Raw genomic sequence first — 57671 nt, 5'->3', positions numbered from 1 at the left:
CTTACAGGCCAACGGCGTGGCCGTCGAGGCACACTACTACCCGGATGAGCGCCATGGTTTTCGCAAAGCCTCGAACCAGGCGCATGCGCTGGAGCATGAGTGGTTGTTCTATCGCAGGGTGGTGGAGGGCGATCTGTAGGAAGCCAAACACACTGTGGGAGCGAGCTTGCTCGCGATGGCAGTAGTCCAGTCGATATTTCCGTGGACTGACACACCGCTATCGCGAGCAAGCTCGCTCCCACAGGGGGATTTCATGACCGATGAGTTCAGCGCTTGGCGATGATGTACACCGCATGCACGATGCCGGGGATGTAACCCAACAGCGTCAGCAGGATATTCAGCCAGAACGCCCCGCCGAAACCGACTTGCAGGAACACCCCCAGTGGCGGCAGCAGGATGGCGATAATAATGCGAATGAAATCCATGGATGACTCCCTGATCGACGATGGCCAAATTGCCACATAGCTCATTGACCCCAAGCCGCTCGTCAGGGTTCAGTGAAACGCAACCAGAAGCAGCCTCGGTGTAGGGCACGCTGCCAAGGAACAAAAAACGCAGGCAAAAGAAAACCCCGCCGAAGCGGGGCTTTGCAGACTGTTTCCCTGACATCCATTTCACTCCGCCGTCCTGGCAGAATCCTACGTGTCCGTGTTGTTACTTTTGCGCGTCCTGCGCGGCGTCCATGTGAAGTAGATTAGCCCTGGATCCAATCTGCCGATAGAGGGAAAACGCCAGTACATTGTGTAAGCCTTTGCTTACACAATGTCAGTTTTTAGAACTGCCCGGGCTCCAGCAGGAACAGCGACTCGCTGCCAGCTTTCACCGAAGCACTCAGGGAGTGAATGCGCGGCAGCAGGCGAGCGAAATAGAACCGCGCCGTGCCCAGTTTGCTCGCGTAGAAATCCTCCTGGCCTTCCTTGCCCATGGCCGCCCTGGCCATCAGTGCCCACATGTAGGCATAGGCGGTATAGCCGAACGCCTGAAGGTATTCCACCGACGCTGCGCCGATTTCGTTCGGGTTGTTCTTCGCCCGGTCCAGCACCCATTCAGTCAATTCATCCAGCGTACCGACCGCGTCGTTCAGGGGCTTGGTGAACTCCGCCAGATCGCTGCTCGCGGTGGCGGTGAAATGGCGGATTTCATCGGCGAACAACCGGTAGAACGCACCGCCACTGCCGACGATCTTGCGCCCTACCAGGTCCAGTGCCTGGATCCCGTTGGTACCTTCGTAGATCTGGGTGATGCGCACGTCACGCACCAGTTGCTCCTGGCCCCATTCACGAATGTAACCATGGCCGCCGAACACCTGCTGGCCATGGACCGTGGTTTCCAGACCCAGGTCGGTCAGGAAGGCCTTGGCCACTGGGGTCAGCAAGGCCACCAGGTCTTCGGCGCGCTTGCGGGTGACCGGGTCTTCGCTGAACTTGGCGGTGTCCAGTTGCATCGCCACGTAGGTGGAAAATGCCCGGCCCCCCTCGTTCGAGGCCTTCATGGTCAGCAGCATCCGACGCACGTCGGGGTGGACGATGATCGGGTCTGCGACCTTGTCCTTGTTCTGCGCACCAGTGGGCGAACGGCTTTGCAGGCGGTCACGGGCATATTCGACGGCGTTCTGGTAGGAACGCTCGCCGGAGGCCAAGCCTTGGATGCCAACCCCCAGACGCTCGTAGTTCATCATGGTGAACATCGCCGCCAGGCCTTTGTTCGGCTCACCCACCAGGTAGCCCACGGCTTCGTCGAAGTTCATCACGCAGGTGGCGGACGCCTGGATGCCCATCTTGTGTTCGATCGACCCGCAGTTGGCCGCATTGCGCGAGCCCAGGCTGCCGTCGGCATTGACCATGAACTTGGGCACCAGGAACAGCGAGATACCCTTGGGGCCCGCCGGTGCGTCTGGCAGTTTCGCCAGCACCAGGTGAATGATGTTCTCGGTGAGGTCGTGCTCGCCACCGGTGATGAAAATCTTCGTGCCACTGACCTTGTAGGAACCGTCGGCCTGAGGTTCGGCCTTGGTGCGGATGATCCCCAGGTCCGTACCGGCGTGAGGCTCGGTCAGGCACATGGAACCGGCCCAGACGCCGGCGTACATGTTCGGCAGGTACGCCGCCTTCAGTTCTTCGCTGGCATGGGCATTGATCGACAGGCAGGCGCCGGCGGTCAGCATCGGGTACAGGCCGAAGGACAGGCTGGCGGAGTTGACCATTTCCTCGACCTGGGCCGAAACAGCCTTGGGCATGCCCATGCCGCCGTACACCGGATCACCACCGACACCGACCCAACCGCCTTCAGCGTAAGTCTGGTAGGCCTGTGGGAAACCTGCCGGCGTGGTGACGGCGCCGTCAGCCCAGTGGCAACCTTCTTCGTCAGCGGCGCGGCTGAGGGGGGCGATGCTTTTGCTGGTGACTTTGCCGGCTTCTTCGAGGATCGCTTCGACCGTTTCAGCATCCACGGTGTCAGCCAACCCCGGCAATTGGGCCCAGAGTTTCGCGACCTCGAACACTTCATTGAGGACGAAGCGCATATCGCGCAGGGGCGCTTTGTAGTCAGCCATGGCAAACCTCGCAGGATCTAAACAGTTGGATTCGTAAAAGACGGTTTCGCAATGACCTGAGTGTACCTCAACAACTTTTGCGACACATAGGGTCAACCCATGACTGTTTTGTTATTTTTAGTCACCATCACAGCTGCACTATCTAACGTTGTGAACCGTGACGAGAAAGCCTGCTCCCCGCTTGAGTGCGCAGCACTCACAAAAAGAGGCTGCTACGCAGCCCAGCGGGAGCCATCTCCCTCGCCACTGGTCAGTCAAAGTGCAAACAACTCCGCCGGCAGTTGCATCAGACAATCGCTCCCCGCCTCGATGGCAGCCTGATGGGCGGTCGTACGTGGCAGCAGGCGCTTGAAGTAGAACTCGCAGGTCGCCAGTTTCGCCTGGCAGAAATCGCCGTCACCGTTGCCGCTGTCGAGTTGCGCCTGGGCCACCAAGGCCATGCGCAACCACAGGTAGGCCAGGATGATGTAACCGCTGTACATCAAATAATCCACGGAGGCGGCACCGACTTCATCGGGGTTTTTCATGGCCGCCATGCCAACCCGAGTGGTCAACTCGCCCCACTGTTGGTTAAGCCCATCGAGTTGCGCGACGTACTCCTTGAGCTGCGGATGTTGCGCATTGGCAGCGCAGAACTTATGGACAATCTTGGTGAAGCCGCGCAACAACTTGCCCTGGCTACCCAGCACCTTGCGCCCCAGCAGATCCAGGGCCTGGATGCCGTTGGTGCCCTCGTAGATCGGCGCGATGCGGCAGTCGCGCACCAACTGCTCCATGCCCCACTCGCGAATGAAGCCGTGGCCGCCAAACACTTGCATGCCGTGGTTGGTTACTTCCAGCCCGGTGTCGGTCATGAAGGCCTTGCAGATCGGGGTGAGAAACGCCAGCAGGTCCTCAGCTTCCTGCCGGGCAGTCGCGTCCGGACTCAGGTGCGCGGTGTCCAGCAGTTGCGCAGTGAAATAGGTCAGCGCCCGATTGCCTTCGTTGAAAGCCTTCATGGTCAGCAGCATCCTGCGCACATCGGGATGGACGATGATCGGGTCGGCGACTTTTTCCGGTGCCTTGGGGCCGGTCAGCGCGCGCATCTGCAGACGGTCGTTGGCGTATTTGATCGCGCCCTGGAAGCTCGCCTCCCCCAGGCACAGGCCCTGCATGCCAGTGCCAAGCCGGGCGTGGTTCATCATGGTGAACATGCAGTTGAGGCCCTTGTTCGGCTCGCCGATCAGGAACCCCTTGGCTCCATCGAAATTCAACACACAAGTGGCCGAGGCCTTGATGCCCATCTTGTGTTCGATCGAGCCACAGGAAACGCCATTGCGCGCCCCCGCCTCACCCGTGGCGTCGGGCAGGAACTTGGGCACTATGAACAACGAGATGCCTTTTGTCCCGGCGGGGGCGTCCGGCAGCTTGGCCAGCACCAGGTGGATGATGTTATCGCTCATGTCGTGTTCGCCGGCGGAAATGAAGATCTTGCTGCCGGAGATCGCGTAGCTGCCGTCGGCCTGGGGGACGGCGCGGGTCTTGATGATGCCCAGATCGGTGCCGCAGTGGGCTTCGGTCAGGCACATGGTGCCGGTCCACTGGCCGGCGGTGAGTTTGCTCAGGTAGGTCTGTTTCTGTGCTTCAGTGCCGTGGGCATGAATGGCCGACATGGCACCGTGAGTCAGGCCCGGGTACATGCCCCAGGACGTGTTGCTGGAACCGATCATCTCGCTGATGACCAGGCCCAGGGAGCTGGGCAAGCCTTGGCCACCATACGCCGGATCTGCCGCCAAGCCGTGCCAACCGCCTTCCACGTACTGTGCGAAAGCCTGCTTGAAGCCTGTAGGCGTGGTGACGACGCCGTTGTCGAAATGGCAACCTTCTTCGTCACCGGAGCGATTGAGCGGCGCCAGCACGTTTTCACAGAACCTGGCGCCTTCCTCGAGGATCGCACTGACCATGTCCGGGCTGGCATCGCTGGCGCCCAGCTCGGCATAGCGGCCATGGAAATCGAAGACGTGATCGATCAGAAAGCGCATGTCGCGCAGGGGGGCTTTGTACTCGGGCATGGTGGTTTTCTCCGGTAGCAGATCGTTCCAACCTACTGCCGGCCACCCTGGCCCACAATCACAGTCCAGACGCTGAATGCGCCGTCATCACTCAACCCGCGGCGGCTTCCATGCGCACCGCGCCGCGGCGGTTCTGGCCGAAGGCAACGACACAGTTACGCCCCGCGCCCTTGGCGTTGTACAGCGCCTGGTCGGCGGACTTGAGCACTTCTTCGGGCGTGCGCTGCTCAAGGCGCTCCGCGACACCGATGCTGACCGTCACCGATACGCTGGAAGCACCCGCGCCGGAGCGACGCTGGCGGCCTTGCTGATCGTCCTGGGGACGGCTATCGGGATTGCGCAGCTGGATGGCATACGTCTCGATGGACTGGCGGATGACTTCCAGATGGGGCATGCACTCGTCGATGGTCTTGCCTGCGAACACCAGGGCAAATTCCTCACCGCCGTAGCGATACGCCCTACCGCCACCGCCGATCTTCGACAACTTGCTGGCGACCAGGCGCAGCACCTGGTCGCCCACGTCGTGGCCGTGGGTGTCGTTGAATTTCTTGAAATGGTCCACGTCACTCATCGCCAACACATAGTTGCGCCCCAGGCGCTGCATGCGTTCGTTCAGTGCCCGCCGGCCCGGCAGGCCGGTCAGCTCGTCACGGAAAGCCATCTGATAGGCCTCGTGGGCAACCGCCGCGGCGATCATCAACATGACCTGGCTGCACATGATGTTCAGGGTGAACGGCAGGATGAACGTCTTGGGCAGCATCCAGAACAACCCCAGCAAACCCACCAGTTGTGCCGCGTGCAGTGGCCGGGGATTGCGCCAGTATTGCCAGGCCAACAGCAGGAACGCGGCGGCGAACATCGGGTAGGACAATTGGATCAGGCTCATCCAGGCACCGTGCAACGCGGGCCAGCGGATCTCCGAGAGCCACAACAACAAGGCCTGGGGGAAACTCTGCTCCAAAGCCAGCGCCACACTGCCAAAGACCAGCAACACCGCGAACCGCGCCACCATGTCCTGGAACAGGTGGGTGCGCTCCTGCCACGCCGCGAACAGCCCGAACAACAGCGGCAACAACAGGCAGACGAGATGGAACACCACCGCCGCGTCTTCACGCACCTTACCGTTATCGCGATAAAAGTCGGTCTGGGTGTCCAGGAGAAAATAGGCGATATACACCGTGACCATCAGAAACAGTTCACGTTGACGTCGGTAGACCGCGCAATACGCCCCGCCTAGCAACAGCACCAGCGTCGGGAGAACGTTGAACAGCGAGGTGAAGAAAACGTTGAGATCCTTGACGTAGGCAGCCGCAAGCCCCGCCACCAGCAACAGCAATGACGGTAGGAAATGGCTCAAACGTACAGCGGAAGAACGCGGCAAGGGTAAAGCTCCGACCCGGCTGATCAAAGATGGCATTGTGCCTGCAATTGGAACAGTAAGGCACGCGAGATGTGACAGATGTCACACTGCCATCGCTGTAACGGCAGGGCGGGAGGTTTTCTTAAGGCTTTGTCGGAGCAATTGTTGTTACAGAATTTTCATGCAAACAACTGCGCCTCCTCAGATGGAAAACCTGAGCTTGCGATCCACCGCAAAGTGGCCGCTACCGCGCACGGCAATATAGAGCGCAAGAAATCCCATCAATACGGGAAATTCAATGCCGCGATCGATCCAGGGCCAAGTGGGGCCAAGGGCATAGCTGATACCGACCATTTGCATCGCCATCATCAATGCCACCGGGCGCGCCCACAGACCGATAGCCAGCATGACCGCGCCGACCGTTTCAAGAAGCATGACCAGAACGGCCCATTGCGCGGCGAACGGCAAGCCCATGACGTTCTGGATCAGGTTGATGGAGCCCGCCATGGGATCCGCCATGGAACCGTGGGATATCCCCAGGGCTTTGGGAAGGCCGTGGGTAAACATGACAACGCCGAACGCAAACCGCAGCACTGCATACAAAACGGGCTCCGCACGGGTGTAAAGCCCATCCAGCGCAGGAAACAGCAGGCGCTCTTGGGAGGCGGTGGTTTCTAGGGAGGTAATCCCAGACTTACGTTGTGACGTGTCCATCTCGGTAGTCCTTTTTGTGAATGAGGTTTTCAGAGCCACCCGCTAACGCGACCGGCACTTGCTGGCGAGATGCTGGACTCCTCGCGTCAATGACCAGCGCCCTGGCGAACCCGCTTTTGCAGCGAATGCGCCAGCAGGGCCGCTGTCGCTCCCAGCGTCCCGGCCAGGGCCAGCATCCCGAAGGTTGTGAGCGATGGGGGTTGGTGCGAAGCGAAATACGCCACCAGCCCCAGGAAGAAACCGAGCAGGTTGTTGAACACCGGTGCCTTGGCCAAAGACAGCGCAATGACCGTGATGGCGAACACCACTGCACTGATGGTATAGCTGCCCAGAACAGGCGTCAGCGCAGCCATGGCCTGGGCCGCACCGATACCCAGAATGACGCCGATCAGCACGCAAGCCAGGTTGATCGCCCCTTGCTTGAGGTTGAGCCCGCGGGTAAAGAATGAAATCCACCCGACAAACATGGCCCACACCGGAACCTCCAGTGCCATCACGCTCAGGGTGGCGGCTGATGACGCAATGACCGACTCACCTACCACCACCTTCAGATGAGTGAAAAATGCATTATTGGCCATGACTCACCTCCCGGGTCGCAGGTACCCGCCGTGACGTCAAGAGGCCAGACAGGGCGATACGACGCAGGAAGCAGTCGCCAGCGGCGATCAGGCACCAGGCCGCAAGAGTGATGTTCACGTTCATGGTCAATTCCTTTCCGGTACGTGCGATAAAGCTGGTTTCATGGGATCGGCACCGGCCGAGCCCACATGGGGCGAAGGTTTTCAGCCCCGCAACCCCATGATGTCGATTGACCGTCTGTGAATAAACGGGATGAAATTGACTTATCTATTCCAAAAACCACAACAAATGGGCCGCTCTGGACCGTTTCGACGCGTTGCAGGGACAGGTGACGGAATTTGAAGCACGAGGCTGGATTTCCACAGTGAGAAATTCGGCGACTTGAAGCCTGCTGGTGCTTGAGGCGGGTGTTTGTCGGCGGCGCAAAAAAAAACCGCTGCTCCCGAAGAAGCAGCGGCTTTTTTCAAAGAACTGCGTAAGGCTTAGTAACCCAGCGCGAAGTCTTCTTCTTTCATGTCCATCAGGTTGTTCGCGCCCGACAGCATGGTTGCCACGTGGGTACGGGTACGCGGCAGGATGCGCTGGAAGTAGAAGCGCGCGGTCTGCAGCTTGGCGGTGTAGAAGGCTTCTTCGGTGGTGCCGGCTGCAAGTTTTTCCGCCGCCAGGCGCGCCATGTCGGCCCAGAAATAGGCCAGGCAGGCATAACCGGAGTACATCAGGTAGTCCACCGATGCCGCGCCCACTTCTTCACGATCCTTCATGGCCGCCATGCCGACCTTCATGGTCAGCTCGCCCCATTCCTTGTTCAGCGCAGCCAGGGGTTCGACGAACTCCTTGACCGCTTCGTTACCTTCGTTGCTCTGGCAGAACTTGTGGACGATCTTGGTGAAGCCCTTGAGTGCCTCGCCCTGGGTCATCAGCACTTTACGGCCCAGCAGGTCGAGGGCCTGGATGCCGGTGGTGCCTTCGTACAGCATCGAGATGCGGCTGTCGCGAACGTTCTGCTCCATGCCCCACTCGGCGATGAAGCCGTGGCCGCCGTAGATCTGCACGCCATGGTTGGCCGATTCGAAACCGACTTCGGTCATGAAGGCCTTGGCGATCGGCGTCATGAACGCCAGCAGCGCATCGGCTTTTTTCTTCTCTTCTTCGTCCACGCCGTACTTGACGATGTCGACCTGCTTGGCGGTGAAGTACACCATCGCCCGGTTCCCTTCGGCGAAGGCCTTCATGGTCAGCAGCATGCGCCGCACGTCAGGGTGCACGATGATCGGGTCAGCGGCCTTGTCTGGCGCTTTCGGGCCCGTCAGGGAGCGCATTTGCAGGCGATCACGGGCATATTTCAGGCCGCCCTGGAAGCCGATCTCGGCGTGGGCCAGGCCTTGCAGCGCAGTGCCCAGGCGTGCGGTGTTCATGAAGGTGAACATGCAGTTCAGGCCTTTGTTCGCCGGGCCGATCAGGTAACCGGTGGCCGCGTCGAAGTTCATCACGCAAGTGGCGTTGCCGTGAATGCCCATCTTGTGTTCCAGGGAGCCACAGCTCACCGCGTTGCGCTGGCCGATGGAGCCGTCGGCGTTAGGCAGGAATTTTGGAACGATGAACAGCGAAATGCCCTTGGTGCCAGCCGGTGCGTCCGGCAGGCGTGCCAGCACGATATGGACAATGTTGTCGGCCATGTCGTGTTCACCGGCCGAAATGAAGATCTTCGTACCGGAAACCTTGTAGGAACCGTCGGCCTGAGGCTCGGCCTTGGTGCGCAGCATGCCCAGGTCGGTGCCACAGTGCGGTTCGGTCAGGCACATGGTGCCGGTCCATTCACCGGAGACCAGCTTGGTCAGGTAGGCCTCTTGCTGCTCGGGCGTACCGTGCTCGGAAATCGTGTTCATCGCGCCATGGGACAGGCCCGGGTACATGCCCCACGACCAGTTGGCTTCACCGACCATCTCGCTGACCGCCAGGCCCAGGGATTCCGGCAGACCTTGACCGCCATGCTCGACGTCGTGGGCCAGGCTCGGCCAGCCGCCTTCGACGAATTGCTTGTAGGCTTCCTTGAACCCGGCCGGGGTTTTCACGCCGGACTCGCTCCAAGTGCAACCTTCGATGTCGCCCACACGGTTCAGCGGAGCCAGCACCTGCTCACAAAACTTGGCGCCTTCTTCGAGAATGGCGTCAACCATGTCCGGAGTTGCATCCTGGCAAGCCGGAAGGCTCTGATAATGCGCTTCGTAGCCAAGCAGTTCGTCACGAACGAAGCGAATATCACGCAAGGGGGCCTTGTAGTCAGGCATAGCGATAAACCTCTGCTGATGTAACCGGGAATGAACGACCGCGTGGATTTGTTGTAGCGGTCAAACAGTTGTTTGAAACATACGTTTACGCCCAAATCTTGTCAAGCGCCGATCTTTTGCCGTTCGTCATCAGCCTGAGAAAAATGTCGGACACAGGAAACCCATCGCCCTGAAGAATCCGCGATGCGCGTAGGAAAAGATTAGTTGAGCAATAAGACGTTAGAGACAAAAACGCCGCGAATAATCGCGGCGTCTTGGCAAATCTGAAGAGCAGGATCAGGCAAAGGTATCGATCAATGTCCCGAGCATTTCGTCGGATGCCTTGGCGACGTTGGCACCCAGTTGCACCTGGAACTTGCCTTGGGCCATTTCGACCATGTTGGCGGCCTGGTCCGACTGCTGGCTACGATCCACTGAACGCAGGCGATCAACCTGGACTTCCGAGGACTGGCTGGTGACCGAACGCTCGATCGTGTTGTTGGCGATCTGGCCGGCGGCCTGATCGACGCGGTTCTGCCCTGTCTGAATCGTGCTCAGACCGGCATAGAACGCGGTACTTCCTGAGATTTCCATGGCAGAGCTCGCCTTCTTGAAGGGTCGACAGTGGCCATTGAATCAGAACCCCCGGGAAAAGGCCCGACAAAAACACTAATGGCACAGTGCCGTGTCATAGGCAAAACCTTGGCGAGGCTCAGTCCAGCAGATCCAATTGCAGGTGTCCGGCCACGGCTTCGGCCGTCACGCTCTGGATCCGCGCCACCCTGCCCAGGCACGGTGCCGGAAGTCGCTCGGCCAAGGTTGCCAGGTTTTCTTCCAGGCGCGAGGTGGCCGGGTCGATGATGTTCGCGACCCAACCGGCAAGCTGCAAGCCATCACGGGCGATAGCCTCGGCGGTCAATAACGCGTGGCTGATGCAACCCAGGCGCACACCCACCACCAGAATCACCGGCAAGCCCAGCGCGATCGCCAGATCGGAAAGATTGTCCTGGCCGGCCAGCGGTACACGCCAACCACCTGCGCCCTCGATCAGGGTGAAATCGGCGTTCAGCGCCAGCACTTCGCGCATCGGGCCAAGTAGCGACTGCACCGTCAGGGCAACGCCCGCTTCCCGGGCGGCCAGGTGCGGCGCTATTGCCGGTTCGAACGCCACCGGATTGACCTGTGCATAAGTCAACGGTATCGAGCACTCGGCCAGCAAGGCCAAGGCATCGGCGTTGCGCAGACCCTTGGGCGTCACGTCGCAGCCAGAGGCCACGGGTTTTCCGGCAGCCGTGCTCATGCCAGCCTGTCGGGCAGCATGCAGCAGGCCCGCCGCGACAGTGGTCTTGCCTACATCGGTATCAGTGCCGGTAATGAAATAGGCCTTGCTCATAGCGGTTTCTCCAAAACGGCGTAGACCACCTGGTAAGTTGCCGGTAGCCCCTGGGCCTGACGAAACCGCTCATAGGCTTCGACCAGCGCGAGAATCCGCGCCCTGCCCGTCAAGCCACCAGGACGACCTGGGTTCAGATTGTGGGCACCCAAAGCTTTCAATTCATGTGTCAGGCTGCGCACATCAGGGTAATGCAGCACATGCGGACGGATTTCAAGACTGACGACATTCAGCCCGCTGGCCGCGCAAAGGTGTTGATACGTCTCGAACGCACGGAAACGGTTGACGTGCACCAAGCCATCCACCTGACGCCAGCTGTCGCGCAATTCGTACAAAGTGCCCACGCAAAGGCTGGTGAAGGCCAACACCCCACCCGGCTTCAACACTCGATGGGCCTCGCTCAGCACCGTGGCGAAATCCGCGCACCATTGCACCGCCAGGCTGGAGAACACCAGGTCGCAGCTCGCCGCCTGCAAAGGCAGCCGCTCGGCATCACCGGCGATAAAATATTCGGCGCCACCCTGGGGACGCGCATGGTTGAGCATGCCTTCGGCGATATCCAACGCCAGGCCGGTGGCCGCACCAAAACGCGCACCCAAGGCCCGAGTGAAATAGCCGGTGCCGCAGCCCAGGTCCAGCCAACGTTGCGGCGTGAAAGAAGGCGCCAAGCGACCGAGCAACTGCTGGCCCACGTCGCGCTGCAGCTCGGCCACGCTGTCATAGCTGGTCGCCGCCCGGGAAAACGACGCCGCTACCTGGCGTTTGTCGGGCAAGGCACCGGGCAATGGAGGGAGAGACAAATCAGTCATCGCCGGACTCGTGCAAAAAAACCTGGATCGCCGCCGCTATACCGTGAGGGTCTTCCAGAAGGAATCCGTGGCCGGCCTGTTCAATCAGACCGATTTCGACATCCGGCAGCAAGGCCAGCAAATCACCCGCGGCCTCGGCCGGCACCAAGGCATCGAGCCCGGCAAACAGATGCAGTTGCGGGCCTCGGAAACTCTGCAACGCAGCACGGGTGTCCAATCGCGCCAGCAGTTCGAGCCCGGCCATCAATACGTCGGGCGAAGAACTTGGCGCCCCGGCCAACAACAACCGCGACAACCCGCGTGGATCGCTGCAGCCCTGGGCACACAGCAGACTGAAACGCTTGAGGGTCTGGCGTGGGTCGGCCCCACAGCCGGCGAGAAAGCCATCGAACGTCTGGCCGTCCATCGCGCTCGACCATTGCTCGTGGGCGACAAAGGACGGATTGCTGGCCATGGTCAGCAGGCCACAGCAGCGCTCACCCCGGCGCGCCGCCAGCGCCGAGGCCAGCATACCGCCCAGGGACCAACCGCCCAGCCAGGTGTCCTGAGGCAAGGTGGCGTCCAATTCTTCGAGCCATTCATCGGGGTCGCTCGATAGCAATGGCGGCAACGGCTCGATTTCCACCCGCAGGTGTTCGTCGAGCCCTTGCAAGGCCGCCGCCAGCGGTTCCAGCGGTGAAACGCCCAAGCCCCAACCGGGCAGCAAAATCAGTCGATCACGCATGGCTTGGCTCCGGTCCCAACAGGGCAAAACACTCGGCCAGTGCATTCAACAATAGCTGCACCTGGGCCTCGCTGTGGGCGGCGGTCAGGGTCACGCGCAAACGAGCGCTGCCGGCCGGCACGGTGGGTGGGCGGATCGCCGTGACCATCAGCCCCCGCTCACGCAGCATCTGCGACAAGCGCATGGCCCGTCCCGCATCGCCCACCAGGATCGGCTGGATCGGCGTGAAGCTGTCCATCAATTGCAGGCCGATCTGCTCGGCACCCTGGCGGAACTGGCGGATCAGCACCTGCAGGTGTTCACGCCGCCAATGCTCGCCGCGCAGCAGTTCAAGGCTCTTGAGCGTGGCGCAGGCCAGGGCCGGCGGTTGGCTGGTGGTGTAGATGTAGGGGCGCGCGAACTGGATCAGGCTTTCGATCAGTTCCTCGCTACCGGCGACGAAGGCCCCAGCGGTGCCAAAGGCCTTGCCCAGGGTGCCGACCAGCACCGGCACGTCCTCCTGGCTCAAGCCAAAATGTTCGACGATACCGCCGCCATGGGCCCCCAGCGGACCGAAGCCGTGGGCATCGTCGACCATCAGCCAGGCACCCCGGGCCTTTGCCTCCCGGGCCAGGGCCGGCAGGTCGGCAATGTCGCCGTCCATGCTGAACACGCCGTCGGTGACCACCAGGGTATTGCCAGTGGCTTTCTCCAGGCGACTGGCCAGGCTCTGGGCATCGTTGTGCAGGTATCGGTTGAAACGCGCACCGGACAACAGCCCGGCGTCGAGCAGCGAAGCATGATTGAGGCGGTCTTCCAGCACCGTATCGCCCTGGCCCACCAGCGCGGTGACCGCGCCGAGGTTGGCCATGTAACCGGTGGTGAACAGCAACGCCCGCGGACGCCCCGTCAGGTCGGCCAACGCTTCTTCCAGGGCGTGATGAGGGCTGCTGTGGCCGATCACCAAATGGGAGGCACCACCCCCTACACCCCAACGCGCCGCGCCGGTGCGCCAGGCCTCGATCACTTGCGGGTGATTGGCCAAGCCCAGGTAATCGTTGTTGCAGAACGCCAGCAACGGCTGGCCGTCCACCACCACTTCCGGGCCCTGGGGGCTTTCGAGCAGCGGGCGCTGGCGGTAGAGGTTGTCGGCACGACGGGCAGCCAGGCGTGCGGCGAGATCGAAGGGCATGCAGGCCTCGGGGTGAACCGTTTATGGACGGAGTGAGATCCCTGTGGGAGCGAGCTCGCTCGCGATGAGGCCATGACATTCAACATTGCTGTCGGCTGTGATGCCGCGATCGCGAGCAAGCTCGCTCCCACAGGGGCTTGCATTCCAATCCGGGAAATCGGTGAGTGGTCAAACAGCCGCGTTATAGAACTGCTCGCTGCTCTTCTGCTCCACCAGCGCCTGTTCAATAGCCGCCTGGTGCACTTCGTCGGCATGTTCTTCGCGGGCTTCGGGCTGGATGCCCAGGCGTGCGAACAATTGCATGTCCTTGTCGGCTTGCGGGTTGGCGGTGGTCAACAGCTTGTCGCCGTAGAAAATCGAGTTGGCGCCGGCAAAAAATGCCAGGGCCTGCATCTGCTCGTTCATCGCTTCACGACCAGCGGACAGGCGCACATGGGACTGGGGCATCATGATCCGCGCCACGGCAAGCATGCGGATGAAATCGAACGGATCGATGTCTTCGGCATTTTCCAGCGGCGTGCCGGCGACTTTGACCAGCATGTTGATCGGCACCGACTCCGGGTGCTCCGGCAGGTTCGCCAGTTGGATCAGCAGGTTGGCGCGGTCGTCCAGGGACTCGCCCATGCCCAGGATGCCGCCGGAGCAGATCTTCATCCCCGAATCACGTACATAGGCCAGGGTTTGCAGGCGCTCGCTGTAGGTACGGGTGGTAATGATGCTGCCGTAGAACTCCGGCGAGGTATCGAGGTTGTGGTTGTAGTAGTCCAGGCCAGCCTGGGCCAGCGCTTCGGTCTGTTCCTGGTCGAGACGGCCCAGGGTCATGCAGGTTTCCAGGCCCATGGCCTTCACGCCTTTGACCATTTCCAGCACATACGGCATGTCCTTGGCCGACGGATGTTTCCAGGCCGCGCCCATGCAGAAACGGGTCGAACCAATGGCCTTGGCCCGCGCCGCCTCTTCGAGGACCTTCTGCACTTCGAGCAATTTCTCTTTATCCAGACCGGTGTTGTAGTGACCGGACTGCGGACAATATTTGCAATCTTCCGGGCAAGCGCCGGTCTTGATCGACAGCAGCGTGGAAACCTGGACGCGGTTGGCGTCGAAGTGCGCGCGGTGCACGGTCTGCGCCTGGAACAACAGGTCATTGAATGGCTGGACAAAGAGTGCTTTGACTTCGGCCAAAGACCAGTCATGACGCAGGTTGGCAGTGGTGCTGGCGCTCATGGGCATTTCCTTGATTATGCTTGGCTGGCGCCTGGGGCATGCAATACCCACAGGCGCGACACGGATGTTCAGCATATTTAAGGAAGAGTCATGCGCTGTCAACCACGATACAAAGGACCGGTTTACATCTGGTTAAAAAACAAACAAACCTGCCTGTTGTGCGGCGAAAGCACCGATACCCCCCAGCCTATCTGCACCCCTTGCGAAAGCGAGCTGCCCTGGCTCGGCGATCAATGCAGCATTTGCGCCCTGCCACTGCCCATGGCCGGACTGCGCTGCGGCCAATGTGCCGCTCGGCCGCCAGCCTTCGAACGGGTCCTGGCACCCTGGACCTACGACTTCCCGGTGGACAGCCTGATCACCCGCTTCAAGCATCAGGCGAAATGGCCCCTTGGCCGGCTGCTGGGCGAACTGCTGGCGCAATCGCTGCAACATCATTTCGACGAAGGGCTGGAACGGCCCGACGCACTGGTACCGGTGCCACTGGCCACCCGGCGTTTGCGCCAGCGCGGTTTCAACCAGGCGGCACTGCTGGCCCGCTGGCTCAGTGGGCCGCTGGCGATCCCTTGCGCAGAAAACCTGCTGCGACGCACCCAGGATACGCCCGCCCAACAGGCCCTCGATGCCAAGGCCCGGCGCCAAAACCTGCGCCAGGCCTTTGCCCTCGCGCCCCAGGCGACGTTACGCAATCGTCACCTGGCGTTGGTCGACGATGTGCTCACTACCGGCGCCACCGCCCAGGCCCTGGCCGCCCTGTTACTCGATGCCGGCGCGGCGCGGGTCGACGTGTATTGCCTGGCCCGCACGCCGAAACCCGGTGAACCGGCTTGACGTACCGGGCCCAAGGCGCCAACGTCCGCTCATCGACTTTTGCACGCAGTTTGCCGTCATGTCATTGCCCACGCTTCTGACCCAACACATCGTTCGGCGACCACAACGCATCGCCCTGTTGCAGCACATCGCCGAACAGGGCTCGATCACCCGCGCCGCCAAGAGCGCGGGCCTGAGCTACAAGGCGGCATGGGATGCCATCGATGAGTTGAACAACCTCGCCGACCATCCGTTGGTGGAACGCAGCGTCGGCGGCAAGGGCGGTGGCGGCGCGAGGCTGTCGGAGGAAGGCCAACGGGTGCTGCGCCTGTATCAGCGCCTGCAAGCGCTGCAGGCGCAACTGCTGGAAGCCAGCGAAGACGCCGGGGACCTGGGCCTGCTCAGTCGCCTGATGCTGCGCACCAGTGCCCGCAATCAATTGCATGGCAAGGTCCTGGGCATCGAGGCCCGGGGGCACAACGACCGGGTACGCCTGGAGCTGGCCCGGGGCCTGGTCATCGAAGCGCGGATCACCCATGACAGCACGTTGCGCCTCGAACTGGCTGTCGGCACCGACGTGGTGGCGCTGATCAAGGCCGGCTGGCTGGAATTGCATCCCGTCGAACAAGCGGAAAAACCGGGGATCAATACGCTGCGCGGCATGATCGAGCAGGTCGACGCCGCCGAAGACGGCCCCAGCGAAGTGCGCATCGGCCTGCCCAACGGCCAGACGCTGTGTGCCCTGGCCGACCCGCTTCAGTTGCAAGCGCAGGACCTGGTAGCCGGCTCACCGGTGCAAGTGACGTTTTCAGCGACAAATGTGCTGCTCGGCACACCGCTGTAGCGCGCTGCAACAATAGTTTCATCGACCCGCTTTAAGGTGACTGCCAAAACCAGCAGGGAGCCTGATGATGAGCCTATTAGAAGAAAACCAATCCACCGACCTGGAAAAGATCGTCGGCCTGAGCCGACGCAGTTTCATCAGCGCCGGCGCCCTGTGCGGCGCGGCGATGTTCCTGGGCGGCAACCTGCTGAGCCGCAGCGTGCTGGCCGCCGCCGTGAGCGAAGGCAACAGCCGGCTGCTGGGTTTCAACAGCATCCCCGCCGCCACGGCCGACACCATCACGCTGCCGCCGGGCTACAAGGCCTCGGTGCTGATCAGTTGGGGCCAGCCGCTGCAGAAAAATGCACCGGCGTTCGATCCCAGTGGCAATGGAACAGCCCGCGCACAGGAAGTGCAGTTTGGCGACAACAACGACGGCATGAGCCTGTTCGAATTCCCCGGCGACAAGAACCGGGCGCTGATGGCGATCAACAACGAATACACCAACTACCGCTACCTCTTCCCCCACGGCGGCCAGCCGCAGTCGGCCGAAGACGTGCACAAGGCCCAGGCCAGCGAAGGGGTGTCGGTGATCGAGGTCCAGCGTCGTCGCGGGCAGTGGCAGTTCGTCCAGGAATCGCGCTACAACCGCAGGATCCACGGCAACACGCCGATTCGCCTGCGTGGCCCGGCCGCCGGTCACGAGCTGATGAAAACCAGTGCCGACAAGAGCGGCAAGAAAGTGCTGGGAACGTTCCAGAACTGCGCCAACGGCATGACGCCGTGGGGCACCTACCTGACCTGCGAAGAAAACTTCACCGACTGCTTCGGCAGCAGCAAGACCGACCTGCAGTTCGATGAGGCGCAAAAGCGCTACGGCGCCACCGTCACCAGCCGCGAGATCAACTGGCACCTGTACGACCCGCGTTTCGACCTGGCGAAGAACCCCAACGAACTCAATCGCCATGGCTGGGTGGTGGAAATCGATCCGTTCGATCCAGAATCCACGCCGGTGAAACGCACCGCCCTGGGCCGCTTCAAACACGAAAACGCCGCCCTGGCACAAACCAATGACGGTCGCGCCGTGGTGTACATGGGCGACGATGAACGCGGCGAGTTCATCTACAAGTTCGTCAGCCGCGAGCGCATCAACCATCGCAATGCCAAGGCCAACCGCAACCTGCTGGACCACGGCACCTTGTACGTGGCGCGCTTCGATGCCGGCGACGGCAACCCGGACCATCCCAAAGGCAAGGGCCAGTGGATCGAGCTGACCCACGGCAAGAACGGCCTCGACGCCAGCAGTGGCTTCGCCGACCAGGCCGAGGTGCTGATCCACGCGCGCCTGGCTGCCAGCGCCGTGGGTGCCACCCGTATGGACCGTCCTGAGTGGATCGTGGTCAGCCCGAAAGACGGCCAGGTCTATTGCACCCTGACCAACAACTCCAAGCGCGGCGAAGACGGCCAACCGGTGGACGGGCCGAACCCTCGGGCCAAGAACGTCTACGGGCAGATCCTGCGCTGGCGCACCGACCGCGACGATCATGCCGCCAAGACCTTCTCCTGGGATCTGTTCGTGGTCGCCGGCAACCCGACGGTACACGCCGGCACGCCGAAAGCCGGGTCGTCCAATATCAACCCGCAGAACATGTTCAACAGCCCCGACGGCCTGGGCTTCGACAAGGCCGGCCGGCTGTGGATTCTCACCGACGGCGACTCCAGCAACGCCGGGGACTTCGCCGGCATGGGCAACAACCAGATGCTCTGCGCCGACCCCAACAGTGGCGAAATCCGCCGTTTCATGGTCGGACCGGTGGGCTGCGAAGTGACCGGGATCAGTTTTGCCCCGGACCAGAAAGCCTTGTTCGTCGGGATCCAGCATCCAGGGGAAAACGGTGGTTCGACCTTCCCTGAGCACCTGCCCAACGGCAAGCCGCGGTCTTCGGTGATGGTGATTACCCGGGAAGACGGCGGGGTCATCGGCGCCTGATGCTGATCATTCCCACGCTCTGCGTGGGAATGCAGCCAGGGACGCTCCGCGTCCCAAAGCGTAACGCGGAGCGTCACATGAGGCATTCCCACGCAGAGCGTGGGAACGATCACCGATCAATCCAGGCTGCTTTGCGCTACCATGCTGTGCCGGACGCGGCAGCCCTGCCGCTGCGCAGGAGTCAGCATGTCCCATCCGTTCGAAACCCTCACGCCCGACCTGGTGCTCGATGCCGTTGAAAGCATCGGCTTTCTCAGCGACGCCCGCGTGTTGGCCCTCAACAGCTACGAGAACCGCGTCTATCAGGTCGGCATCGAAGATTCCGAGCCGCTGATCGCCAAGTTCTATCGCCCCCAGCGCTGGACCAACGAAGCGATCCTGGAAGAGCACAGCTTTACCTTCGAACTGGCCGAATACGAAGTGCCCGTGGTGGCGCCATTGATCCACAACGGTGCCAGCCTGCACGAACACGCCGGGTTTCGTTTCACCCTGTTTCCTCGTCGCGGAGGCCGTGCGCCGGAGCCGGGCAATCTCGACCAACTCTATCGCCTGGGACAATTGCTCGGACGCCTGCACGCGCTCGGGGCGACCCGGCCGTTCGAGCATCGTGAAGCCCTGGGCGTGAAGAATTTCGGTCACGATTCATTGGCCACCGTGCTGGCGAGCGGATTCGTTCCCCGCAGCCTGCTGCCGGCCTATGAGTCGGTCGCCCGGGACTTGCTCAAGCGCGTCGAAGAGGTCTACGCCGCTACGCCCCACCAGAACATCCGCATGCACGGCGATTGCCATCCCGGCAACATGATGTGCCGCGACGAGGTGTTCCACATCGTCGACCTGGACGACTGTCGCATGGGCCCGGCGGTGCAGGACCTGTGGATGATGCTCGCCGGCGATCGCCAGGAATGCCTGGGGCAATTGTCGGAACTGATGGACGGCTACCGTGAGTTCCACGACTTCGACCCGCGTGAACTGGCGCTGATCGAACCGCTGCGGGCCTTGCGGCTGATGCACTACAGTGCCTGGCTGGCGCGGCGCTGGGACGACCCGGCGTTCCCCCGCAGCTTCCCGTGGTTCGGCAGCGAACGCTACTGGGGCGACCAGGTGCTGGCATTGCGCGAGCAATTGGCGGCGCTCAATGAAGAGCCGTTGAAGCTGTTCTGATTGGCTTCAGCAGTCACCGCGCCACCTTTGTGGGAGCGGGCTTGCTCGCGAAGACGGAGGAACATTCAATATTCATGTCGACTGACCCACCGCTTTCGCGAGCAAGCCCGCTCCCACAGAGGGATCTGTGCCGGGGTACGCTCACAAAGGTTCACAGCACAACCTGACAAATCTCCTTACAATCCCCCTTTGTTAGCTGCCTAAGCAAGGATTCTGCATGCAAGCCGCCAACCCGCGTCGCGGGTATATCCTGGGCCTGAGTGCCTACATCATCTGGGGTCTGTTCCCGATCTACTTCAAGGCCATCGCCAGCGTACCGTCAGTGGAAATCATCATCCACCGGGTACTGTGGTCGGCCCTGTTCGGCGCGGCATTGCTGCTGGTCTGGAAACACCCGGGCTGGTGGCGCGAACTGCGGGACAATCCGCGTCGGCTGGCGATCCTGGCCTTGAGCGGCACGCTGATCGCGGCCAACTGGCTGACCTACGTCTGGGCGGTGAACAACGAACGCATGCTCGAAGCCAGCCTGGGTTACTACATCAACCCGCTGGTGAATGTGTTGCTGGGCATGTTGATCCTCGGCGAACGCCTGCGCCGCATGCAATGGCTGGCGGTGGGGTTGGCGGCCGTCGGCGTGGCGCAGCAGGTCTGGCAAGTCGGCAGCCTGCCCTGGGTGTCGCTGGTGCTTGCACTGACCTTCGGTTTCTATGGGCTGATTCGCAAACAAGCGCCGGTCAAGGCATTGCCGGGGCTGGTGGTGGAAACCTGGATGCTGGTGCCGATCGCCATCGCCTGGTTGCTGTTCAATCCCACGGCCACCAGTGCCCAGGCCGCGTTCTGGACCACCTCCGAAGCCTGGTGGCTGGTGGCGGCCGGCCCCGTGACACTGGTTCCGCTGGTGTGCTTCAACGCCGCGGCCCGGCATTTGCCCTACACCACCCTGGGATTTCTCCAGTACATCGCACCGACGCTGGTGCTGTTGCTCGCCGTGCTGCTGTTCGGTGAGCACCTGTCGCCCAGCACGCTGGTGGCGTTCCTGTTCATCTGGGCCGGGCTGGCGGTGTACAGCGTCGATGCGGTGATCAGCATGCGCCGGCGCAGCTGATCAAAAAACGCAAAAACCTCTACAGGCCACGTCCGCCGTGGCCTGCGCTTATCCTTCCCAAGGTTATCCACAGCGTGATCCCCGCCGTTTGTGCACAAGCCCTTGAAAACTGGTGATTTTTTGATCACTAGCCGCTGCCCCCCGGCGGGCCTGGGCTGGGGCCGGGTCTCTACAGGTTATCCACAGGCAGGCGCAGTTTTTCCTTGGATAACCTTCATTACACGTCGTCGCTGAGCTTGAGCTCCACCATCAACTCATCGGCCAAGGTTTCCAGGCGTTCCTGCAAGGTCTCCAACGACAGGGTCAAAGGCACGCCCAGGATCGCTTCGGCATGAAACAGCAGCTCACTGCTCATCGGTGCCGGCCGGACATGGGTCACCAGACGCTCGACATTGACGCCCTGCTCGCTCAACAACCGGGTGATGTCCCGCACGATACCGGGACGATCGTTGCCCACCAGCTCCATGGTGATGGGTTTCCAAGTGCAGGACTCCTCAACGGCGCTTTCAGCGATCAATACGTGGATGCCGTGGGCCGCCAGCCCCTGCAAGGCTTCGATCAATTTTTCATGGGCCTCGGCCGGGGCGCTGAAGCGCACGATCCCGGCAAATTGCCCGGCCAGGTGCGCCATGCGGCTTTCCAGCCAGTTACCGCCATGTTCGGCAATGCACTCGGCGATGCGCTCGACCTGCCCGGGCTTGTCCGGGGCGAAAACAGTGATGACGAGGTGGTCCATGGCGCAGTCCTCTTGTTGATGGAAGGGACAGTATAGGCAGGACGCACAAGTCCTGTGGCGAGGGGATTTATCCCCGTTGGGGCGCGAAGCGGCCCTAAATCCGTCACTTCGGTGTATCAGACAGTTTGAGTTGAATGTCTTGGGGGGGCTGCTTCGCAGCCCAACGGGGATAAATCCCCTCGCCACAGGGACTCGTCCGCCCACGTCAATCGTGTACAAGTTTTAATATTTATCTGGAACAATCCACAGTTTTTTTGAGAACATCCGACACCGCGTCGTGACTGTACTGCTTTAGTCGGTCGCGGAACGACGCAATTAGTCTAATTTTCACAACCGCAATTGATCATGTAGTATGCCGCAGCACGCACTACATAATCGCGATGCCCCTGTTGTACCGATGTCTGCTTAAGGCCAGTCGCATCCCTGAAAAGCCCCGTCAGCAAGGCTTGAATACCCAGCCGCCAGCGATGGCATGTACTGGTTCCGGGGTTTGTGGTTTAAATGTCCCGAGGCTTCATTGTCAAAATCGAAGAGCTGAAAAGCGAAATAGCTGAGCAGAGTGAGGCAAGCAATGACTGAACACGTTCAAGTCGGTGGCCTGCAGGTCGCCAAAGTCCTGTTCGACTTCGTGAATAACGAAGCCATTCCCGGAACCGGCCTCACCGCCGATGCGTTCTGGGCCGGTGCCGACAAGGTCATCCACGACCTGGCCCCGAAGAACCAAGCCCTACTCGCCAAACGCGATGATTTCCAGGCGCGGATCGATGCCTGGCACCAGGCCCGTGCCGGCCAGGCCCACGACGCCGTGGCTTACAAAGCCTTCCTGCAAGACATTGGCTACCTGCTGCCAGAAGCGGCGGATTTCCAAGCCACGACCCAGAACGTCGATGACGAAATCGCCCGCATGGCCGGCCCGCAGCTGGTGGTACCGGTGATGAACGCCCGCTTCGCCCTCAATGCCTCGAACGCCCGCTGGGGTTCGCTGTACGACGCGCTGTACGGCACCGATGCCATCAGCGAAGCCGACGGCGCGGAAAAAGGCAAAGGCTACAACAAGGTACGCGGCGACAAGGTCATCGCCTTCGCCCGCGCCTTCCTCGATGAAGCGGCCCCCCTGGCGGCCGGCTCCCATGTCGACTCCACCGCGTACAAGATCGTCGAGGGCAAACTGGTGGTCGCTCTCAAGGGCGGCAGCAACAGCGGCCTGCGTGACGATGCCCAACTGATCGGCTTCCAGGGCGATGCCTCGGTACCGACTGCCGTGCTGCTGAAACACAACGGCCTGCACTTCGAAATCCAGATCGATGCCAGCACGCCCGTCGGCCAGACCGATGCCGCCGGCGTCAAAGACATCCTGATGGAAGCAGCGCTGACCACCATCATGGACTGCGAAGACTCGGTCGCCGCCGTCGACGCCGATGACAAAGTGGTGATCTACCGCAACTGGCTCGGCTTGATGAAGGGCGACCTGTCGGAAGAAGTCGCCAAGGGCGGCCAGACGTTTACCCGGACCATGAACCCTGACCGTGTCTACACCGCCGTCGACGGCTCGGGCGTGACCCTGCACGGCCGCTCGCTGCTGTTCGTGCGTAACGTCGGCCATCTGATGACCATCGACGCGATCCTGGACAAGCACGGCAACGAAGTGCCGGAAGGCATCCTCGACGGCCTGGTCACCAGCCTGGCGGCGATCCACAGCCTCAACGGCAACACCTCGCGCCGCAACAGCCGCACCGGCTCGGTGTACATCGTCAAGCCGAAGATGCACGGCCCGGAAGAAGCCGCGTTCACCAACGAGCTGTTCGGTCGCGTCGAAGACGTGCTGAACCTGCCGCGCAACACCCTCAAGGTCGGGATCATGGACGAGGAGCGCCGTACCACGGTCAACCTCAAGGCCTGCATCAAGGCCGCCAGCGAACGCGTAGTGTTCATCAACACCGGCTTCCTCGACCGTACCGGCGATGAAATCCATACCTCCATGGAAGCCGGCCCGATGGTGCGCAAGGCCGACATGAAAGCCGAGAAGTGGATCGGCGCCTATGAAAACTGGAACGTCGATATCGGCTTGAGCACCGGCCTGCAAGGTCGCGCGCAAATCGGCAAAGGCATGTGGGCGATGCCGGACCTGATGGCGGCGATGCTCGAACAGAAAATCGCTCATCCGCTGGCCGGCGCCAACACCGCGTGGGTTCCCTCGCCGACCGCCGCCGCCCTGCACGCGCTGCATTACCACAAGGTCGACGTGTTCGCTCGCCAGGCCGAACTGGCCAAGCGCGCTCGCGCTTCGGTGGACGACATCCTGACCATCCCGCTGGCCGCCAACCCGAACTGGACGCCGGAGCAGATCAAGAATGAACTGGACAACAATGCCCAGGGCATCCTCGGCTACGTGGTGCGCTGGATCGACCAGGGCGTCGGCTGCTCCAAGGTGCCGGACATCAACGACATCGGCCTGATGGAAGACCGTGCGACGCTGCGTATCTCCAGCCAGCACATCGCCAACTGGCTGCGCCACGGCATCGTCACGCAAGACCAGGTGATGGAAAGCCTCAAGCGCATGGCATCGGTGGTCGACCGCCAGAACGCCAACGACCCGCTGTACCGGCCGCTGGCGCCAGACTTCGACAGCAACATCGCCTTCCAGGCGGCGGTCGAACTGGTGATCGAAGGCACCAAGCAACCTAACGGCTACACCGAGCCGGTGCTGCACCGTCGCCGTCGCGAGTTCAAGGCCGCCAATGGGTTGTGATTGAGCGGTAGAAGCGGCACAAAAAAAGCCCTGATCGAAAGATCGGGGCTTTTTTCATTGGAAGTAACAGTACTGCCAACTCAGGCAATAACGCCAAGCGCTGCATTTGTGGCGAGGGGATTTATCCCCGCTGGGTTGCGAAGCAACCCTAACGCCTGTCGGCTCGGTGTGTCAGGTTGATTGGGTTGAACTCTGTTGGGCTGCTGCGCAGCCAGCGGGGATAAATCCCCTCGCCACAGTTTATGCTCCACTGGAGGTCTTAAAGATCCATCCCCAACTCATGCTTGACCAACCCCAGCAGCTTGTCGGTATCGATCGGCTTGAGCAGAAAGTCCACCACGCTCAAGTGCATCGCTTCGATGGCGTCCTTCACGTCGGCATCGCCTGACACGATGATGATCGGCAGCGCTGCCCGCTCGGACTCGCGCACCAGGCGGACCAGTTCCAGGCCATCGACATTACCCATGCGCAGGTCGGTGATCAACAGACCGATCGACGGCTTGGTTTCCAGCATCTTGAGTGCCGTTTCGCCGCTGGCGGCGGTCATGCAGTGAATTCCGTCCAAGGCCAGGATCTCCGACAACAGCTCACGGGCGTCCTTATCGTCATCAACGATCAAGACACGCTGCGGCGGCAAGTCAGGTTCCAGCATGACGGCATTCAGCGCCTCGCGCTCGTCGTCACTCAAAATATCGTGGTCAGGCATGGTGCTCTCTACGTTCTTTAAATCGATCCCCTGGCACAGTGGTCAGACATCGTTCGGCGGCGCTTCAATGTGCACTTCGTCGGATTTTTTTCCAAGAACATTCAATGAAGATTTTTCTGACGCCTGGCGTAAGACTTTTCCGTGAGTGCGGCCCTTAGGCCGCGACCTAGACTTACGTCCAATGGGCACCCCGCGCTGAGGGGCCGACCATGGCAGAACAGATCCGACCACAACAATTCGAATAAGACTGCGTAATGGCTATGAAAAAAGCGGACGCCTTCATCCAGGCAGGGAAAACCGCGGTGTTGCAAAACATCCAGGGGACGCTGCAGTTTCTCCAGCGCTTTCCGCCGTTCAACCAAATGGAAAATGCCCACCTGGCGTATCTGGTGGAGCAATGCCTGCTGCGTTTCTACGCCCCGGGCGACACCATCATCAAACCGGCCGACGGCCCGGTGGAGCACTTTTACATCGTCAAGCAGGGCCGGGTGGTGGGCGAACGCCCGCATTCGGCCAAGGGTGGCACCGAGACCACCTTCGAGATCACCACCGGCGAATGTTTCCCCCTTGCCGCGCTACTGGGCGAACGGGCCACGCGCACCGAGCACCGGGCCGGCGAAGACACGTTCTGCCTGCAACTGAACAAACTGGCCTTCATCAAGCTCTTCGCCCTGTCCGCCCCGTTTCGCGATTTCGCCCTGCGCGGGGTCAGCAGCCTGCTCGATCAGGTCAACCAACAGGTCCAGCAGAAATCCGCGCAAACCCTGGGCACCCAGTACTCCCTCAATACGCGGCTGGGGGAACTGGCGATGCGCCATCCAGTCAGTTGCAGCCCGGACATGCCGCTGCGCGAAGCCGTGAAAATGATGCACGAGCAGCAGGTCGGCAGCATCGTGGTGGTCAATGAGCAAAAAGCACCAGTGGGGATTTTCACTTTGCGCGACCTGCGCCAGGTGGTGGCCGATGGTTCCGGGGACTTTTCCCAGGCCATCGCAGGACACATGACCCAGGCTCCCTTCTTCCTTTCGCCGGACCACAGCGCCTTCGACGCGGCCATCGCCATGACCGAGCGCCACATCGCCCACGTCTGCCTGGTCAAGGACCAGCGCCTGTGTGGCGTGGTCTCGGAGCGCGATCTGTTTTCCTTGCAGCGCGTCGACCTGGTGCACCTGGCCCGGACCATCCGCAACGCCCCCAGGGTGGAAAACCTCGTGGCCCTGCGCGGCGAGATCGGCCAACTGGTGGAGCGCATGCTGGCCCACGGCGCGTCCTCGACCCAGATCACCCACATCATCACCCTGCTCAACGACCACACCGTGTGCCGCGTCATCGAGCTGACCCTGGCCGACAAAGGCGACCCGGGGGTGCCGTTCAGTTGGCTGTGTTTCGGCAGTGAAGGCCGGCGCGAGCAAACCCTGCACACCGACCAGGACAACGGCATATTGTTCGAAGCCCGGGACGCCGCCCATGCCGCGCAGATCCGCGGCCTGCTGCTGCCCATCGCCCAACAGATCAACCAGAGCCTGGCTCAGTGCGGCTTCACCTTGTGCAAGGGCAACATCATGGCCGGCAACCCCGAGCTGTGCCTGTCCCGCGCCGAATGGGCCCGGCGCTTCGCGTCATTTATTCGCGAAGCGACGCCGGAAAACCTGCTGGGTTCGAGCATCTATTTCGACCTGCGGGTGGTCTGGGGCGATGAGCAAGGTTGCGAGCAGTTGCGCCAGCAGATCCTTGATCAAGTGGCCGACAATCGCTTGTTCCAGCGCATGATGGCCGCGAACGCACTGCGTCATCGCCCGCCGGTGGGACGCTTCAGGGATTTCGTGCTGAGCCGCAAGAATGGCGAAAAGGCGACCCTGGACTTGAAAGTGCAGGGCCTGACGCCCTTCGTCGACGGCGCCCGCCTGCTGGCCCTGGCCAACGGCATCGAAGCCAACAATACCCTGGAACGCCTGCGGCAACTGGTCGTCAAGGAAGTGATCGAACCGCTCGATGGCGCGGCCTATGAAGAGGCCTATCACTTCATCCAGCAGACCCGCATGCAGCAACACCAACTGCAAACCCGCGAGAACCTGCCCTATTCCAACCGCGTCGACCCCGACAGCCTCAACCATCTGGACCGACGCATCCTGCGCGAATCCCTGCGCCAGGCCCAACGCCTGCAAAGCAGCCTAACGCTGAGGTACCAGTTGTGAACCTGTTTTCCTGGCTGCGCCCGGCCCAGCCGACATTGCCCGACGCGCTGCAGCAGCGCCTGGAGCACCTGCCCGCGCCCTCGCCACTGGGCGAAGGCGACCTGCGGGCGCAACGCTGGGTCGTCCTGGACCTGGAAACCACCGGCTTGAACCTGAACAAGGACCAGGTGCTGTCCATCGGCGCGGTGGTCATCGAAGACGGCGCTATCGACTTCAGCCAGCAATTCGAACGTACGTTGCAGTGCAATCAGCAAAAGCTCGGCCCCAGTGTGTTGATCCATGGCCTGGCGCCCAGTGCCATCGCCGCCGGCAGCGACCCGGCGGAGGCACTGCTGGCGTTCATGGCGTTCGTGGGCGACAGCCCACTGCTGGCCTTTCACGCGCCGTTCGACTCCCACATGCTCGGGCGTGCCTTGAAAGATCATCTGGGCTATCGCCTGCAGCATCCGTTCCTCGACGTGGCGGACTTGGCCCCGATGCTTTGTCCACAAGCCAATCTGCGCAAGTCCGGCCTGGACGAGTGGATCGACTGGTTCAAGCTGCAAGTCTTCGACCGCCACAACGCCAGCGCCGACGCCCTGGCCACGGCGGAACTGGCGCTGATCCTGTTCAGCCGCGCCCGCCAGCAACAGATCCACAGCCCGCTTGAGCTGCAACAGCGCCTGGGCCAGTGGAGACGGCGGCAGCAGGCGCCTTCTCTTTGAAAGATGAACACACTCACTGTGGGAGCGAGCTTGCTCGCGATGGCGCACTGTCAGTCGGCATCGAAGTTGACTGACCTGTCGCTATCGCGAGCAAGCTCGCTCCCACACAGAACCCGGCCTCAATTTCCTTACCTGCACCGCCCGACCAGCGCCAATTGCTTTCCCGCCCCCGCCTCTGCCACAATCGCGAACAATTCTCGTTACTTAAAACGTCGGTGATGCTTCGTGTCGTCAGTTCCCAGTCCTCATAGTGATTTGGTTGGTGCGTTGTACCGTGACCATCGCGCTTGGCTATTGGCATGGCTGCGACGCAACGTGGCGTGTGCGCACCGGGCGGAAGACCTGAGCCAGGACACTTTTGTGCGCTTGCTGGGTCGCGAGGACCTGAAGGCGCCCCGCGAACCCCGGGCGTTTCTGGTGGCCATCGCCAAGGGCTTGTTGTTCGATTATTTCCGTCGAGCGGCATTGGAGCAGGCTTACCTCACCGAACTGATGCTGATCCCCGAGGCCGAGCAGCCTTCGGTGGAAGAACAGCAAATCATCCTGGAAGACCTCAAGGCCATCGATCGCCTGCTCGGCAAACTGTCCAGCAAGGCCCGCGCAGCCTTCCTCTATAACCGCCTCGACGGCCTCGGCCACGCCGAAATCGCCGAGCGCCTGGGGGTTTCGGTGCCGCGGGTACGGCAGTACCTGGCCCAGGGCATCCGGCAGTGCTACATCGCCCTGTACGGTGAACCGACATGAGCCAGGCCCATGCCAAACCGGTCTCGGCCAGCGTGCTGGATGCCGCCATTGCCTGGCAGTTGTCCTTGGACGCGAGCAGCGCCCAGGAGCATGAAGCGTTCGCCCGCTGGCATGCCGCCGATGAAGAGCACGCCCGCGCCTGGCGGCAATTGGGCATGCTCGACCAGCGCTTCAGCGTGGCCAATGGGCCGGCGCGGGCGGCGTTGCTGCAATCGCGGGTGAGCATTCGTCGACGGATACGCAAGCTCGGCAGCGGCCTGGCCAGCGTTGTCGCGGTCATCGGCCTGGCGTTGTTTGCCAGTGAACGTTACCTGCCGCTGGATTACTGGCTGGCCGATCAGCGCACCGCGACAGGCGAGCAACGCACCCTGCGCCTGGCCGACGGCACGCTGATCAACCTCAACACCCACAGTGCGCTGGACGTGCGTTTTGATGACAAGCAGCGCCGTATCGTCCTGCAGGAAGGCGAAATCCTGGTGGAAACCGGCCACGACGACCCGCGCCCGTTCATTGTCGAGACCCGCGAAGGCCGCCTGCGCGCGTTGGGCACACGATTCCTGGTCAAGCGCGAAGACGAAGGGACGCGCCTGAGCGTGTTGAAATCCGCCGTGGCGGCGCATCCCCAGGCCACGGACAGCGAACAGATCCTGCGCGAAGGCCAACAAGTGCTGATGCGCCGCGACGGCCTCGGGCCAACCGTTGCCCTGAGCCCCGGCGCCGATGCCTGGACCCGCGGCATGCTGGTGGTGGACAACGCCCGCCTTGAAGACCTGATCCATGAGTTGGGGCGTTACCGGCGCGGCTACCTCGGTGTCGAGCCACAAGTGGCCGACCTGCGCATCACCGGCAGTTTCCCGCTGCACGACACCGACCTGGCGCTGACCGCCCTGCTGCCGACTTTGCCGGTGCAGATCGGATATCACACGAAGTGGTGGGTGGTCGTGGAACCGAGGAGCGGTGCCAAGCCCTGAGGGATGTTGTGTCAGGCAGGCCGCCTTCGCGGGCAAGCCCGCTCCCACAGGGGAATGGCGGCGCCCACAGTATTGTGGACGACCCGGTCAATGTGGGAGCGAGCTTGCTCGCGAAAAGGCCATCCCACACACCACAAAACCCAGGTCGCCCCCAAAACTGAATCTAAATTATTTTCATCCAGCCCTATCACTTTTCAACTTTCATTCGGCACCCAGGCAATTGAGAAATATTTCCATTCAGGAGCCGCCGTATGTCCCGCCCGCTAGACACCCTGTTGCGCCCCAGCCTGTTGGCCGTTGCCATTGCCTTCGCCGTCCCGTTGACCAGCGCCCCGCTGCTGGCCGCCGAACAAGCCACAAGCGTGCGCACCTACAACCTGCCCGCCGCGCCCCTGGCCAGCACCCTGAACCAGATCGCCAGCCAGGCCGGCCTCGCACTGAGCCTGAATCCGTCCCTGGCCTCGGGCAAGACCTCGGCCCCGGTCCAGGGCCAGTTCGACGCCACCGGCGCATTGCGCGAGGCCTTGCGCGGCACCGGCCTGCAACTGGAACAAAGCAGCGCTGGCACCTACAGCCTGGTGGCCGTACCTGAAGGCGTCATGGCCTTGCCGGAAACCAGCGTGATCGGCGCCGGTCTCAGCGAAACCGCGTGGGGCCCGACCGAGGGCTATGTCGCCACCCGCACCGCCGCCGGCACCAAGACCGACACGCCGATCGTCGAACTGCCGCGCTCCGTCTCCGTGGTCACCCGCCAACAGATGGAGGACCGTTCGGTCCTCAACCTCAATGACGCGCTGCGCTACACCGCCGGCGTGCAGAGCAGCGGCTACGGCTCGGATTCGCGCAACGACTGGCTGTTGGTGCGCGGCTTCGTACCGACCCAATTCCTCGATGGCCTGCCGCTGCCCAAGGGCAACTACATCACGCCGAAAATCGAACCCTGGAACCTTGAGCGCATCGCCGTGCTCCGCGGCCCGGCCTCCTCGGTCTACGGCCAGACGCCACCTGGCGGCATGCTGGACATGGTCAGCCGTCGCCCACAGGCCGAAAGCAGCCATGAGGTCGAGTTGCAGGCCGGCAGCTACGAACATAAGCAGATCAACTTCGACAGCACCGGCAAAGTCGATGACGAAGGCCAGTTCCTCTATCGGCTCAGCGGCACCGTGCGCGACAGCAACTCCCAGGTCGATCACATCCCGGACAAGCGCTACAACCTCGCGCCGAGCCTGACCTGGAACATCAACGACGACACGCGCCTGACCTTCCTGTCCCAGTACACCCGCGACGACACCGGCATCACCGGGCAATTCCTGCCGCTCCAAGGCACCAAGCTGTCCTCGCCAGCAGGCAAGATTTCCCACCACAAAAACCTCGGCGATCCGGATTGGGAATTCTACGACCGTACCTACTACGCCCTCGGTTATGCGTTCGAACACCGTCTGAACGACACCTGGCAGTTCCGCCAGAACCTGCGCTACACCAAGAGCGACCTGGAAACCCAGGGCATCTCCGCTGGCGGGCAATTCTGGCCGGCGGGGCCCGAGGAAGCAGTCAGCGCCGATGGCACCATCAAGCGCAGCGCCAGTGTCGTTGACGAAGACATCAGCCAGTTCGCCGTGGACAACAATTTCCAGGCCGACTTCCAGACCGGCGCCCTCAGTCACACCCTGCTGCTGGGCCTGGATCACCAGCGCTCCAACAGCAATTCGCGTTGGCTGTGGGGCTCGACCGGCGTGCCGACCAGCAACATCCACAACCCGATCTACGGACAGGATTTCTCCAACGTCCAGTACTTCACCATGTATGACTACAACCAGAAGACCAACCAGACCGGCCTGTATGTCCAGGACCAGATCGCCCTGGACAACTGGCGCCTGACCCTCGGCGGCCGTGAAGACTGGATTCACACCGGCACCGAATTCCACAACCAGAACAACGTCACCAACACCCAGCGCGACAAGAAATTCAGCGGCAACGCGGCGTTGAGCTACGTCTTCGATAACGGTGTGACGCCCTACATTTCCTTCGCCCAGTCGTTCCAGGCAGCGGCCGGTTCAACCGTCAACAGCACCGAAGCGTTCAAGCCAACAGAAGGCGAGCAGTACGAAGCCGGCATCAAGTATCAACCGCCGGGCACCAAGACCTTGCTGACCGCCGCGGTGTTCGACCTGACCCAGAAAAACAACTCCGTGACCGAAAACAACGTCACCCGCCAAGTGGGTGAAGTCCAGGTGCGCGGCCTGGAACTGGAAGCCTCGGGCGATGTGACCGACAACCTGAAGCTCATCGGTTCCTACACCTACAACGACAGTGAAATCACCAAGGGCACCGCAGCGGAAAAAGGCAAGCGCATGGCCCAGGTACCGCGCAACCAGGCCACCGCCTGGGCGGACTACACCTGGCACAACGGCCCGCTGGATGGCTTCGGTGTCGGTGCCGGTGTGCGCTATGTCGGCGACACCTACGGCAATACCACCAACACCGATTGGGGCCATGTCGGCTCCTATACCGTGTACGACGCGTCGGCCCACTACGATCTCGGGCGTTTGAACAAGACCCTCAAAGGCGTCACGGTGGCGGTGGATGCGAAGAACATCTTCAACAAGGACTACCTGTCCACTTGCGATGGTTTCTATTGCTACTACGGCGACCAACGCAACGTCGTCGCCAGCGTGAATTACAAATGGTAAACGGTTAGCATTTGCAAAACCTTTTGAGGGCACCTGTACCCGAGACCTGCCAGTCAAATGAAATCCCTGTGGGAGCGAGCTTGCTCGCGAAGACGGCGTAACAGTCAACATTGATGTTGTCTGGCACACCGCTTTCGCGAGCAAGCTCGCTCCCACAGGTTTCGCCGCTTGACTGAAGGGGCTCAGGCATCGAGGCCCTCTTGCATTCGGATCGCTCATGAAAAGCAAAACCATCCGCCGCTGGTCCTTCGTACACACCTGGACCAGCCTGATCTGCACGGTGTTCCTGCTGATGCTGGCGATCACCGGGCTGCCGTTGATCTTCCACCATGAAATCGAACACCTGTTGGGCGACGCTCCCGAGTTCCGGGAGATGCCTGCCGACACGCCACACCTGGACCTCCAGCAGTTAGTGGAAAAGGCCAAGGCCCATCGTCCGGGTGAAGTGGTCCAGTATTTTGGCTGGGACGAAGACGAGCCCAACGGCATCTTCACCATCATGGCGCCGACACCGGACACCGAGCCCAATTCCTCCCATACTTTCATGCTCGATGCGCGCACCGGCGAGGCCCTGGAAATGCCCTCGGCCAACGGCGGTTTCATGATGGTCATGCTGCGCCTGCACGTGGATATGTTCGCGGGTTTGCCGGGCAAGTTGCTGCTGGCGTTCATGGGGCTATTGTTCGTGATCGCCATCGTTTCCGGCGTGGTCCTGTACCTGCCCTTCATGCGCCGGTTGAAATTCGCCACGGTGCGCCAGGACAAATCCACGCGCCTGCGCTGGCTGGACCTTCACAACCTGATCGGCGTGGTGACGCTGGTCTGGGCGCTCACCGTGGGCGTCACCGGCGTGATTGCCGCGTGCGCCGACCTGATCATCGCCGCCTGGCGCAACGACAGCCTCAGCGCCATGGTCGAACCCTATCGCAACACCCCGCCGCTGACGCAATTGGCCCCGGCCACCCGCTTGCTCGACATCGCCAAGGAGGTCGCGCCGGGCATGGAGCCCAGCTTCATCGCCTTCCCCGGCACGTTGTTTTCCAGCCAACACCACTACGGCGTGTTCATGAAAGGCAGCACCCACCTGACCTCGCACTTGCTCACGCCGGTGTTGATCGATGCCAGCACCCTGGAGGTCACCGCTGTGGCCGAGCGACCGTGGTACATGGACGTCATGAGCCTGTCTCTACCGTTGCACTTCGGCGACTACGGTGGCCGGCCGATGCAGATCTTCTGGGCCACCCTTGACGTGCTCACCATCATCGTCCTCGGCAGCGGCGTCTACCTGTGGCTGGTGCGGCGCAAGGCGGCCAGGCGTGCAACGGTCGGTACGGAGGTCGCCTCGTGAGGCCACGGCAGTCGAGTTTCTGGAAAGTGTTTGGTATTCCCGTGTTGATTGGCGCACTGAGCGCGGCGGGGTTGTTTTCGGCGTTGCTGGGCGATGGAGCGTGGGATGCAGTGGCCTGGGTCGGCCTGGGGATTCCAACGGCACTGGGAGTCTGGGGATTGCTCAAGCGCGGATAACCCGGCCAGGCATGAAACCTGTGGGAGCGGGCTTGCTCGTGAAGACGGAGTGTCAATCGCAGTGACTTGTCTGACGTACCGCTTTCGCGAGCGAGCTCCCACATGGGAATCGAGTCAGGCTATCCGCCCCCTCGCCAGCCGCCCCGGAACTGTCTAGGCTAAGCCCCTGGCCGTTTATCGAGGATACCCGCATGTCCACCCCCAGCATGACGCTGTTCCACAACCCCGCTTCGCCCTTCGTCCGCAAGGTCCTGGTGCTGTTGCACGAAACCGGCCAGCAGGATCGCGTGGCGTTGCAGCTCAGCCAGCTCACGCCGGTCAAGCCGGACCCTGTACTGATCGATGACAACCCGTTGAGCAAGATCCCGGCCCTGCGCCTGGCCAACGGGACGGTGATCCATGACAGCCGGGTCATTCTCGACTACCTCGATCAGCAGCATGTCGGCAACCCGCTGATCCCTCACGAGGGTGCGGCTCGCTGGCGGCGTTTGACCCTGGCCTCCCTGGCTGATGGAATCATGGATGCGGCGGTGATGATCCGTTACGAAACCGCGCTACGTCCTGTGGAAAAACATTGGGACGAGTGGCTCGATGCGCAACGGGACAAGATTCGCCGGGCCCTGGGCCTGCTCGAAGCCGAGGCGATCGCCGAACTGGCCTGCCATTTCGACGTAGCGTCCATCAGCGTGGCCTGCGCCCTGGGCTATCTGGACCTGCGCCATCCGGACCTGGAATGGCGCAAGTCCAACCCACAATTGGCGGCATGGTTTGCCGAGGTGAGCTTGCGGCCTTCAATGGCAGCGACGGTGCCCAAGGTTTAGTGCTGCACTGGCTGCACCGGCCCCATCGCGAGCAAGCTCGCTCCCACATTGGGTTGCTTCGCCTGGACGACCGGGATCTCCTGTGGGAGCGAGCTTGCTCGCGATAGGGCCACTGCGGTCCAGCGGAAACAACCCGGCAATCAGCACCACCAACATCGCTCCCTCCCGCTGATCCTCACGCAACCCCAACGACCGACTCATTTCACTTCTCCCAGATCGAAGGCCATCGCCGCGGCCGGTTTCGCCCCGACCCCATACCAATCCAGCTTGCGGGTCAGCACCATGAACACGCCCAGCAGGCCGAACAGCAACAGCGACCCCATCAACAACGCATAGTCCTCCGCGCTCAACAGGCCGTAGAGCAAACCATACAAACCCGCCAGCCCTGCCGAAAAACCCAGGCCGTGGCTCACGCTGCGCAACACGTGGCAGACATAAAAACCGATCAGCACGACACAAGCACTGGCCGACACCAGGTACGCCAGGGTGAAGCCGATGTGCTCCGACAGCGACAACAGCAGCAGGTAGAAGAACGCCAGCGCCACGCCCACCAAGGCATACTGGACCGGATGCACCGCCAGGCTCTTGAGCACTTCGAAGAGAAAGAAGCCGGCGAACGTCAGGGCAATGAACAGCAGCGCATATTTGATCGCCCGGTCGCTCTTGAGGTACTGGTCCACCGGGTCGATGAAGCTCACACCGAAGGCCCGGCTGCGGAACGCTTCACAGCCATCGCTCGGCTCACAGGCTTGCAATGTTTCCAGCAGGTTGGTGGAGAAAAACGACGTCTGCCAGTCGGCACTGAAACCCTGCTCATTGATCTCGCGATTGCTGGGCAGATAGTTGCCAATGAAGCTCGGGTGCGGCCAGTCCGCCGACAAGTGCACTTTGGTGGATTTGCCCACCGGCAGAATCTGGAACTCGCCAGTGCCTTGCAGGCGCAGGTCAAAACCGAAGGTCAGCTCGGGGCCGCCCTGGGCGGTGATCATCGGCAGCGGCACATGCACACCCTGCCCCAGCCAGCCAAGCCGCGAACCGGGCAGGAAGTCGACGGTCTGCTGGTTCAGCGTCAGGGTCAGCGCGTTCTCGATGCCACGAATATCGCTGATACCAACGCTCAAATACGGTTCGTCGAAGCGGTAGTCGGCAAAGTCCTTGGCGGCGACACCGTAGCGCTCTGGCACCTTGAAGCGGCCATCGATCCGGTTATCGGCGTGGAACATCCGCGCTTCGTAGATGCCTCGGGCACGGGTTTCGGTGCGGACCTGGCCGTCGAGTTCGAATTGTTCCGGCAAGAAATACAACTCGCCCGTTCGCTCGACGGTTTCCAGGAAACGCACGCCAGTCTTCTCGTTGGTGTTCCAGACCTTCACGCTCTTGCGAAACGGCACCACGATCATCGGCCCGATCAATTGCTGGCTGTAGCTGGAGCTGCGGGCGATGTCCTGCAGCACACCGTCGCGCAATTCCTGGCGCTCATCGATGAGGCCGTTGATCATCAACAGCGGAATCATCAGCAAGAGAATCAAGAGGGCGATCATGCCCAGTTTTATGGCGAGGCTGCGGTTCATGTGGGGCTCTCCCTGTTTGAATGAGGGAAAGTCTGGGGTGGCTGTGTGAGGGGTTTATGGGGGGAATGTGGAGATTGTGTGGAGAACCAGGAGCCTCTGTGGGAGCGAGCTTGCTCGCGATGGCGGTGGGTCAGCGCCAGTTATGCCGACTGGTACCCCGCAATCGCGAGCAAGCTCGCTCCCACAGGAATGGGTGTTTAGTCAGATAGCAACTGCGGTTTCAGGGCAGCCGCAAAACCACCTCCACCCCGCCCTCGACATTGCCAATACTGAACTGCCCCCCATGCAACTGCACCACCTCCTCCACGAAGTTGAGTCCCAGGCCGGTGCTCTTGCGGCCGCTGTCCGGCCGCGGCAGGGAGTAGAAGCGTTCGCTCAGGCGGGGCAGCGCGTAGTCGGGGATCGGCGCAGCCTGGTTGAACAAGCGGATCTCGACGCGGCTCCCATGGCGCTCGGCGCTGACTCGTAGCAGGCCGTCGACGGGGGTGAAGTCCAGGGCGTTTTCCAGCAAATTGCCCAAGGCCTGGCGCAACAGGAACGGCTCTCCCGTCAACGTCAGGTCGGCAGCGATGTGCCGTTCGACCTTCAACTGGCGACTTTCGATCCAGCCGCCGCGCGCTTCCAGCAACTCGTCCATTAACGCCGCCAGCGGTACCGAGACTTCTTCTTCCAACCCCTGGCGCTGCTCGATCTGGGCCAGGTTGAGCAAGCGTTCGATCAACTGCTGCATGCGCGCACTTTCGTTGTCGATGTTACTGACGAAGCGCTGGTGCTGGGCGGCGGGCATGTCGCTTTGCAGCAGCTCGGCGGCGCCACGAATCGCCGCCAGCGGGCTCTTGAGTTCGTGGGTGAGCGTGTGCACGTAACGCTCGACGTACGCCTTGCCTTCGAGTTGGGTGCGCATGTGTTCCACGGCACCCGCCAATTGCCCGAACTCGCCGCCACGATAATGCGGCACTTCCACCCGACGCCCCTGGCTGACCGCCTGGGCGTAGCTCGTCAAACGCCGCAGTGCCGCGCTGAGCCACCACGACAGCAAGCCGCCCAGCAACAAGCCCAGGGCGACCAGGCCGGCGCCATAGGCCAACAGGCGCCGCTCGGTGCGGTCGACATAAGGTTGCAAGGAACTGTTGGGCTTGGCGACGGTGACAACGCCGATGATCCGGCCGTTGTCGCGGATCGGCGCGCCGACGTGCATCACCGAAGACGCCGGATCGTCCGGATCGCTACGGCTCGAGCGGGCGCCGTAGTGGCCGCGCAGGGTCAGGTAGACGTCGTTCCAGCGCGAGTAATCCTGCCCTACCGCCACGCCACTGGAGTCGAGCACCACGATACCGTTGGCATCCGTGACGTAGATGCGATGGCTGACCTGATTCTTCGGCAGGCCCCAGATCGTCGCCGCCGGCTGGCGCTCGCCGTAGGCCTTGAGCAATTGCGGCCAGCGATTCTGGTTGAGGGTGCCGGCCTTGAAATCGTCCCGCAGGATCTCGGCCATCAGGTTGGCGGTGTCCACCAGGGTTTCTTCGGTGGACTGGCGCACGCCGGGGCGGATTTCCTCCATGACCGTGTTGAGCACGAAATAGCCGGTCAGGGCGATAAACAGCACATACACCAGGAAAATCCGGATCCCCAGCGACATCAGCTGTGCCCCGGGCTGTAGCTGTAACCCAGGCCTCGATGTGTCTGGATCGGTTCGGCCTCGGCCCGGACCAGGCGCAACTTGGCGCGCACGCTCTTGATGTGGCTGTCGATGCTGCGCTCGTAGCCGGCATCGCTGGCAACGCCCAAGGCATCGAGCAATTGTTCGCGACTGAAGACCCGCTCGGGTTGCTCCAACAGACAGTTCAGCAGACGAAATTCGTGGCGCGTGAGGTTCAGCGGTTTGCCGCGATAGTTGATCTGCACCCGGTCGCTGTCCACCTGGAACAACGCTGTGCTGGAGTCCGCCGCCGGTCGCGGCGCTACGCGCTTGAGGATCGCCCGGACCCGGGCCGCCACCTCGCGGGGACTGAAGGGTTTGACCACATAATCGTCGGCACCGATTTCCAGACCCACCACCCGATCGATCTCGCCATCCCGGGCCGTCAGAAAGATGACCGGAACGTCGCTGAAACGTCTGAGATTTTTACACGTCTCGAATCCGCTGATATCCGGCAGACCCACATCGAGGATGATCAGGTCGGCCGGGGTGTTCTTCTGGTAATCGAGGGCGGCGGCGCCAAGGCTCAGCCACGTGGTGTCGAACCCCTCCCCTTGCAGGGCAAACACCAACGTATCGGCGATGGCGGCTTCGTCTTCGACAATCAGGATATGAGGCATGGCTTGCGAGCCCGGCTGTAAAGTTGCCGGAACGGTGCCCCAAGCCTCGCATCACGTCAATCGGGGAAATCAGCAGTCGGGTTTATCCGCCGTATAACGCCGGGCCGGGTTCACCGCCGCGCCGAACTCACGCAACGCCTTGGCGCCGATCAGCAACGGGTAGTTGAAACTGCTGCGGTCGGTCAGGTTGACTTCCACGGTGCGCTTGACGTTGCCCAGGCACATTTCCAGCTCCACCACCGGGCGCTTGCTGGGGGCGATCTTTTCGTCGTCGTCTTCATCTTCTTCGGAGCGGGTCTTGATCTTGCTGATGCGCGCGACCTTGTGTTCATAGATCTTGTTGCTCGCATCCTTGGTCGCCAGGCGAAAGCGCACCCAGTCATCGCCGTCACGGGTGAAGGTCTCGATGTCCTTGGCCGACAACGAGGCCGTCAACGCACCGGTGTCCATCTTGGCCTTGAGTACTTCACCGCCGATTTCCGGCAGCGCAATGTATTCGTAGCGCCCGTACAGGGTCGGCTCAGCGGCCAGCACTGGGAGGGCCACCAGGGTAAGCAGGGCGAGAAGGGATTTCATGGAATAAGGCTTCCTGTATGGGTGGGCTTTTAGACAGTGGCAAAGGGATTCGTTCTGCGTACTTCAAGATCGATAGCCGAGAACAACCAGCCCGGCGCGGCCCCTGTGGCGAGGGGATTTATCCCCGTTCGAGTGCGAAGCGCTCGCCATGGTGCTGAATCGCTGTACAGAATCCGGGCCGCCGCGCAGCCCGACGGGGATAAATCCCCTCGCCACAGAAGCAAACCCAGCATACCGATCAAAAGGTGAAACATTCGTCCACACCGATTTGGCCTACCGCCCGAAGCTTGCTTATCATGGCCCGCCCACCCGTTCGCAAGAGTCATCTATGCGCCGCCTGCTCACCGGCTGTTTCGTCACCCTGCTGCTGTTGCTCAACACCCTGGTGCTGTTCGGGCCGCTGATGGTGTTCGCACTGCTCAAACTGGTCCTGCCCGGGCGCTTTCGCGACTACGCCTCGTGGGCGGTGATGTGGATCGCCGAGACCTGGGCCGAGATCGACAAACTGATCTTTGCCCTGTGCATCCCTACCCGCTGGGACATTCGCGGCGGTGCGGACCTGCGCAGCGATACCTCTTACCTGGTGATCAGCAATCACCAGTCCTGGGTGGACATCCCCGCCCTCGTCCAGACCCTCAACCGGCGCACGCCGTTCTTCAAGTTCTTCCTCAAGAAGGAACTGATCTGGGTACCGTTCCTGGGGCTGGCCTGGTGGGCCTTGGATTACCCTTTCATGAAACGCTACACCAAGGCGTTCCTGGCGAAGAACCCGGAGCTGGCCGGCAAGGATCTGGAAATCACCAAGGCCGCCTGCGAGCTGTTCAAGCGGCAACCGGTCACCGTGGTCAACTACCTCGAAGGCACCCGCTTCACCACCACCAAAAGCCAACAACAGCAATCGCCCTTCACCCATCTGCTCAAACCCAAGGCCGGTGGCGTGGCGTTCGTGCTGGCGGCCATGGGTGAACAACTGGATGCGGTACTGGACGTGACGGTGGTGTACCCGCAAGAGAAGATTCCCGGGTTCTGGGACTTGATCAGCGGCGCGGTGCCCAGGGTCATCGTCGACATCCAGACCCGCGAACTGGACCCGGCGTTGTGGCAGGGCGATTACGAAAACGATCCGGTGTTTCGCCAGCACGTGCAGGATTGGGTCAACCAGCTATGGACTGAAAAGGATCGGCGCATCGCGGCCTTGCGTCGCGAAGGGCAGCAGGGTTCCTAACAGTTCTGATAGTAGGCAGCGGCGGGGAAACCTACGATGCTGAGGGTCCGGATTTTTGGACCTTGCACGGAGCCCGGTGTATGCCTGCCGCCCCTCATGAAACCGTGTTGTGCCGCTATCGCTACGACCCACTGGATCGCCTGATCGATTGTGCGCCCGCTGTCGAGGCCCGCACCCAGCGCTTTTATTGCAAGAGCCGGCTGGCGACCGAGATACAGGGGGCGGTGCAACGCAGCGTATTCCAGCATGACGACCAACTGTTAGCGCAACTTCGGCGTGAGAATGCAAAGGTCGACACCACCCTACTGGCGACCGATCACCAGCGCTCAGTCCTGAACGCCCTCGACGCCCCCCGCCTCCATCCCCTCGCCTACACGCCCTACGGCCATCGCCCGGCGGAGAACGGCTTGCTCAGTTTGCTTGGGTTCAATGGGGAACGGCCTGATCCAGTGACGGGACATTATTTGTTGGGGAATGGGTATCGGGCGTTCAATACGGTTTTGATGCGGTTTAATAGTCCGGATAGTTGGAGTCCGTTTGGGGAAGGGGGACTGAACACATACGCGTACTGTAAAGCAGATCCAATAAACCGGACGGACCCAACAGGACACATATTTACTAGACTGACCCGTTTTTTCAAAAATTTTTTTGCGAATTCTCCAGCAAAAAAAATGCGCTTAACTGACTTGGATCCAAATAGCTTTCAAGAAATATCGAAATATTTATCAAGCAGCGACATGAACAGCTTAAGACTAGTTTCCAAAGAAACAAAAGAAATGACAGATCAAGCTTCAAATAGCAATTTTAAAATTTACTTGAATAAAAACATTTACAATCGTCGCGGAACCGCTGAAACCCCACTGGACAAAGTAATTGAAGTCGGCTTAGGTCGTAAACCTGGCATCAGTAGCTCTGAAGCCAGCAAAACAATAAGTTTAAATATGGCTCAAAATCTCTTCCCTACTCACGCAACACCCGGCTATTCCTATAGGCCAACGAGCCTTATAACAGGTGAGACCTTAAACTTTAAAAGTGCTTATAAATCCCGAATAAACCGTCGCCACTCTTATACCCTTGCCGATGAACTGGAAAAACTGCCTTCACATAAAGAAGTGATATTCGAGACAGAGCATGTAATTATTATCATTCGTCGAGGAAGCCTCTGACCGACTCTATAACAAGAACGAAACGAAGGGGCTCGATGCCTCAAAAATCAGATAGCGCCAGCCCCCCAGATCCCTCCCAGTCCTTGCAACAACGAACCACCCACACCTTGCTGCCCAAGATACTCAAGAATCACCGGAGCAAACTGCCCAATCATCCCACTGTCCATACCCAGCGCACTGAAGGCATTGTTCAAATCATTGGTGTCCTTGACATTACCCAGCAAGCCATCGAGCAGGGCATTTTTATCGGATCCACCACCCAACAAACCGCCCAGGCCATTTAGCCCACCAATGGCGCTGTTGCCGGCAATTTGATCCAGCCCCGGCACGCTTTTGCTCAACTCAGAAAACTGCGGCTCGCTGAGCCGATTCTTCGCCAGCCCCAGCATCGCACCGGCGCCGCCGATGGCCTGTTCCGGCGTGATCTTGAGTTCCGAGCCCAGGGTGTTGAGCAAGCCGGCCGCTTTCGGCGCGGCGGCTACGACGCCCTCTTCCTCACCTGAGTTGCCCTGCATCGCCGACACCACATTGGCCGCATCGCTGAGGCTGAACTGCGCGAAGGCCGGGCTGGCGGCCAGTGTCAGCAGCCAAGACAGTGCAAAACCACGTGAAACCTTCATCCGGTACATCCTCTTGAGCATGAAAAAGCCGCCCATAACGAGCGGCTTAAAACGTGCGTTGGACTGGCACGGACGGGGATTGTTCCTAAACGTATTACGAGAATGGCCGATAGCCATTACAGAAAATTCTTCAAGGGCCGTAGGAAGCATCTGATTTAACGAAAACTGCGCCTTTTTATATAGCAAAAAGTTACCAAACATCCCTATACAGTTCTAAATTGACATAAATAACGGCCAACATTGACAGTAGCCCGCCCCGACCAAAGCCGTGAAATTGTCGAACTGAGCCCTGGAGCCTGGCACATGAAAAAAATACTGGTTGGAGGCGCGGTCTTGCTTTTGCTGATCATCGGTCCCGTCCATGCCAGTGAAATAACGTGCCCCGCCGTCACTGACATTCACCGGAACATTGAATCCCTGGAAGACGTTTACTTCGTCGATATTCGGGAAGACCTCGAATGGAAGAGCGAAAGCCTGGTGGACGTGGTCGACCCGACCTCGTTGCAATTCGAAGGTGCCGAGTACGTCATCCATGAGGACGATGGGGACGAGCAGACAGCCCCCCGTGCGACCATCACGTGCAGGTACGGGGCGATCAATCTGAAGTTGGACGATCAACAAATCCTGGAACCGGCCTTTTCAAAGTGGATGAGCAATCGCTGCGAAAGCCCGGATACCCAAGTGTGCAGGTTGATGGACGGCGACTACTTCAACTTGATTTATTGATCGGTCCTGGTAACCGCGTCACCGTTCCAGCACCGCCGCCCAAAGCCCCCTGCCCTCGCCTGCACCATTACCGTACAGTGCGGCTTCCTCCAGCAGAGTTTGCCCATGAACGTAAAAATCGGCGGCGCCACCCTCGCGGTCATTCTGACGGGCATGCTCCTTGCCTTTGGCGTCACCGAATGCCAGCGGGGTCCGCTGAATCCGGAGCTTGCCGACGACGTCAGCGACGCGCAGAAGACCTGGTTGACCATCGAGCATCGCATCAAACGCTCCGACCCGGCCCTGACCGAGGTCAGCCGCGATCAGAGACGCTGACCGTGCTCTACCGTCCCGGCGCTTGCACGGACAATTGCGAGCCCTGGGTCCCGCACATGCTGCGTGTGGTCGGCCATGGCCTGGCGGCACTCAATGGCGCGCCAGGGGGCAAGCAATACACGCAAGTGACGGTCAAGGCGCGACTGCTGGCCGACGATGACGTGGAACTGGTCTACGACATGCAGGGTTTCGACGCCATCAAGACGCAACAGGGCGGCTACGTCACCTTCGCCAGCATGCCCCGTGGCCTGAACTTCAGCGCCGATGCCCTGACCCAGGCGCAAGACTATTGCCAAGGCCCCAGCGCCCGGGGTTTCTACCCTGAATTCTGCGACCGGGTCGGGGCCGCAGCTGCACACCCATAACCGTGGCGAGGGAGCTTGCTCCCGCTCGAGTGCGAAGCGCTCGCCGCTGGTATCTGAAAAGCAGGGGCTGCTCTTCCTTTGTGGCGAGGGGATTTATCCCCGCTGGGCTGCGCAGCAGCCCTAAAGCAGCGAACTCAATCCTCCTGACACACCGGGTTGTCTGGTTTGGGGGCCGCTTCGCAGCCCAGCGGGAGCAAGCTCCCTCACCACAATGGACGCGGTGTTCCCGCCTGAATACTCACGACCAAAAATCCCACAACTACTTGGGAAATCCCCCGCAACAGCGAGCCTTGCCCAGCCCAATAGGCGATGCCTATAGTTCTTCCCGTCGTCCACATGGCGACTCGGGTTTGGCGACTCGATAAACTACGGTCAGAAGCCCTGCTTTTTGGCACGGGCTTTTGCACTCGCAAAACTGCTCAATGGTAGCTGTGCGCGGGAGATCTTCGGGTCTGCCGGTTTCCGTAGTAACCCGGTTCGCCAACCCGCGTACAGCTACCACCCATTCGTTTGGCGACGAGTGCGTGGTGGCACTCACCGAACTACGGAGTTTTGCCCAATGAACCGATACATCCCCATCACCGGTGTCGACTGCACCCCCGCCACCTTGCTCATCGATACCCAAGCCCCCCTCGACGTCCTCTACGAAACCGCCGCCTACCGCATCCGTGCCGCCACCCAACTACTGGAAAACATCGCCTTCCGCGAGGAGATCAGTTCCGACGCCGTCGTCCTCCAAGACTTCGCCCTGCTCCTGGCGATTCCCTTGCGCGACGGTTGCGATGTGCTGGACGTGATCGGCCGCCGCTTACAGGCGCAAGCTATGGCATGACCGCCACGTGACGGTCATCTGAATATCACCTGCCACCGGTTATTTCCTCTCGGTATTGCCTACTGTCAACTCTGACAGTAGGCAGCTGTCCGGCCCGACTTTAAGCTCGAACCGTGTCAACGATAACAAGGCCATGGAGAATCGGCCTTATACATTCGGGCAAGCAGAGACAATAAAAATGAGCGACCGAATCATAGGAACCGTTAAATGGTTTAACGATGCAAAAGGCTATGGCTTTATTACATGTGGCAAAGGTGGTGAAGAATTGTTCGTGCACTATTCCGCAATATCCGGCGAGGGTTATAAAACGCTGAAGGAAAGGCAAACCGTTTCCTTTGAAATCGAGAGGGGGGCGAAAGGCATGCAGGCTACGAGAGTGATGCCGGAATAATGACCGGCCCTTCCAGTCGATGATCGCGCTATGAAAGATAACCCAGTTAGTTCCTATCTGTTTGGAATGAAAATCATGAACAAAATTTTTTTGCTGGCCTGCTATCCATCGCTGGGCTACTAGGCGCCGTTCATACTGTGTACGCAGCAAGTTGTCCCTCTATACAAGAGATAGTAGCTACTCCATTACCCAATACCTCGCCGAATGATCCGGTAGGGTCTTACGAATATAAAGTGAGCAGTTCAGGCTGGTCGGGGCAGGCCCATGGGGACAATATCCTGTTGCTGAATGGCTTAGCACTGGAAAGCTCATCCCCAAACACCTGCGTATATGCTGTGGAGATACCAATAGACCAATATGGGAACACCAAGAAGCGAACACTGACACTCACCAAAGGGAGTTGATAACTCATTCCGTACATCCCATTTTTTGCACGAAGCCAGCCAAGACAAATAAAAAAGGGCGACATCACTGTCGCCCTTTTTCCGTCCTGCCTACTGCTTTACGCCGCACTGAACAACTTATGCGGATCAATCACAAACTTCTTCGGCACGCCCGCATCGAACTCGCCATAGCCCTTCGGCGCATCATCCAGGCTGATAACCTGCACACCGACGATTTCGGCGATGTTGATGCGGTCCCACATGATCGCCTGCATCAGCTGGCGGTTGTACTTCATCACCGGGGTCTGGCCGGTGTGGAAGCTGTGGGATTTGGCCCAGCCCAGGCCGAAACGGATGCTCAGGCTGCCCATTTTGGCCGCCGCATCGACTGCGCCCGGATCTTCGGTGACGTAGAGGCCGGGAATACCGATCTTGCCAGCGACGCGGACCACACCCATCAACGAGTTGAGCACGGTGGCCGGGGCCTCGTGCTTGACGCCGTCATGGCCATGGCCACGAGCTTCGAAGCCTACCGCATCGACAGCACAGTCGACTTCAGGCTCGCCCAGCAGCGCAGCGATCTGTTCGTGCAACGGTGTATCGGTGGACAGGTCGGCAATTTCGAAACCCTGGGCCTTGGCGTGAGCCAGGCGGATCGGGTTGACGTCGCCGATGATCACCACCGCCGCGCCCAACAGGCGAGCGGAAGCGGCAGCCGCCAGGCCAACCGGACCGGCACCCGCGATGTAGACGGTGCTGCCAGGGCCAACACCCGCAGTCACGGCGCCGTGGTAGCCGGTCGGCAGAATGTCGGACAGGCAGGTCAGGTCACGGATCTTCTCCATGGCCTTGTCGCGGTCCGGCAGTTTCAGCAGGTTGAAGTCGGCGTACGGCACCAGCACGTATTCGGCTTGGCCGCCGGTCCAGTCGCCCATGTCCACATAACCGTAGGCACCGCCGGCACGGGCCGGGTTGACGCTCAGGCAGACGCCCGTGTGTTGCTCCTTGCAGGAACGGCAGCGCCCGCAAGCCACGTTGAACGGCACCGACACCAGGTCACCGATTTTCAGGTTCTCGACGTCGCTGCCCTTTTCGATCACTTCACCGGTGATCTCGTGACCCAGGACCAGGCCGGTCTGGGCAGTGGTGCGACCGCGGACCATGTGTTGGTCGGAGCCGCAGATGTTGGTGGAGACCACGCGCAGGATGACACCGTGCTCAATCTTCCTGCCGCGCGGGTCCTGCATTTTTGGATAGTCGATTTTCTGTACTTCGACCTTGCCGTTGCCGAGATACACGACACCACGATTACCAGACATGCCAGTCACCTCTGTATTTGTTGTTGTAAAGAAAGTGAATTGAGCTTCAAGCGGCCAGCTACAAGCCGCAAGAAGCGTGCACACCGCTTTTTTCTTGCGGCTTGAAGCTTGAAGCTTGTAACTAGAGCACTACCGTCCTATTGGCGTTCAAAAATACCCTCCTCTCAATGTGATACCCCACGGCCCGGGCCAAGGTGAGCCCTTCGATGTCCCGTCCCTTGGCAATCAAATCCTCGGGATAGTGGCTGTGGTCCACCACTTCCACGCCCTGGGCGATGATCGGGCCTTCGTCCAGGTCGTTGTTGATGTAGTGCGCCGTCGCACCGACCAGCTTCACGCCTTTGTTGTAGGCCTGGTGATACGGCTTGGCCCCCTTGAAGCCCGGCAGCAGCGAGTGATGGATATTGATCGCCTTGCCGTCGAGCTTGCGGCACAACTCCGGCGACAGCACTTGCATGTAGCGGGCAAGGATCACCAGTTCGGCGCCGGTGTCTTCGATCACCTGCCACACCTGTCGCTCCTGGGCCGGCTTGTCGTTCGGGTCCAGGGGGAAATGGTAGTAGGGGATCTGGTGCCAGTCGGCCAGCGGCTTGAGGTCCGGGTGGTTGGACACCACGGCCACCACGTCCATGGACAACTGGCCGATGCGCTGGCGATAGAGCAAATCGTTGAGGCAGTGATCGGCCTTGGAGACCATGATCACCACTTTGGGCCGATAGTTGGGCGGCGTCAGTTCGAAGACCATGCCGAAAGCTTGCGCACGTTCGGCCAGGCCGGCGCGAAAGGCCTGCTCGTCAAAACCGTCGGGCTGACGAAACTCCACGCGAATGAAGAAACGCGCCGAAAGCCGGTCGTCGAAGGAGTGGTGCTCGGTGACATAGCAGCCCTGCTCGAACAGAAAGCGGGTCACCGCGTCCACGGTGCCGAGCACGCTGGGGCAGTCGGCAGTCAAGATCCATGTATCCGGGGCGCGGCTCATTGCGGTGACTCCTGTTCGTTATGGCTAAACCCCGCCGAACACAGAACTCTGTGGCGAGGGGATTTATCCCCGCTGGGCTGCGAAGCAGCCCTCAAAAGCTTGATGAGAACAACCTGACACTCTGAAGTAGCAGGTTTGGGGCTGCTACGCAGCCCAACGGGGATAAATCCCCTCACCACAAAAGTGTTCGGCTTTAGACCGTGTTTTTAGGCCTGCACGCTCAACCCATACTCAGCCGCGGCATCCTGCAACCACAGCCACCAGTAATCGGAGAAGCTGCGGCGGATCACCAGCTCCCAGGTGTCTTCGCCCGTGTGGCGGATCACCAGTTGCGACTTGGCGAACACCGTACCCACGGCCTTGCCCACCGGGAAGTTGCTTGGGTGTACATCGTAGCTGGTGGACTTCATCAGCACGTCGCGCACGTTCGGGCCGGACAGCTCGAGGAGCTGCTGGCCGCCGCTGACGTTGACGATCTGGATATGCAGGTCGCCCAGGGCCTCACGCAGTTTCTGCTCGGCGGCGAATTCTTCGCCAGTGGGCACCACCAGCAGCCATTCATCCGGGCCGAGCCATTGCAGGCTGGTTTCACCCTTGACGATGACGGTCAGGGCGCCTGGCAATTCCAGGCCCAGGGCCTTGTGCACGCCCGCGGCGAACGCCGGGTCGTGGCCGTCGCCACGAAGGGTCAGGTGACCCAGGAGTTTTTTCTCGCGCACGGTCACACCGGCGTTCTTGCGACCCTTGCCCACCAGGCTGGCGAGGTCGGCATGGTGCAGCGACGACTCGGCCTTGGCCCCGGTGGTTGGGCGTTGTTGGTACACGTTGACTGCGGTCATATGGAGCACCTGTCTCGTAGATTGATCGTTCCCACGCTCTGCGTGGGAATGCCGCCATGGACGCTCTGCGTCCGCTTTTGGGACGCGGAGCGTCCCGGGATGCATTCCCACGCAGAGCGTGGGAACGATCAGGTATCAAATATTCTGCCGATCCCCCTTCGGATCGAAGAACACCGAAGAAACGATCTCTGCCTCGATCACGCTGCCATCGGCCAATGGCGCGAACACTCGTTCACCCATCCGCTTGAGGCCGCCCTTGACCACACCCATGGCAAACGAATAACCCAGGGAGTTGTGGGCGTAGCTGGAGGTCACGTGACCGACCATGGTCATCGGGATCGCCTGCTTGGTGTTGAACACCAGTTGCGCGCCTTCCGGCAGCCAGACATTCGGGTCGATCGGCTTGAGACCCACCAGTTGCTTGCGGTCTTCACGCACGCAATCTTCGCGATTCATGCCGCGCCAGCCGATCCACGAGAACGGTTTGGTCCGGCCTACGCACCAGCCCATGTTCAGGTCGTCCGGCGTCATCGAGCTGTCAGTGTCCTGGCCGACGATGATGAAGCCCTTCTCGGCCCGCAATACGTGCATGGTCTCGGTGCCGTACGGGGTCAGGTTGTATTTCTTCCCGGCCTCGACGATCTGCTCGAGCACGCCCATGGCGTAGTCGGCCTGTACGTTGATTTCGTACGACAGTTCACCGGTGAACGAGATCCGGAACACCCGTGCCGGCACGCCACCCACCAGGCCTTCCTTCCAGGTCATGAACGGGAACGCGTCCTTGTCCAGGTCGATGTCGGTGACTTCGCTCAGCAGCTTGCGGCTGTTGGGGCCCGACAGGGTCATGGTCGCCCAGTGGTCGGTGACCGAGGTGAAGTACACCTTCAGGTCCGGCCATTCGGTCTGGTGATAGATCTCCAGCCATTGCAGCACGCGCGCCGCGCCGCCCGTGGTGGTGGTCATCAGGAAGTGGTTGTCCGCCAGACAGGCCGTTACGCCGTCGTCGAAGACCATGCCGTCTTCCTTGCACATCAGGCCGTAGCGGGCCTTGCCCACGTCGAGCTTGGTCCAGGCGTTGGTGTAGACGCGGTTGAGGAACTCGCGGGCATCCGGGCCCTGGATGTCGATCTTGCCCAGGGTCGAGGCGTCCAGCAGGCCGACGCTGTCACGTACTGCCTTGCATTCGCGCTTGACCGCGGCGTGCATGTCTTCGCCGTTCTTCGGGAAGTACCAAGGGCGTTTCCATTGGCCGACGTCTTCGAACTCGGCGCCATTCTTCACATGCCAGGCATGCAGTGCGGTGAAGCGCACCGGCTCGAAGATGTGCCCACAGTGCCGGCCAGCCACCGCGCCGAAAGTCACCGGCGTGTAGTTCGGACGGAACATGGTGGTGCCCATCTGCGGGATGCTCACGTTCAGCGAGCGGGCCGCGATGGCCAGGCCGTTGACGTTGCCCAGTTTGCCCTGGTCGGTACCGAAGCCCAGTGCGGTGTAGCGCTTGACGTGTTCCACCGACTCGAAGCCTTCGCGGGTGGCGAGTTCGATGGCGGCGGCAGTGACGTCGTTCTGCAGGTCGACGAATTGCTTCGGCGCCCGTGCGGTGGATTTTTCGTGCGGCACCTGGAACAGCGCCAGGGTCGGCTCTTCATGACGGCTCAGGGCTTTAGGCAACACGCCCTCCACCGCTTTGAAGCCGGCTTCGCTGGCCGCGCGCACGCCGCCTTCAAAACCGTCGGCCAAGCTGTCGCCGAGGCTGTAGACACCGTTCACACCGCCGACGCAGACACGTTTTTGCGGTGCTTCGCCCGGTACGAAACCGAGGATGTCTTCACGCCAGATCGGCTTGCCGCCCAGGTGCGAAGCCAAGTGAACCACCGGGCTGTAGCCGCCGGAGCTGGCCACCAGGTCGCAGTCCAGCCATTCGCCTGGGCTGGTGACTTTATGGGCGCGGACGTCGATCGCGGCAACACGGGCCCCGGTGACACGCTTGCTGCCACGGGCCTCGACCACGGCGCTGCCGGTGAGGATACGGATGCCCTTGGCGCGGGCTTCTTCCACCAGCGCGCCACGTGGGTTGCTGCGCGCATCGGCCACGGCCACCACTTGCAGACCGGCGTCGAACCAGTCCAGGGCGACGCGATAGGCGTGGTCGTTGTTGGTGCTCAGCACCAGTTTCTTGCCCGGTGCCACGCCGTAGCGACGCACGTAGGTCGACACCGCACCGGCCAGCATGTTGCCCGGCACGTCGTTGTTGCCGTAGACCAGCGGGCGCTCGCAGGCGCCGGTCGCCAGCACCACGCGCTTGGCGCGAACGCGGTTGATGCGCTGGCGAACCTGGCCGATCGGTGCGCGGTCACCGAGGTGGTCGGTGAGGCGCTCGTGGATGGTCAGGAAGTTATGGTCGTGGTAACCGTTCACCGTGGCACGAGGCAGCAACACCACGTCGGGCATCGACTTGAGTTCAGCGACAACAGAGGCTACCCATTCGGTCGCCGGCTTGCCGTCCAGGCTCTCGCGGGAGTCGAGCAGGCTGCCGCCGAACTCTTCCTGCTCATCGGCCAGGATGACGCGCGCACCGCTGCGGGCCGCGGCCAATGCGGCGGCCAGGCCGGCAGGGCCAGCACCGACGATCAACACGTCGCAGTGACGGTTCATGTAGTCGTAGGTGTCCGGATCGTTCTCGGTCGGCGAGCGGCCCAGGCCGGCGGCCTTGCGGATGTACTTCTCGTAGGTCATCCAGAACGATTGCGGGTACATGAAGGTTTTGTAGTAGAAGCCCGGCGGCATCAGCTTGCCGCCGACCTTGCCGAGAATGCCCATCATGTCGTTGTTCACGTTCGGCCAGCCGTTGGTGCTGGTGGCGACCAAACCTTGGTACAGCGCCTGTTGCGTGGCGCGCACGTTAGGGATCTGCGTGGCTTCGGTGGCACCGATCTGCAGCACCGCGTTCGGCTCTTCTGCGCCGGCGGCGAAGATGCCGCGCGGCCGGGAATACTTGAAGCTGCGACCGATGATGTCGACACCGTTGGCCAGCAGCGCAGCGGCCAGGGAGTCGCCCTCGAAGCCTTTGTAGGTCTGGCCGTTGAAGGTGAAGCTCAGCACTTTGTTGCGGTCGATCCGTCCGCCGTTGGACAGGCGATTGATCTGGCTCATACCTTCTCTCCCAGAGCCTGTGCAGCCGCTTTCGGACTGTCAGCCTTGTCGGTGAACTGCGGCTTTTGGCCGATCTTGTAGGTTTCGAGAATCTCGTAGGTCACGGTGTCACGGGTCACGTTGAAGTACTGACGGCAACCGGCGACGTGGTCCCACAGTTCATGGTGCAACCCGCGTGGGTTGTCACGGAAGAACATGTAGTCGCCCCACTCCTCGTCGGTGCAGGCGTTCGGATCCAGCGGACGCGGGATATGCGCCTGGCCGGATGCGTGGAATTCCTCTTCGGAGCGCAGTTCGCCGCAGTGAGGACAGAAGATGTGCAACATAGGGGATTTCTCCTGTTAGTGGGCGACGGCAGCAGCGCCGTGTTCGTCGATCAGTGCGCCGTTGTGGAAACGGTCGATGGAAAACGGCGCGGCCAGCGGGTGCATTTCACCCTTGGCCAGGCTTGCAGCGAAGACGTTGCCCGAACCCGGGGTGGCCTTGAAGCCGCCGGTACCCCAACCGCAGTTGAAGAACATGTTCGGCACCGGGGTCTTGGAGATGATCGGGCAGGCGTCCGGCGTGGTGTCGACGATGCCGCCCCACTGGCGGTTCATGCGTACGCGGGACAAAACCGGGAACATCTCGACGATGGCCTGGACCGTGTGTTCGATCACCGGGTACGAGCCGCGCTGGCCGTAGCCGTTGTAGCCGTCGATACCGGCACCGATCACCAGGTCGCCCTTGTCGGACTGGCTGATGTAGCCGTGCACGGCGTTGGACATGATCACGCTGTCGATGATCGGTTTGATCGGCTCGGACACCAACGCTTGCAGCGGATGGGATTCGATCGGCAGGCGGAAGCCCGCGAGCTTGGCCATGTGCCCGGAGTTACCGGCGGTCACCACGCCGACGCGCTTGGCGCCGATGAAGCCCTTGTTGGTTTCCACGCCGATGCACACGCCGTTTTCCTTGCGGAAACCGATCACTTCGGTCTGCTGGATCAGGTCCACGCCCAACGCGTCCGCCGCCCGGGCAAAGCCCCAGGCCACGGCATCGTGACGGGCCACGCCGCCGCGACGCTGGACGGTGGCGCCCATCACCGGGTAGCGGGTGTTTTTCGAGCAATCCAGGTACGGGATCTCATCGGCCACTTGCTTGGCGTTGAGCAGCTCGCCATCCACACCGTTGAGGCGGTTGGCGCTGACGCGACGCTCGGAATCACGGATGTCCTGCAGGGTGTGGCACAGGTTGTAGACGCCACGCTGGGAGAACATCACGTTGTAGTTCAGGTCCTGGGACAGGCCTTCCCAGAGTTTCATCGCGTGTTCGTACAGGTGGGCCGATTCGTCCCACAAGTAGTTGGAGCGCACGATGGTGGTGTTGCGCGCGGTGTTACCGCCGCCCAACCAGCCCTTCTCGACCACCGCCACGTTGGTGATGCCGTGTTCCTTGGCCAGGTAGTAGGCGGTCGCCAGACCATGCCCGCCACCGCCGACGATGACCACGTCGTAGACCTTTTTCGGGGTCGGCGTGCGCCACATCCGCTGCCAGTTTTCGTGATGGCTGAGTGAGTGTTTGAAGAGGCCGAAGCCCGAATAGCGTTGCATAGTCATTACTCCAAAACCGACTCAGCGATAAACCGGGAAGTCCGCGCACAGGGCCGCCACTTGCTGGGCGACATTGGCCTCGACATCGGCATCGCCGAGGTTGTCGAGAATGTCGCATATCCAGCCGGCCAGCGTGACGCACTGGGTAACCTTGAAGCCACGGGTGGTCACCGCCGGGGTGCCGATGCGCAGGCCCGACGTCACGAATGGCGATTGCGGGTCGTTCGGCACGGCGTTCTTGTTGACGGTGATGTGGGCGCGGCCCAGGGCAGCATCGGCATCCTTGCCGGTCAGGCCCTGACGGATCAGGCTGACCAGGAACAGGTGGTTATCGGTACCACCGGACACTACATCGTAGCCGCGCTTGATGAACACGCCAGCCATGGCCTGGGCGTTATCGATCACTTGCTGCTGATAAGCCTTGAAGCCAGGCTCCGCCGCTTCCTTGAAGCACACCGCCTTGCCGGCGATCACGTGCATCAGCGGGCCGCCCTGGGCGCCGGGGAATACCGCCGCGTTGAGCTTCTTCTCGATTTCTTCGTTGGCCTTGGCCAGGATCAGGCCACCACGCGGACCGCGCAGGGTCTTGTGGGTGGTGGTGGTGACCACGTCGGCGTACGGCAGCGGGTTCGGGTACAGACCGGCGGCAACCAGGCCAGCCACGTGGGCCATGTCGACGAACAGCAGGGCACCGACCTTGTCGGCGATCTGGCGGAAACGTGGGAAATCCAGGGTCTTGGAGTAAGCGGAGAAACCGGCCACGATCATTTTCGGCTTGTGCTCCACCGCCAGGCGCTCGACTTCGTCGTAGTCGATCAGGCCGGTGGTGGTGTCGATGCCGTATTGCACCGCGTTGTAGAGCTTGCCCGAGGACGACACCTTGGCACCGTGGGTCAGGTGACCGCCATGGGCCAGGCTCATGCCCAGGATGGTGTCGCCGGCCTGCAGCAGGGCCAGGTACACGGCGCTGTTGGCCGAAGACCCGGAGTGCGGCTGGACGTTGGCGTAATCGGCACCGAACAACTGCTTGGCACGCTCGATGGCCAGGGCCTCGACTTTGTCGACGTGCTCGCAGCCACCGTAGTAGCGCTTGCCCGGATAGCCTTCGGCGTACTTGTTGGTCAGGCCGCTGCCCTGGGCCTCCATCACGCGCTTGCTGGTGTAGTTCTCCGACGCGATCAGCTCGATGTGATCTTCCTGGCGTTGCTCTTCGGCGTTCATCGCCGCCAGCAGCGCATCATCGTAGCCTTGAATTTGGTCTTGTTTGCTGAACATCGCGTCTCTCCCAGCGGCGGCGGTGCGCCTTTCGTCTCGGTGAGGCACGGACCATTCGGTCGTGCCCTTTGGATGCGATGGTATGGCTGGCGCAGGCATGTCAAATGCCTATGGACGCCACGCAAAGGTGCGTTTACGACATAGGAACAGACACGGTCCTGTTTGGACTGGAGACAGGGTCCTTGTGGCGAGGGGATTTATCCCCGCTGGGGCGCGAAGCGGCCCTAAAACCAGACACCTGGGTGTGTCGGATTGACCGAATTAGCCAGTTTTGGGGGGCTGCTTCGCAGCCCAACGGGGATAAATCCCCTCGCCACAGATAAATCCCCTCGCCACAGGGTTCTGTTCAGGCCGATAGGTGGCGAACCGCGAGCAACAGCAGGAAATGCGCTGGATAAAGGCCATAGGCCCAGCGCCGCATCGCCGGTGGATGAAAACGACCGGCGCGTCGCAAAAGCACCTGCCCAAGCCATGGCGCGATCAGGCAAGCCACCAGCCCCCACAACGCCACCCCATTTCCCAACCACGCCGCGCCATACAACACTCGCCATTGGTTGGCCGCCACGCAGACCAGCCCCGGCAACAGCGCCATGTACAAGGGACGCTTGAATACCAGCAACATCGCCAGCGGCAGCAGCACACCGAAGAAACCGAACATCAGCTGCGACGAAAACAGCGCCGCCAACAGCAACGCCATCACCGCCAGGCATCGCGCCTCCAAGGTGGGCGTTTGCCAGCAGCGCGCCACCAACAATCCCAGCACCAGGGTTGGCATCACATTCAGGGTGCCGGGATCAGGAATGAACAAGCGGTAGGGGATTTCGCTGACGGCACTGAATAACAGCAGCCAGCCCAGGTACCGCCATGGAGCGGCGCTGGCACCCCTGCGTGCCAGATTCGCCGCCATCGCCAGGCAGAACCACGGGAATGCCAGGCGTCCCGGCACATAGAGCCAATCGACGGAAAAACCGACATATCGCAGATGATCGAGGACCATCGACAAAAGAGCCAACCACTTGAGCAGGTCCAGAGCCCCATCACGCCGGCTCATGTATAAAGCCGCGCGACGAGATTGATACTTTCCGACAGAAACATCCGGTGTGTTCCCCCGCTAATCTTGGGTAAAGTGCGCACCAACATCGACCACGGCGCTGCGGACCCAAGCACGCCGAACAATGGAACCCCTTACCCGGGAATTCCGCCAGGGATCTCTTTTACCCAGGACTCTCTATTCAGGAGCAAGGCCATGACCGACAAGAGTCAACAGTTTGCCAGCGACAACTATTCCGGCATTTGCCCCGAAGCCTGGGCCGCCATGGAAGAAGCCAACCAGGGTCACCAACGTGCCTACGGCGACGATGAGTGGACCCACCGCGCGGCGAACGATTTCCGGGCCTTGTTCGAAACCGACTGCGAAGTGTTCTTCGCGTTCAACGGCACGGCGGCCAACTCCCTGGCCCTGTCCTCGCTGTGCCAGAGTTATCACAGCGTGATCTGCTCGGAAACCGCCCACGTCGAAACCGACGAATGCGGCGCACCGGAGTTCTTCTCCAACGGCTCCAAGCTGCTGCTGGCACGTACCGAAAACGGCAAGCTGACCCCCGAGGCGATCCGCGAGATCGCCCTCAAGCGCCAGGACATCCACTACCCCAAGCCTCGGGTCGTCACCCTGACCCAAGCCACGGAAGTCGGCAGCGTCTACACGCCGGATGAAATCCGCGCCATCAGCGTCACCTGCAAGGAACTGGGGCTGAACCTGCACATGGACGGCGCGCGCTTTTCCAACGCCTGCGCCTTCCTCGGCTGCTCCCCGGCGGACCTGACCTGGAAGGTCGGCGTGGACGTGTTGTGCTTTGGCGGCACCAAAAACGGCATGGCGGTGGGGGAAGCGATCCTGTTCTTCAACCACGACCTGGCCGTGGATTTCGACTACCGCTGCAAACAGGCCGGGCAACTGGCGTCGAAAATGCGCTTCCTTTCCGCACCTTGGGTAGGCCTGCTGCAAAACGACGCCTGGCTCAAACACGCCCGCCACGCCAACCACTGCGCCCAATTGCTGGCAGAGCTGGTCAGCGACATTCCCGGCGTGGAACTGATGTTCCCGGTCCAGGCCAACGGCGTGTTCCTGCAACTGTCGGAACCGGCCATCGCCGCACTGACCGCCAAGGGCTGGCGCTTCTACACCTTCATCGGCAAGGGCGGCGCACGGTTCATGTGCTCGTGGGATACCGAGGAGGCACGGGTGCGGGAATTGGCGACGGATATTCGGGAAGTGATGGCCGGCTAAGTAAAGACTCATTCAAGACCGGGCCCGACCACTGTTGGGCCGGGGACATGATTAACCTGTGGCGAGGGGATTTATCCCCGTTGGGCTGCGCAGCAGCCCTGAAAACCCACAACCGCGTTGTATCAGGCTGACCGAGCTGGCTGTTTTGGGGCTGCTGCGCAGCCCAGCGGGGATAAATCCCCTCGCCACAGGAGCTTATCACCCGCCAGAGAGAACGGATCAGAACTCGATCCGCACATCCCCCTTCGGCACGCTGCAGCACGACAGGATGTAGCCCTCGGCCTCGTCGTCCTCGGTGATCCCGCCGTTGTGATCCATCTCCACCTCCCCGCCCAGCTTCAACACTTTGCAGGTGCCGCAGATGCCCATGCCGCAGGCCTTGGGGATCATCATGCCAAGCTTGGCGGCGGCGGCATGCACGGTTTCGCCCGGGCCCACGCGGATGCTCTTGCCAGAGGAGGTGAATTCCACCAGGTGCAGGTCCGCCGCATCGACTTCCGGCGCGTCGGCCGCCTGTTCGGCCTGTTCCACGGCGTCGGCGCGGGCTTCCGGCGGCGTGGCACCGAAGGATTCCTCGTGGTAACGCTTCATGTCGTAGCCAGCCGCTTCCAGCAGGCGCTTGACCGCGGTCATGTACGGGGTCGGGCCGCAACAGAACACTTCGCGCTCGAGGAAGTCGGGCACCATCAATTCCAGCATCTTGTGGTTCAGGTAACCGCGATACCCGGCCCAAGGCTCGCCCAGGCCATGCTTTTCACAGATCAGGTGCAGGCTGAAGTTGTCGATCCGCGACGCCATGTGTTCCAGCTCGCGGTGGTAGATGATGTCCTTGGGCGACCGGGCGCTGTGGATGAAGGTCATGTCGACATTGGCGTTGGTGTCGTAGAACCAGCGGGCCATGGACATGCACGGCGTGATCCCCACGCCACCGCTCAAGTACAGGACTTTCGGGCTCGGGAAATCGATGGCGTTGAACAACCCCACCGGCCCGTGCACCGCCAGCTCCTGGCCTTCATGCAAAGTATCGTGCAACCAGTTGGACACCTTGCCCCCCGGCACGCGCTTGATAGTGACCGAGAAGCTATAGGGCACCGACGGCGAACTGGAGATGGTGTAGGAGCGCATGATCGGCTGGCCTTCGATTTCCAGCTCCAGGGTGACGAATT

52 protein-coding genes and 1 pseudogene (2 of these 53 cut by a window edge) are annotated in these 57671 nt (G+C 61.3%); 23 read left to right on the top strand and 30 right to left on the bottom strand.

The features are described 5' to 3' along the window. On the top strand, positions 1-139 hold the 3' portion of the coding sequence (locus tag BM317_RS11915; protein WP_092474389.1) for a S9 family peptidase. 1691 nt of this gene lie to the left of the window's left edge; only the last 139 of its 1830 coding nucleotides appear in the window; its start codon lies off the left edge, out of view; it ends in the stop codon at positions 137-139. A 127-nt stretch (positions 140-266) separates the two neighbouring features. Here BM317_RS11915 and BM317_RS11910 read toward each other — a convergent pair whose 3' ends face one another. From BM317_RS11910 to bioB, 14 genes are all read right to left on the bottom strand, one after another. Continuing rightward, entirely contained in the window at positions 267-425 is a 159-nt protein-coding gene (locus tag BM317_RS11910) for a YqaE/Pmp3 family membrane protein (RefSeq protein WP_003177654.1), read from the bottom strand. A 347-nt stretch (positions 426-772) separates the two neighbouring features. Continuing rightward, complete coding sequence (locus BM317_RS11905) at positions 773-2551, bottom strand: acyl-CoA dehydrogenase C-terminal domain-containing protein (RefSeq protein WP_092474387.1); 1779 nt, start codon at positions 2549-2551, stop codon at positions 773-775. Positions 2552-2805: 254 nt separating this feature from the next. Further along, the gene (locus tag BM317_RS11900) at positions 2806-4602 is read right to left on the bottom strand and encodes an acyl-CoA dehydrogenase C-terminal domain-containing protein (protein ID WP_092474386.1); all 1797 of its coding nucleotides are present in this window, start codon (positions 4600-4602) and stop codon (positions 2806-2808) included. A 91-nt stretch (positions 4603-4693) separates the two neighbouring features. Continuing rightward, the gene (locus BM317_RS11895) at positions 4694-5983 is read right to left on the bottom strand and encodes a GGDEF domain-containing protein (RefSeq protein WP_060740334.1); all 1290 of its coding nucleotides are present in this window, start codon (positions 5981-5983) and stop codon (positions 4694-4696) included. Positions 5984-6163: 180 nt separating this feature from the next. Then, positions 6164-6676, bottom strand: a complete 513-nt coding sequence (locus BM317_RS11890; protein ID WP_218189422.1) for a DoxX family protein — start codon at positions 6674-6676, stop codon at positions 6164-6166. Between the two features lie 86 nt (positions 6677-6762). After that, a complete protein-coding gene (locus BM317_RS11885; protein WP_092169585.1) occupies positions 6763-7254 on the bottom strand; it encodes a DUF1097 domain-containing protein in 492 nt (163 codons plus the stop codon). After that, complete coding sequence (locus BM317_RS31110) at positions 7244-7378, bottom strand: hypothetical protein (protein ID WP_256574131.1); 135 nt, start codon at positions 7376-7378, stop codon at positions 7244-7246. Before BM317_RS31110 ends, BM317_RS11885 begins: the two co-directional genes overlap by 11 nt. A 359-nt stretch (positions 7379-7737) precedes the next feature. Next, entirely contained in the window at positions 7738-9543 is a 1806-nt protein-coding gene (locus tag BM317_RS11880) for a phenylacyl-CoA dehydrogenase (RefSeq protein ID WP_060740332.1), read from the bottom strand. A gap of 276 nt (positions 9544-9819) precedes the next feature. Further along, the gene (locus BM317_RS11875) at positions 9820-10116 is read right to left on the bottom strand and encodes a pyrroloquinoline quinone biosynthesis protein PqqE (protein ID WP_092474384.1); all 297 of its coding nucleotides are present in this window, start codon (positions 10114-10116) and stop codon (positions 9820-9822) included. 118 nt (positions 10117-10234) lie between these two features. Further along, positions 10235-10915, bottom strand: coding sequence for a dethiobiotin synthase (gene bioD, locus BM317_RS11870; protein WP_060740330.1), 681 nt, complete (start codon positions 10913-10915; stop codon positions 10235-10237). After that, on the bottom strand, positions 10912-11724 hold the full coding sequence (bioC, locus tag BM317_RS11865) for a malonyl-ACP O-methyltransferase BioC (RefSeq protein WP_092169571.1): 813 nt from the start codon (positions 11722-11724) through the stop codon (positions 10912-10914). The genes bioD and bioC overlap by 4 nt, the downstream gene beginning before the upstream one ends. Next, positions 11717-12448, bottom strand: coding sequence for an alpha/beta fold hydrolase (locus BM317_RS11860; protein WP_092169567.1), 732 nt, complete (start codon positions 12446-12448; stop codon positions 11717-11719). Before BM317_RS11860 ends, bioC begins: the two co-directional genes overlap by 8 nt. Continuing rightward, positions 12441-13619 carry an 8-amino-7-oxononanoate synthase gene (gene bioF, locus BM317_RS11855; protein ID WP_092474382.1) on the bottom strand — a complete coding sequence of 393 codons (1179 nt, stop codon included), beginning with the start codon at positions 13617-13619 and terminating at the stop codon, positions 12441-12443. Before bioF ends, BM317_RS11860 begins: the two co-directional genes overlap by 8 nt. A gap of 168 nt (positions 13620-13787) precedes the next feature. After that, a complete protein-coding gene (gene bioB / locus BM317_RS11850) occupies positions 13788-14843 on the bottom strand; it encodes a biotin synthase BioB (protein ID WP_014340550.1) in 1056 nt (351 codons plus the stop codon). A 90-nt stretch (positions 14844-14933) separates the two neighbouring features. On the opposite strand from bioB, the gene BM317_RS11845 reads away from it, so the two are divergent. The 5 genes from BM317_RS11845 (at position 14934) to rarD (ending at position 20732) form a co-directional block, all read left to right on the top strand. Next, positions 14934-15674 carry a ComF family protein gene (locus BM317_RS11845; RefSeq protein WP_092169558.1) on the top strand — a complete coding sequence of 247 codons (741 nt, stop codon included), beginning with the start codon at positions 14934-14936 and terminating at the stop codon, positions 15672-15674. Positions 15675-15732: 58 nt separating this feature from the next. Next, complete coding sequence (locus BM317_RS11840; RefSeq protein WP_092169552.1) at positions 15733-16497, top strand: TOBE domain-containing protein; 765 nt, start codon at positions 15733-15735, stop codon at positions 16495-16497. Positions 16498-16564: 67 nt separating this feature from the next. Then, positions 16565-18466: a PhoX family protein gene (locus BM317_RS11835; RefSeq protein WP_092169548.1), complete on the top strand. Its 1902-nt coding sequence runs from the start codon at positions 16565-16567 to the stop codon at positions 18464-18466. Positions 18467-18652: 186 nt separating this feature from the next. Beyond that, a complete protein-coding gene (locus BM317_RS11830) occupies positions 18653-19627 on the top strand; it encodes a serine/threonine protein kinase (RefSeq protein ID WP_060740323.1) in 975 nt (324 codons plus the stop codon). Positions 19628-19844: 217 nt separating this feature from the next. Next, positions 19845-20732 (top strand): EamA family transporter RarD, encoded by an 888-nt coding sequence (rarD, locus tag BM317_RS11820; protein ID WP_092474378.1) that lies wholly within the window; start codon positions 19845-19847, stop codon positions 20730-20732. A gap of 217 nt (positions 20733-20949) precedes the next feature. Here rarD and BM317_RS11815 read toward each other — a convergent pair whose 3' ends face one another. Beyond that, positions 20950-21468 carry a glycine cleavage system transcriptional repressor gene (locus tag BM317_RS11815; protein ID WP_092169539.1) on the bottom strand — a complete coding sequence of 173 codons (519 nt, stop codon included), beginning with the start codon at positions 21466-21468 and terminating at the stop codon, positions 20950-20952. Positions 21469-22039: 571 nt separating this feature from the next. Between BM317_RS11815 and BM317_RS11810 the strand changes: the two genes are divergently transcribed. Further along, the gene (locus BM317_RS11810; RefSeq protein ID WP_092474376.1) at positions 22040-24217 is read left to right on the top strand and encodes a malate synthase G; all 2178 of its coding nucleotides are present in this window, start codon (positions 22040-22042) and stop codon (positions 24215-24217) included. A 259-nt stretch (positions 24218-24476) separates the two neighbouring features. Here BM317_RS11810 and BM317_RS11805 read toward each other — a convergent pair whose 3' ends face one another. Continuing rightward, complete coding sequence (locus tag BM317_RS11805; protein WP_092169530.1) at positions 24477-24923, bottom strand: response regulator; 447 nt, start codon at positions 24921-24923, stop codon at positions 24477-24479. 260 nt (positions 24924-25183) lie between these two features. Between BM317_RS11805 and BM317_RS11800 the strand changes: the two genes are divergently transcribed. The 8 genes from BM317_RS11800 to BM317_RS11765 all read left to right on the top strand — a co-directional run bounded on the left by BM317_RS11800 (position 25184) and on the right by BM317_RS11765 (position 34572). Further along, complete coding sequence (locus tag BM317_RS11800; protein ID WP_305883212.1) at positions 25184-27118, top strand: putative nucleotidyltransferase substrate binding domain-containing protein; 1935 nt, start codon at positions 25184-25186, stop codon at positions 27116-27118. Beyond that, positions 27115-27822 carry a 3'-5' exonuclease gene (locus BM317_RS11795; protein ID WP_092169521.1) on the top strand — a complete coding sequence of 236 codons (708 nt, stop codon included), beginning with the start codon at positions 27115-27117 and terminating at the stop codon, positions 27820-27822. The genes BM317_RS11800 and BM317_RS11795 overlap by 4 nt, the downstream gene beginning before the upstream one ends. A gap of 225 nt (positions 27823-28047) precedes the next feature. Further along, entirely contained in the window at positions 28048-28566 is a 519-nt protein-coding gene (locus BM317_RS11790) for an RNA polymerase sigma factor (protein ID WP_072405804.1), read from the top strand. Beyond that, complete coding sequence (locus BM317_RS11785) at positions 28563-29537, top strand: FecR domain-containing protein (RefSeq protein WP_092169516.1); 975 nt, start codon at positions 28563-28565, stop codon at positions 29535-29537. The genes BM317_RS11790 and BM317_RS11785 overlap by 4 nt, the downstream gene beginning before the upstream one ends. Before the next feature lie 251 nt (positions 29538-29788). Beyond that, on the top strand, positions 29789-32227 hold the full coding sequence (locus tag BM317_RS11780; protein ID WP_092169512.1) for a TonB-dependent siderophore receptor: 2439 nt from the start codon (positions 29789-29791) through the stop codon (positions 32225-32227). A gap of 217 nt (positions 32228-32444) precedes the next feature. Next, positions 32445-33575 (top strand): PepSY-associated TM helix domain-containing protein, encoded by a 1131-nt coding sequence (locus tag BM317_RS11775; protein ID WP_092169507.1) that lies wholly within the window; start codon positions 32445-32447, stop codon positions 33573-33575. Further along, entirely contained in the window at positions 33572-33751 is a 180-nt protein-coding gene (locus tag BM317_RS11770; RefSeq protein WP_092169502.1) for a hypothetical protein, read from the top strand. Before BM317_RS11775 ends, BM317_RS11770 begins: the two co-directional genes overlap by 4 nt. Positions 33752-33942: 191 nt before the next feature. Next, positions 33943-34572: a glutathione S-transferase gene (locus BM317_RS11765; protein ID WP_092474372.1), complete on the top strand. Its 630-nt coding sequence runs from the start codon at positions 33943-33945 to the stop codon at positions 34570-34572. A 197-nt stretch (positions 34573-34769) separates the two neighbouring features. On the opposite strand, the gene creD is transcribed toward BM317_RS11765, so the two are convergent. The 4 genes from creD to BM317_RS11745 form a co-directional block, all read right to left on the bottom strand. After that, positions 34770-36143 (bottom strand): cell envelope integrity protein CreD, encoded by a 1374-nt coding sequence (gene creD, locus BM317_RS11760; protein ID WP_092169493.1) that lies wholly within the window; start codon positions 36141-36143, stop codon positions 34770-34772. Between the two features lie 220 nt (positions 36144-36363). Further along, positions 36364-37782, bottom strand: a complete 1419-nt coding sequence (gene creC, locus BM317_RS11755) for a two-component system sensor histidine kinase CreC (protein WP_092474370.1) — start codon at positions 37780-37782, stop codon at positions 36364-36366. After that, positions 37782-38462, bottom strand: a complete 681-nt coding sequence (gene creB / locus BM317_RS11750; RefSeq protein WP_092474368.1) for a two-component system response regulator CreB — start codon at positions 38460-38462, stop codon at positions 37782-37784. The genes creC and creB overlap by 1 nt, the downstream gene beginning before the upstream one ends. Before the next feature lie 69 nt (positions 38463-38531). Continuing rightward, complete coding sequence (locus BM317_RS11745) at positions 38532-39038, bottom strand: retropepsin-like aspartic peptidase RloA2 (protein WP_072405814.1); 507 nt, start codon at positions 39036-39038, stop codon at positions 38532-38534. Positions 39039-39366: 328 nt separating this feature from the next. On the opposite strand from BM317_RS11745, the gene BM317_RS11740 reads away from it, so the two are divergent. Both BM317_RS11740 and BM317_RS31105 read left to right on the top strand, forming a co-directional pair. Next, positions 39367-40263, top strand: a complete 897-nt coding sequence (locus BM317_RS11740) for an acyltransferase (protein ID WP_092169478.1) — start codon at positions 39367-39369, stop codon at positions 40261-40263. An 80-nt stretch (positions 40264-40343) separates the two neighbouring features. Further along, on the top strand, positions 40344-41429 hold the full coding sequence (locus BM317_RS31105; protein WP_256574128.1) for an RHS repeat-associated core domain-containing protein: 1086 nt from the start codon (positions 40344-40346) through the stop codon (positions 41427-41429). 47 nt (positions 41430-41476) lie between these two features. Here BM317_RS31105 and BM317_RS11730 read toward each other — a convergent pair whose 3' ends face one another. Beyond that, complete coding sequence (locus BM317_RS11730; RefSeq protein WP_092169473.1) at positions 41477-42049, bottom strand: DUF2780 domain-containing protein; 573 nt, start codon at positions 42047-42049, stop codon at positions 41477-41479. A 303-nt stretch (positions 42050-42352) separates the two neighbouring features. Here BM317_RS11730 and BM317_RS11725 point away from each other — a divergent pair, with 303 nt between their 5' ends. The 5 genes and pseudogenes from BM317_RS11725 to BM317_RS11705 all read left to right on the top strand — a co-directional run bounded on the left by BM317_RS11725 (position 42353) and on the right by BM317_RS11705 (position 44678). Further along, a complete protein-coding gene (locus BM317_RS11725) occupies positions 42353-42775 on the top strand; it encodes a DUF3757 domain-containing protein (RefSeq protein WP_092169469.1) in 423 nt (140 codons plus the stop codon). Positions 42776-42880: 105 nt separating this feature from the next. Further along, positions 42881-43455: pseudogene (locus tag BM317_RS31390) on the top strand (hypothetical protein). A gap of 422 nt (positions 43456-43877) precedes the next feature. Continuing rightward, entirely contained in the window at positions 43878-44018 is a 141-nt protein-coding gene (locus tag BM317_RS31385; RefSeq protein ID WP_092169466.1) for an ash family protein, read from the top strand. Then, complete coding sequence (locus BM317_RS11710) at positions 44015-44287, top strand: hypothetical protein (protein WP_092169463.1); 273 nt, start codon at positions 44015-44017, stop codon at positions 44285-44287. The genes BM317_RS31385 and BM317_RS11710 overlap by 4 nt, the downstream gene beginning before the upstream one ends. Positions 44288-44465: 178 nt before the next feature. Continuing rightward, positions 44466-44678: a cold-shock protein gene (locus BM317_RS11705; protein ID WP_092169783.1), complete on the top strand. Its 213-nt coding sequence runs from the start codon at positions 44466-44468 to the stop codon at positions 44676-44678. A gap of 502 nt (positions 44679-45180) precedes the next feature. Here BM317_RS11705 and fdhA read toward each other — a convergent pair. The 8 genes from fdhA to BM317_RS11665 form a co-directional block, all read right to left on the bottom strand. Further along, positions 45181-46380: a formaldehyde dehydrogenase, glutathione-independent gene (gene fdhA / locus BM317_RS11700; protein WP_092169460.1), complete on the bottom strand. Its 1200-nt coding sequence runs from the start codon at positions 46378-46380 to the stop codon at positions 45181-45183. Positions 46381-46501: 121 nt separating this feature from the next. Then, on the bottom strand, positions 46502-47359 hold the full coding sequence (gene purU / locus BM317_RS11695) for a formyltetrahydrofolate deformylase (RefSeq protein WP_060740301.1): 858 nt from the start codon (positions 47357-47359) through the stop codon (positions 46502-46504). 206 nt (positions 47360-47565) lie between these two features. After that, entirely contained in the window at positions 47566-48198 is a 633-nt protein-coding gene (locus BM317_RS11690) for a sarcosine oxidase subunit gamma (protein ID WP_092169451.1), read from the bottom strand. Between the two features lie 135 nt (positions 48199-48333). Further along, positions 48334-51351, bottom strand: a complete 3018-nt coding sequence (locus tag BM317_RS11685; RefSeq protein ID WP_060740299.1) for a sarcosine oxidase subunit alpha — start codon at positions 51349-51351, stop codon at positions 48334-48336. After that, positions 51348-51677: a sarcosine oxidase subunit delta gene (locus BM317_RS11680; RefSeq protein ID WP_014340581.1), complete on the bottom strand. Its 330-nt coding sequence runs from the start codon at positions 51675-51677 to the stop codon at positions 51348-51350. The genes BM317_RS11685 and BM317_RS11680 overlap by 4 nt, the downstream gene beginning before the upstream one ends. A gap of 15 nt (positions 51678-51692) precedes the next feature. After that, positions 51693-52943 (bottom strand): sarcosine oxidase subunit beta, encoded by a 1251-nt coding sequence (locus BM317_RS11675; RefSeq protein WP_003177603.1) that lies wholly within the window; start codon positions 52941-52943, stop codon positions 51693-51695. Positions 52944-52964: 21 nt separating this feature from the next. Beyond that, entirely contained in the window at positions 52965-54218 is a 1254-nt protein-coding gene (glyA, locus tag BM317_RS11670) for a serine hydroxymethyltransferase (protein WP_003206308.1), read from the bottom strand. Between the two features lie 346 nt (positions 54219-54564). Further along, positions 54565-55269, bottom strand: coding sequence for a TraX family protein (locus tag BM317_RS11665; RefSeq protein WP_092474366.1), 705 nt, complete (start codon positions 55267-55269; stop codon positions 54565-54567). Positions 55270-55464: 195 nt separating this feature from the next. Between BM317_RS11665 and BM317_RS11660 the strand changes: the two genes are divergently transcribed. Next, entirely contained in the window at positions 55465-56505 is a 1041-nt protein-coding gene (locus BM317_RS11660) for a threonine aldolase family protein (RefSeq protein WP_092474364.1), read from the top strand. Between the two features lie 219 nt (positions 56506-56724). Here BM317_RS11660 and gbcB read toward each other — a convergent pair whose 3' ends face one another. Continuing rightward, a protein-coding gene (gene gbcB / locus BM317_RS11655; RefSeq protein WP_060743118.1) for a glycine-betaine demethylase subunit GbcB crosses the window boundary here: on the bottom strand, positions 56725-57671 show its 3' portion. It continues 154 nt past the right edge of the window; only the last 947 of its 1101 coding nucleotides appear in the window; its start codon lies beyond the right edge, outside the window; the stop codon is at positions 56725-56727.

The sequence above is a fragment of the Pseudomonas sp. NFACC24-1 genome, assembly GCF_900115235.1.
Classification (GTDB): Bacteria; Pseudomonadota; Gammaproteobacteria; order Pseudomonadales; family Pseudomonadaceae; genus Aquipseudomonas; species Aquipseudomonas fluorescens_AA.
Note: the sequence above shows the minus strand (reverse complement) of the source record. Positions and strands in the feature narration are given on the sequence as shown.

What these genes read in the sequence shown, in the direction of transcription:
- BM317_RS11705 (WP_092169783.1), top strand. Translation starts at nt 44,466, where the DNA reads ATGAGCGACCGAATCATAGGAACCGTTAAATGGTTTAACGATGCAAAA.
- BM317_RS11840 (WP_092169552.1), top strand. Translation starts at nt 15,733, where the DNA reads ATGTCATTGCCCACGCTTCTGACCCAACACATCGTTCGGCGACCACAA.
- BM317_RS11890 (WP_218189422.1), bottom strand. Translation starts at nt 6,676, where the DNA reads ATGGACACGTCACAACGTAAGTCTGGGATTACCTCCCTAGAAACCACC.
- BM317_RS11880 (WP_060740332.1), bottom strand. Translation starts at nt 9,543, where the DNA reads ATGCCTGACTACAAGGCCCCCTTGCGTGATATTCGCTTCGTTCGTGAC.
- BM317_RS11740 (WP_092169478.1), top strand. Translation starts at nt 39,367, where the DNA reads ATGCGCCGCCTGCTCACCGGCTGTTTCGTCACCCTGCTGCTGTTGCTC.
- BM317_RS11745 (WP_072405814.1), bottom strand. Translation starts at nt 39,038, where the DNA reads ATGAAATCCCTTCTCGCCCTGCTTACCCTGGTGGCCCTCCCAGTGCTG.
- BM317_RS11900 (WP_092474386.1), bottom strand. Translation starts at nt 4,602, where the DNA reads ATGCCCGAGTACAAAGCCCCCCTGCGCGACATGCGCTTTCTGATCGAT.
- BM317_RS11775 (WP_092169507.1), top strand. Translation starts at nt 32,445, where the DNA reads ATGAAAAGCAAAACCATCCGCCGCTGGTCCTTCGTACACACCTGGACC.
- BM317_RS11830 (WP_060740323.1), top strand. Translation starts at nt 18,653, where the DNA reads ATGTCCCATCCGTTCGAAACCCTCACGCCCGACCTGGTGCTCGATGCC.
- BM317_RS11905 (WP_092474387.1), bottom strand. Translation starts at nt 2,551, where the DNA reads ATGGCTGACTACAAAGCGCCCCTGCGCGATATGCGCTTCGTCCTCAAT.
- BM317_RS11675 (WP_003177603.1), bottom strand. Translation starts at nt 52,943, where the DNA reads ATGCAACGCTATTCGGGCTTCGGCCTCTTCAAACACTCACTCAGCCAT.
- BM317_RS11725 (WP_092169469.1), top strand. Translation starts at nt 42,353, where the DNA reads ATGAAAAAAATACTGGTTGGAGGCGCGGTCTTGCTTTTGCTGATCATC.
- BM317_RS11685 (WP_060740299.1), bottom strand. Translation starts at nt 51,351, where the DNA reads ATGAGCCAGATCAATCGCCTGTCCAACGGCGGACGGATCGACCGCAAC.
- rarD (WP_092474378.1), top strand. Translation starts at nt 19,845, where the DNA reads ATGCAAGCCGCCAACCCGCGTCGCGGGTATATCCTGGGCCTGAGTGCC.
- BM317_RS11765 (WP_092474372.1), top strand. Translation starts at nt 33,943, where the DNA reads ATGTCCACCCCCAGCATGACGCTGTTCCACAACCCCGCTTCGCCCTTC.
- BM317_RS11810 (WP_092474376.1), top strand. Translation starts at nt 22,040, where the DNA reads ATGACTGAACACGTTCAAGTCGGTGGCCTGCAGGTCGCCAAAGTCCTG.
- bioD (WP_060740330.1), bottom strand. Translation starts at nt 10,915, where the DNA reads ATGAGCAAGGCCTATTTCATTACCGGCACTGATACCGATGTAGGCAAG.
- BM317_RS11885 (WP_092169585.1), bottom strand. Translation starts at nt 7,254, where the DNA reads ATGGCCAATAATGCATTTTTCACTCATCTGAAGGTGGTGGTAGGTGAG.
- BM317_RS31385 (WP_092169466.1), top strand. Translation starts at nt 43,878, where the DNA reads ATGGTAGCTGTGCGCGGGAGATCTTCGGGTCTGCCGGTTTCCGTAGTA.
- creB (WP_092474368.1), bottom strand. Translation starts at nt 38,462, where the DNA reads ATGCCTCATATCCTGATTGTCGAAGACGAAGCCGCCATCGCCGATACG.
- BM317_RS11730 (WP_092169473.1), bottom strand. Translation starts at nt 42,049, where the DNA reads ATGAAGGTTTCACGTGGTTTTGCACTGTCTTGGCTGCTGACACTGGCC.
- BM317_RS11660 (WP_092474364.1), top strand. Translation starts at nt 55,465, where the DNA reads ATGACCGACAAGAGTCAACAGTTTGCCAGCGACAACTATTCCGGCATT.
- BM317_RS11690 (WP_092169451.1), bottom strand. Translation starts at nt 48,198, where the DNA reads ATGACCGCAGTCAACGTGTACCAACAACGCCCAACCACCGGGGCCAAG.
- BM317_RS31110 (WP_256574131.1), bottom strand. Translation starts at nt 7,378, where the DNA reads ATGAACGTGAACATCACTCTTGCGGCCTGGTGCCTGATCGCCGCTGGC.
- BM317_RS11875 (WP_092474384.1), bottom strand. Translation starts at nt 10,116, where the DNA reads ATGGAAATCTCAGGAAGTACCGCGTTCTATGCCGGTCTGAGCACGATT.
- fdhA (WP_092169460.1), bottom strand. Translation starts at nt 46,380, where the DNA reads ATGTCTGGTAATCGTGGTGTCGTGTATCTCGGCAACGGCAAGGTCGAA.
- creD (WP_092169493.1), bottom strand. Translation starts at nt 36,143, where the DNA reads ATGAACCGCAGCCTCGCCATAAAACTGGGCATGATCGCCCTCTTGATT.
- glyA (WP_003206308.1), bottom strand. Translation starts at nt 54,218, where the DNA reads ATGTTCAGCAAACAAGACCAAATTCAAGGCTACGATGATGCGCTGCTG.
- BM317_RS11835 (WP_092169548.1), top strand. Translation starts at nt 16,565, where the DNA reads ATGAGCCTATTAGAAGAAAACCAATCCACCGACCTGGAAAAGATCGTC.
- BM317_RS31105 (WP_256574128.1), top strand. Translation starts at nt 40,344, where the DNA reads ATGCCTGCCGCCCCTCATGAAACCGTGTTGTGCCGCTATCGCTACGAC.
- bioC (WP_092169571.1), bottom strand. Translation starts at nt 11,724, where the DNA reads ATGACTGATTTGTCTCTCCCTCCATTGCCCGGTGCCTTGCCCGACAAA.
- BM317_RS11910 (WP_003177654.1), bottom strand. Translation starts at nt 425, where the DNA reads ATGGATTTCATTCGCATTATTATCGCCATCCTGCTGCCGCCACTGGGG.
- BM317_RS11780 (WP_092169512.1), top strand. Translation starts at nt 29,789, where the DNA reads ATGTCCCGCCCGCTAGACACCCTGTTGCGCCCCAGCCTGTTGGCCGTT.
- BM317_RS11785 (WP_092169516.1), top strand. Translation starts at nt 28,563, where the DNA reads ATGAGCCAGGCCCATGCCAAACCGGTCTCGGCCAGCGTGCTGGATGCC.
- purU (WP_060740301.1), bottom strand. Translation starts at nt 47,359, where the DNA reads ATGAGCCGCGCCCCGGATACATGGATCTTGACTGCCGACTGCCCCAGC.
- BM317_RS11710 (WP_092169463.1), top strand. Translation starts at nt 44,015, where the DNA reads ATGAACCGATACATCCCCATCACCGGTGTCGACTGCACCCCCGCCACC.
- BM317_RS11815 (WP_092169539.1), bottom strand. Translation starts at nt 21,468, where the DNA reads ATGGACCACCTCGTCATCACTGTTTTCGCCCCGGACAAGCCCGGGCAG.
- BM317_RS11680 (WP_014340581.1), bottom strand. Translation starts at nt 51,677, where the DNA reads ATGTTGCACATCTTCTGTCCTCACTGCGGCGAACTGCGCTCCGAAGAG.
- BM317_RS11860 (WP_092169567.1), bottom strand. Translation starts at nt 12,448, where the DNA reads ATGCGTGATCGACTGATTTTGCTGCCCGGTTGGGGCTTGGGCGTTTCA.
- bioF (WP_092474382.1), bottom strand. Translation starts at nt 13,619, where the DNA reads ATGCCCTTCGATCTCGCCGCACGCCTGGCTGCCCGTCGTGCCGACAAC.
- BM317_RS11845 (WP_092169558.1), top strand. Translation starts at nt 14,934, where the DNA reads ATGCGCTGTCAACCACGATACAAAGGACCGGTTTACATCTGGTTAAAA.
- creC (WP_092474370.1), bottom strand. Translation starts at nt 37,782, where the DNA reads ATGTCGCTGGGGATCCGGATTTTCCTGGTGTATGTGCTGTTTATCGCC.
- BM317_RS11805 (WP_092169530.1), bottom strand. Translation starts at nt 24,923, where the DNA reads ATGCCTGACCACGATATTTTGAGTGACGACGAGCGCGAGGCGCTGAAT.
- BM317_RS11665 (WP_092474366.1), bottom strand. Translation starts at nt 55,269, where the DNA reads ATGAGCCGGCGTGATGGGGCTCTGGACCTGCTCAAGTGGTTGGCTCTT.
- bioB (WP_014340550.1), bottom strand. Translation starts at nt 14,843, where the DNA reads ATGAGCGCCAGCACCACTGCCAACCTGCGTCATGACTGGTCTTTGGCC.
- BM317_RS11800 (WP_305883212.1), top strand. Translation starts at nt 25,184, where the DNA reads ATGAAAAAAGCGGACGCCTTCATCCAGGCAGGGAAAACCGCGGTGTTG.